Source organism: Waddliaceae bacterium, from assembly GCA_018694295.1.
Taxonomy (GTDB): Bacteria; Chlamydiota; Chlamydiia; order Chlamydiales; family JABHNK01; genus JABHNK01.
The window spans coordinates 1-52,939 of the sequence record JABHNK010000025.1; the positions used below are offsets into that span (position 1 = coordinate 1).

Annotated in this window: 46 protein-coding genes; 26 read left to right on the top strand and 20 right to left on the bottom strand. The window is 45.4% G+C overall.

Features of this window, described 5'->3' with window-relative positions; genetic code table 11:
* Together HN980_02910 and HN980_02915 are read left to right on the top strand one after the other, a co-directional pair.
* Positions 1-1,065: BamA/TamA family outer membrane protein (locus HN980_02910; GenBank protein MBT6928429.1), on the top strand; the 1,065-nt coding region annotated here is incomplete at its 5' end.
* A gap of 324 nt (positions 1,066-1,389) precedes the next feature.
* A complete protein-coding gene (locus HN980_02915) occupies positions 1,390-1,728 on the top strand; it encodes a hypothetical protein (protein ID MBT6928430.1) in 339 nt (112 codons plus the stop codon).
* Between the two features lie 70 nt (positions 1,729-1,798).
* Here the strand turns inward: HN980_02915 and HN980_02920 are convergent, their stop codons facing one another.
* Positions 1,799-2,491, bottom strand: a complete 693-nt coding sequence (locus HN980_02920; protein MBT6928431.1) for an MgtC/SapB family protein — start codon at positions 2,489-2,491, stop codon at positions 1,799-1,801.
* Between the two features lie 76 nt (positions 2,492-2,567).
* Here HN980_02920 and HN980_02925 point away from each other — a divergent pair, with 76 nt between their 5' ends.
* Positions 2,568-5,084 (top strand): translocation/assembly module TamB, encoded by a 2,517-nt coding sequence (locus HN980_02925; GenBank protein MBT6928432.1) that lies wholly within the window; start codon positions 2,568-2,570, stop codon positions 5,082-5,084.
* Between the two features lie 159 nt (positions 5,085-5,243).
* A complete protein-coding gene (locus HN980_02930) occupies positions 5,244-5,507 on the top strand; it encodes a hypothetical protein (GenBank protein MBT6928433.1) in 264 nt (87 codons plus the stop codon).
* Between the two features lie 150 nt (positions 5,508-5,657).
* Here the strand turns inward: HN980_02930 and HN980_02935 are convergent, their stop codons facing one another.
* Entirely contained in the window at positions 5,658-6,227 is a 570-nt protein-coding gene (locus HN980_02935) for a biotin transporter BioY (protein MBT6928434.1), read from the bottom strand.
* A gap of 219 nt (positions 6,228-6,446) precedes the next feature.
* Here HN980_02935 and HN980_02940 point away from each other — a divergent pair, with 219 nt between their 5' ends.
* Positions 6,447-6,626, top strand: a complete 180-nt coding sequence (locus HN980_02940; GenBank protein ID MBT6928435.1) for a hypothetical protein — start codon at positions 6,447-6,449, stop codon at positions 6,624-6,626.
* A 46-nt stretch (positions 6,627-6,672) separates the two neighbouring features.
* Here HN980_02940 and HN980_02945 read toward each other — a convergent pair whose 3' ends face one another.
* The 3 genes from HN980_02945 to ispG form a co-directional block, all read right to left on the bottom strand.
* Positions 6,673-7,020, bottom strand: a complete 348-nt coding sequence (locus HN980_02945) for an XRE family transcriptional regulator (protein MBT6928436.1) — start codon at positions 7,018-7,020, stop codon at positions 6,673-6,675.
* A 193-nt stretch (positions 7,021-7,213) separates the two neighbouring features.
* On the bottom strand, positions 7,214-8,215 hold the full coding sequence (locus HN980_02950) for a hypothetical protein (GenBank protein ID MBT6928437.1): 1,002 nt from the start codon (positions 8,213-8,215) through the stop codon (positions 7,214-7,216).
* 299 nt (positions 8,216-8,514) lie between these two features.
* Positions 8,515-10,146 carry a (E)-4-hydroxy-3-methylbut-2-enyl-diphosphate synthase gene (gene ispG, locus HN980_02955; GenBank protein ID MBT6928438.1) on the bottom strand — a complete coding sequence of 544 codons (1,632 nt, stop codon included), beginning with the start codon at positions 10,144-10,146 and terminating at the stop codon, positions 8,515-8,517.
* Between the two features lie 294 nt (positions 10,147-10,440).
* Here ispG and HN980_02960 point away from each other — a divergent pair, with 294 nt between their 5' ends.
* The 6 genes from HN980_02960 (at position 10,441) to HN980_02985 (ending at position 16,134) form a co-directional block, all read left to right on the top strand.
* The gene (locus HN980_02960; GenBank protein MBT6928439.1) at positions 10,441-11,217 is read left to right on the top strand and encodes an ABC transporter permease; all 777 of its coding nucleotides are present in this window, start codon (positions 10,441-10,443) and stop codon (positions 11,215-11,217) included.
* Positions 11,214-11,978, top strand: a complete 765-nt coding sequence (locus HN980_02965) for an ATP-binding cassette domain-containing protein (protein ID MBT6928440.1) — start codon at positions 11,214-11,216, stop codon at positions 11,976-11,978. The genes HN980_02960 and HN980_02965 overlap by 4 nt, the downstream gene beginning before the upstream one ends.
* Positions 11,975-13,315, top strand: coding sequence for an MCE family protein (locus HN980_02970; protein ID MBT6928441.1), 1,341 nt, complete (start codon positions 11,975-11,977; stop codon positions 13,313-13,315). The genes HN980_02965 and HN980_02970 overlap by 4 nt, the downstream gene beginning before the upstream one ends.
* A complete protein-coding gene (locus HN980_02975) occupies positions 13,312-13,881 on the top strand; it encodes a YqgE/AlgH family protein (GenBank protein ID MBT6928442.1) in 570 nt (189 codons plus the stop codon). Before HN980_02970 ends, HN980_02975 begins: the two co-directional genes overlap by 4 nt.
* An 86-nt stretch (positions 13,882-13,967) precedes the next feature.
* Positions 13,968-15,155 (top strand): UPF0158 family protein, encoded by a 1,188-nt coding sequence (locus tag HN980_02980; GenBank protein MBT6928443.1) that lies wholly within the window; start codon positions 13,968-13,970, stop codon positions 15,153-15,155.
* 10 nt (positions 15,156-15,165) lie between these two features.
* The gene (locus HN980_02985) at positions 15,166-16,134 is read left to right on the top strand and encodes a hypothetical protein (protein MBT6928444.1); all 969 of its coding nucleotides are present in this window, start codon (positions 15,166-15,168) and stop codon (positions 16,132-16,134) included.
* Positions 16,135-16,351: 217 nt separating this feature from the next.
* On the opposite strand, the gene HN980_02990 is transcribed toward HN980_02985, so the two are convergent.
* The gene (locus tag HN980_02990; GenBank protein ID MBT6928445.1) at positions 16,352-17,020 is read right to left on the bottom strand and encodes an N-acetylmuramoyl-L-alanine amidase; all 669 of its coding nucleotides are present in this window, start codon (positions 17,018-17,020) and stop codon (positions 16,352-16,354) included.
* Positions 17,021-17,052: 32 nt separating this feature from the next.
* Here HN980_02990 and HN980_02995 point away from each other — a divergent pair, with 32 nt between their 5' ends.
* From HN980_02995 to HN980_03040, 10 genes are all read left to right on the top strand, one after another.
* A complete protein-coding gene (locus HN980_02995; protein ID MBT6928446.1) occupies positions 17,053-18,300 on the top strand; it encodes a hypothetical protein in 1,248 nt (415 codons plus the stop codon).
* A 167-nt stretch (positions 18,301-18,467) separates the two neighbouring features.
* Positions 18,468-19,325 (top strand): C40 family peptidase, encoded by an 858-nt coding sequence (locus tag HN980_03000; GenBank protein MBT6928447.1) that lies wholly within the window; start codon positions 18,468-18,470, stop codon positions 19,323-19,325.
* 124 nt (positions 19,326-19,449) lie between these two features.
* Entirely contained in the window at positions 19,450-20,316 is an 867-nt protein-coding gene (locus HN980_03005) for a C40 family peptidase (protein MBT6928448.1), read from the top strand.
* Positions 20,317-20,416: 100 nt separating this feature from the next.
* Positions 20,417-23,077 (top strand): DNA mismatch repair protein MutS, encoded by a 2,661-nt coding sequence (gene mutS / locus HN980_03010; GenBank protein MBT6928449.1) that lies wholly within the window; start codon positions 20,417-20,419, stop codon positions 23,075-23,077.
* 9 nt (positions 23,078-23,086) lie between these two features.
* Positions 23,087-23,863, top strand: coding sequence for a hypothetical protein (locus HN980_03015; GenBank protein ID MBT6928450.1), 777 nt, complete (start codon positions 23,087-23,089; stop codon positions 23,861-23,863).
* Positions 23,863-26,097 carry a primosomal protein N' gene (gene priA, locus HN980_03020; GenBank protein ID MBT6928451.1) on the top strand — a complete coding sequence of 745 codons (2,235 nt, stop codon included), beginning with the start codon at positions 23,863-23,865 and terminating at the stop codon, positions 26,095-26,097. Before HN980_03015 ends, priA begins: the two co-directional genes overlap by 1 nt.
* Position 26,098: 1 nt before the next feature.
* Positions 26,099-26,545, top strand: a complete 447-nt coding sequence (locus HN980_03025; GenBank protein ID MBT6928452.1) for a hypothetical protein — start codon at positions 26,099-26,101, stop codon at positions 26,543-26,545.
* A 95-nt stretch (positions 26,546-26,640) separates the two neighbouring features.
* Positions 26,641-28,227 carry a lysine--tRNA ligase gene (gene lysS / locus HN980_03030; protein MBT6928453.1) on the top strand — a complete coding sequence of 529 codons (1,587 nt, stop codon included), beginning with the start codon at positions 26,641-26,643 and terminating at the stop codon, positions 28,225-28,227.
* A gap of 3 nt (positions 28,228-28,230) precedes the next feature.
* Complete coding sequence (locus HN980_03035; GenBank protein MBT6928454.1) at positions 28,231-29,004, top strand: DUF2608 domain-containing protein; 774 nt, start codon at positions 28,231-28,233, stop codon at positions 29,002-29,004.
* Positions 29,005-29,076: 72 nt separating this feature from the next.
* Positions 29,077-29,844 (top strand): hypothetical protein, encoded by a 768-nt coding sequence (locus HN980_03040; protein MBT6928455.1) that lies wholly within the window; start codon positions 29,077-29,079, stop codon positions 29,842-29,844.
* Positions 29,845-29,897: 53 nt separating this feature from the next.
* Here HN980_03040 and HN980_03045 read toward each other — a convergent pair whose 3' ends face one another.
* From HN980_03045 to HN980_03065, 5 genes are all read right to left on the bottom strand, one after another.
* Positions 29,898-30,959, bottom strand: a complete 1,062-nt coding sequence (locus tag HN980_03045) for a hypothetical protein (protein ID MBT6928456.1) — start codon at positions 30,957-30,959, stop codon at positions 29,898-29,900.
* 22 nt (positions 30,960-30,981) lie between these two features.
* Positions 30,982-32,064 (bottom strand): hypothetical protein, encoded by a 1,083-nt coding sequence (locus HN980_03050; protein MBT6928457.1) that lies wholly within the window; start codon positions 32,062-32,064, stop codon positions 30,982-30,984.
* A 57-nt stretch (positions 32,065-32,121) separates the two neighbouring features.
* A complete protein-coding gene (locus tag HN980_03055) occupies positions 32,122-33,534 on the bottom strand; it encodes a cysteine--tRNA ligase (protein MBT6928458.1) in 1,413 nt (470 codons plus the stop codon).
* Positions 33,535-34,073: 539 nt separating this feature from the next.
* On the bottom strand, positions 34,074-36,791 hold the full coding sequence (locus tag HN980_03060; protein ID MBT6928459.1) for an AMP-binding protein: 2,718 nt from the start codon (positions 36,789-36,791) through the stop codon (positions 34,074-34,076).
* A 510-nt stretch (positions 36,792-37,301) separates the two neighbouring features.
* Positions 37,302-39,845: a hypothetical protein gene (locus HN980_03065; GenBank protein MBT6928460.1), complete on the bottom strand. Its 2,544-nt coding sequence runs from the start codon at positions 39,843-39,845 to the stop codon at positions 37,302-37,304.
* Positions 39,846-40,048: 203 nt separating this feature from the next.
* Between HN980_03065 and HN980_03070 the strand changes: the two genes are divergently transcribed.
* Positions 40,049-40,360 (top strand): hypothetical protein, encoded by a 312-nt coding sequence (locus tag HN980_03070; GenBank protein ID MBT6928461.1) that lies wholly within the window; start codon positions 40,049-40,051, stop codon positions 40,358-40,360.
* Between the two features lie 43 nt (positions 40,361-40,403).
* On the opposite strand, the gene HN980_03075 is transcribed toward HN980_03070, so the two are convergent.
* The 4 genes from HN980_03075 to HN980_03090 all read right to left on the bottom strand — a co-directional run bounded on the left by HN980_03075 (position 40,404) and on the right by HN980_03090 (position 42,535).
* Positions 40,404-40,628, bottom strand: a complete 225-nt coding sequence (locus HN980_03075; protein MBT6928462.1) for a hypothetical protein — start codon at positions 40,626-40,628, stop codon at positions 40,404-40,406.
* Positions 40,629-40,645: 17 nt separating this feature from the next.
* Positions 40,646-41,023: a preprotein translocase subunit YajC gene (gene yajC, locus HN980_03080; protein ID MBT6928463.1), complete on the bottom strand. Its 378-nt coding sequence runs from the start codon at positions 41,021-41,023 to the stop codon at positions 40,646-40,648.
* A gap of 20 nt (positions 41,024-41,043) precedes the next feature.
* Positions 41,044-42,147: a tRNA guanosine(34) transglycosylase Tgt gene (tgt, locus tag HN980_03085; GenBank protein MBT6928464.1), complete on the bottom strand. Its 1,104-nt coding sequence runs from the start codon at positions 42,145-42,147 to the stop codon at positions 41,044-41,046.
* 148 nt (positions 42,148-42,295) lie between these two features.
* A complete protein-coding gene (locus HN980_03090; protein MBT6928465.1) occupies positions 42,296-42,535 on the bottom strand; it encodes a hypothetical protein in 240 nt (79 codons plus the stop codon).
* A gap of 133 nt (positions 42,536-42,668) precedes the next feature.
* Between HN980_03090 and HN980_03095 the strand changes: the two genes are divergently transcribed.
* Positions 42,669-43,364 carry a TIGR00730 family Rossman fold protein gene (locus HN980_03095; protein MBT6928466.1) on the top strand — a complete coding sequence of 232 codons (696 nt, stop codon included), beginning with the start codon at positions 42,669-42,671 and terminating at the stop codon, positions 43,362-43,364.
* Between the two features lie 333 nt (positions 43,365-43,697).
* Here the strand turns inward: HN980_03095 and accC are convergent, their stop codons facing one another.
* From accC to HN980_03120, 5 genes are all read right to left on the bottom strand, one after another.
* Positions 43,698-45,071, bottom strand: a complete 1,374-nt coding sequence (accC, locus tag HN980_03100) for an acetyl-CoA carboxylase biotin carboxylase subunit (protein MBT6928467.1) — start codon at positions 45,069-45,071, stop codon at positions 43,698-43,700.
* Between the two features lie 10 nt (positions 45,072-45,081).
* Positions 45,082-45,540 (bottom strand): acetyl-CoA carboxylase biotin carboxyl carrier protein, encoded by a 459-nt coding sequence (gene accB, locus HN980_03105; GenBank protein ID MBT6928468.1) that lies wholly within the window; start codon positions 45,538-45,540, stop codon positions 45,082-45,084.
* A 19-nt stretch (positions 45,541-45,559) separates the two neighbouring features.
* Complete coding sequence (locus HN980_03110; GenBank protein MBT6928469.1) at positions 45,560-46,123, bottom strand: elongation factor P; 564 nt, start codon at positions 46,121-46,123, stop codon at positions 45,560-45,562.
* A gap of 13 nt (positions 46,124-46,136) precedes the next feature.
* The gene (gene rpe, locus HN980_03115; GenBank protein ID MBT6928470.1) at positions 46,137-46,856 is read right to left on the bottom strand and encodes a ribulose-phosphate 3-epimerase; all 720 of its coding nucleotides are present in this window, start codon (positions 46,854-46,856) and stop codon (positions 46,137-46,139) included.
* A gap of 479 nt (positions 46,857-47,335) precedes the next feature.
* Positions 47,336-47,746: a DUF4339 domain-containing protein gene (locus HN980_03120; protein MBT6928471.1), complete on the bottom strand. Its 411-nt coding sequence runs from the start codon at positions 47,744-47,746 to the stop codon at positions 47,336-47,338.
* Between the two features lie 292 nt (positions 47,747-48,038).
* On the opposite strand from HN980_03120, the gene HN980_03125 reads away from it, so the two are divergent.
* The 3 genes from HN980_03125 to HN980_03135 all read left to right on the top strand — a co-directional run.
* Positions 48,039-48,530: an Asp23/Gls24 family envelope stress response protein gene (locus HN980_03125; protein MBT6928472.1), complete on the top strand. Its 492-nt coding sequence runs from the start codon at positions 48,039-48,041 to the stop codon at positions 48,528-48,530.
* Positions 48,531-48,556: 26 nt separating this feature from the next.
* Positions 48,557-49,105 (top strand): hypothetical protein, encoded by a 549-nt coding sequence (locus HN980_03130; protein ID MBT6928473.1) that lies wholly within the window; start codon positions 48,557-48,559, stop codon positions 49,103-49,105.
* 425 nt (positions 49,106-49,530) lie between these two features.
* On the top strand, positions 49,531-52,939 hold a 3,409-nt coding region (locus HN980_03135), incomplete at its 3' end, for a hypothetical protein (protein ID MBT6928474.1).

The following is a 52,939-nucleotide window of genomic DNA, read 5'->3' on the forward strand; positions in this document are numbered from 1 at the left end:
CGCCGCAACCTCGAAGAGCTTGGGCTTTTTAACTTCGTCACGACAACATACAAAGAAGAAAACCTCAGTGGTGGCGTCCTTCCGATGTCTGTCATCGTCGCGGAGAAACCCCACCGAAGGATAAGCTTTGGAGTGGGGTACAGCACGTACTACGAAGCCACTGCAGCGTTCCAATGGAAACACCGTAATCTCCATGGCCGTGGCGAAGCCCTTGCCTTCAGCGCCGATGTCAACAACAAGCAGCAAAAAGGCTCGCTGTCATACCGCATACCACATTTCCTTAAGAACAACCAAGACCTGCTTTCTGTCTTGACAGCATCACAAGAGTCTACCGACGGCTACGACGCCAGAACCATCACCATGAAGAGTTCTATAGAACGCAGGATAAACGAAAGGACTACGGTATCTTTCGGTGGCGGCATCGACTACGTCAATACGACGAAGTCCGACGACGACAGCCCATACCTCCTCGCCAATCTTCCATATAGCATCAAGTGGCACAACTACAAAGACTTCATGGATCCCTCCTCAGGGGCTTTCGTCGGCGTACGAACCACGCCATACGTTAACACCCTAGACACCAGAGAATCTTTCTTGAAAAATAAGATAACGGGAACGGTATACCAGCCACTCACAGATAAAATCATCGTCGCTGTAACAGCAAGCGTAGGAAGTATCATGGGGTCTCCACGGAGAAATATCCCTATGCCATACCGTTTCTATGGAGGTTCTGCCCACGCCCTACGAGGATACAAATACCATACCGTCAGCCCTTACGGCGAAAAAAACACTCCCATCGGTGGAAAGTCTATACTCGTCGGCAGCGTAGAAGCACGATACCGCGCAACAAAACAATTCGCCGTCGCAGCTTTCTACGACGTCGGTAATGTCTATGAATACTTCATCCCACAGCTCGACAAAAAAATCCTCCGCTCGTGGGGGCTAGGCCTGCGATACCATACCCCTATAGGCCCTTTCCGCTTCGACCTCGCCTTCCCGCTCGACAAAAGAGCCGACATCGACCACGCATACCAGTTCTACGTAACGCTAGGACACTCGTTCTAATGCGGCGTAGCCGCATCAGGAGTTCAGTGTTCGGAGTTCGGAGTTCGGAGTAGGAATCCGAAGCTCTACTCTGAACTATGAACTAAAAACTCTAAACTATGCGGCGTAGCCGCATTACAGTTATCAGTGAAAAAGCTCCGAACTTTTTTATAAAGCCTTTATTTTAATTCATTTTTCGGCTAGACATTTGAAACTATGCACTTTAGTGCAGAGATTAAGTTTTTGTTGCTAACTATCAAATTCAAATTTTAATTTGTTTCCTCTGGACGCAAATAGTTACAACACGTTAATATTTATGTAACAGTATATAAGGATATATATTATATGCGCATAACTGGAAATTTATTTGATTCTATAGGGTGGAAGCCTGATTTTGTTGCACTCGATGGTCAAAAAGAATATCCTTCTGTAATATTTCGAACATGTTTAATAGCATTAGCAACCTTCGCTTTGTTCGGTTCTATAAAATTAGCATCCTTATCGGCGACTATATGTTTTATATCACCCATGTTTGTGAAAACTTTTTATTATCTAACAAGCTATGAACATGAGGATACCGAAGATATTGAAGAAGCCGAAGGCTTTTTAAGTTCGGGACTTTCTCTTGTTGCAGCTTTTCTACAAGACAAAGCTGATGCATTTTCGCAATGGTGTCAGACCTGACCCCTTTATTTTCCAGGCTCCGAACTACCAACTCCGAACTATGAACTAATCATTGAGCATTGCTCAATGATTAAAACAGTTTGCCGTGGACCCATGAGATGCTTTTGATGGGGATTTTGGATTTTTCAAGTTCGGAAATAATATCCCTGGAGATTTTATCGGTGTTTCCGCGGTGGAAGATACGCAATGTAAGTTTTATCGTCTGCATATCGGCAGTATAGTCTTTGTTGATATCGACGAAAAGCACCGACGAAGACTTATACTTTGCTATGTCGATGATTTTCTTAGTATCGACATTGTTAGGGACCTTTATCGTCAGGGTTCTATATGATTCTTTCTTATACATCTTATCGAAATATCGCAGAACCGAGAGTGATAGTAGCGCTATAATCGTGGTACATATCGCCAAGGAAAAATACCCTGCTCCTGCCGCCATCCCTATAGCAGCGACTATCCAGAAACACGCCGCCGTCGTAAGTCCACGAACTGAGAAGCCTTCTTTCATTATTGCTCCTGCGCCGAGGAAACCGATACCAGTAACTATCTGTGCTGCGATGCGTCCTGGGTCTGTCGATGCTGCATTAGCGACCAACAGTGACATTATCATAAAAAGTCCCGATCCCAGGCCTACAAGAAGATGCGTACGCAGTCCTGCTGCTCTTCCGTGGATATCCCTTTCGAGTCCTATCACCGCGGCCAAAAACGCCGCGAGGAACAGACGCCCTAGCAGCCCTATAACTTCATAAGAAAAAAACGCTTCCATTGTGATACCTCGATTTTACTTGATGACATTATATCTTTGCGATACCCTTACGTATAACTACTAAACACACCTTATTATGAATATTCCATCTATAATAAAAAGACTTTTTTTAGTCGTAGCGATTTTTTTTACTATAACGTTAGCGATAATACAGACACATTATGCGAAAAAATATATCGCAAATAAAATCATCACCGGCGTAGAGACCACAAGCGAATACTCTATTACCATCGATAAAATCGGCGGAATTATACCATTTTCTTTTTCCTTATATGACGTCAGCGTAACAAAAAACGGGTCTCCTGTCGCTGAAATTTCGCGTATCGGCGCTTCGTGGTCTTCACCGATGGCGTTTCTCTTCAACAAAGAGATACGCCTCGATGCTCTAGCTATCGACATGCCGACGATACACGCCTCGGAAGGCTCTTCCGAAGCATATATCTCCTGGCCCAACATCCCATGGAGCGTAACGGCGAGGAACGTCTCCTTCACACGATATACCACGGCAGCAGGAGTCATCGTCGAGGGTCATAAAGGCACAGCGTCATGCTTCCGCGGCGGTGGTGATGTCATCGTAACACAACACCTCGTCTTCAGCGACATGCCTTCTTTAATTGCCGATATCGCCTTCTACGGCGATGCTACGGAGAAAACCGTCTCTGTGTCGTGTTCCGCAGAAAAACGTCGTAGCAGTATCTTTTCTATCGCGACGCCGACGATATCGTGTGGTTTCGACATAGAAAGGCCTTGGCAAGCCTTCCAAGATATCATCAACGCCGGCGAGAATCCCCTCTTCGCCGCCGTACAAGGAACGGCGTACTATACGATACAGCACCATCCCCTTACTTTACTGACGTCTTCGATGACACGCTCTATCTTCGGAGATAGCTGGCATCATGAAGGGACCTTCGTCATCAACAGCGACAGGTCTTTCTCAGTAGAATTCCCTTCCTTCGAAAACGAAGGCGTCATCGCCGAAGGGTCTTGTTTCGTCGACGCCGAGAAGGTTTACTATGACACCTTCTTCACCATTAGCATCCCTGACCTATCGCACAAAAAACACCTTCTTCTCCACGACCTCGAAGGCGAGGTCACCTTAACCGCCAAAGCCTTCAACACTATAGCGTCGCCACGTATCGCGCTATCAATGGCAGGGAGCGACATCATCGCCAGCGGCAGGACAATAAACCCTGTAGATGGTGCCATAACCTTCGACATCGCCGACTCTGCATTAAAAGGACACGGCGCGCTATCAACCGCCATAGATGATGTCCCCTTACAGGCGTCAGTAGAAATATCCGGCACCCTAGAAGAAACTCCGTCGCTGTCATTCCATAACGTCGCTGTCATCGTCGCCGACACCCACCACTTTGCAGGGACGATAACAACGACGACATCACGGTCGGCATTACGCGCAGGAAGGCTTTCTGCTGCCGTTGCTGTCACCGATGGAATATACAAAAACTACAAGCAGGGCACCGTTTTCCGTGACATCAACGCCGCTCTAAGGGTTACGTCGAAGAAAATCCTAATAAAAGAAATAGCGGCAAAAAGCAGAGACAAAGGCTTCTTCTCAGCATCGGGGGTAATCTCCCTAAGCGGCAAAAAACATTTCCCCTACGATATTGCCTTCGGCCTCAATGACATCGTCTTCATCGACAGCGACCCCGTCTATGCCGTCGCCAGCGGAGAGCTTGACCTATATGGCACTTCAGAAAAACATAACATCGACGGCGACCTCGCAATAACAAAGTCGAGGGTATCGATACCCGACAAGCTCCCCATCACGGTAACAACACTCCCCGTGAAATACGTCTACGAAGACAACAACGGTACAATACGTCCCATCAACAACGCTGCCATAAAAACAAAGTCTGCGCCCATAGCCCTAGACATAACAATGTCATTCCCAGACAATGCCCTAATAGTAGGTCGTGGGCTGACATCGGAATGGCAGGGAAACGTCGATATCTCCGGAACCTCGACAGCGCCGGAGCTCTCAGGGAAATTAACAAATACCCGCGGAACTTTTATGTTCTCAGGAAGACCATTCACTCTGCGTGAAGGAGCGATAACCTTCGACAGCGCATCAGCAGACGATATATACATCGCCACATCGGCAGAATATGACGTCGATGATATCACCGCAGAAATATCGCTAAAAGGCCCACTAAATAATATCCGCATCTCAGTAACATCAATACCACTGCTTCCAATAGAAGAAGTCCTCGCCCGCGTGATGTTCGGCACCAAAGCAAAAGAACTTACAGGATTACAAGGAATACGCCTCGCACAGACGATAACAGCGCTAGCAGGAAGTGACACTGCCCCCGACGTCCTCGGTAAGGTAGGACAGTCCCTAGGCCTCGACCAGCTAGATATCAGCAATACCAACGACGAAACATACGACCCCTCAGTGAAGATAGGGAAATATGTCATGCATAATATCCTCTTCTCCGTACAAAAAAGCTTCCTTAGCGATACCAATACCTTCGCCGTCGAAGCCGATATCTCGAAACTCGTGAAACTCTCCGCCGATATAGACAATAACGCCAAAGGCAATATCTTCCTAAAATGGCAACAAGACTATTGACAATGAACAATTATCAATTATCAATGAACAATTATCAGTGATCAATAGAAAGTTAGAACGCGGAACTTGACTTTTTTCTTAAAAAGAGCTATAATGTTAACTATCAACTACTAATGTAAGAATACAATTAACTAATATAGCAATATACAGGAGATAATAATGAAAAAAATCTTAACAATAATACCCTTTTTCCTTGCTGCGATGACACTATCTTTTGCCGCTGAAGGAAAGCCAGAAGTTAAAAACACAATTAATGAAGCATATGCAGAAAACGACGATGCTTCCTTAGAAGAGATATATGAAAAAATCGCCGAAAAACAAGACGTTCTTGAAAAAGACTCTACAGCTGTCGATGAAAAGCCCATTCTTTCTCTAGATGAATGCCAAAGGCTTCTAGACTACACCGTCGAAATTAAAATCTAATGTGTTAAGGGCTCCGGTTAAGGGCTCCGCGCCCTTAACAATCCGCGGCAAAGGGAAATTTTCCCTTTGCAAACCCACGACAAAACAAAGCCTTATGCTGTACGCGCATCGCGCACAGCATAAGGCTTTGCTTTGTCTCCGCCTTCATCGTCATAAACAAAGATACTTACGAGAAAATCTTAGTAATGCCGGCAACGCCGACGTTATCGCAAGAACTTTAATGAAATCTCCAATGATAAAAGGTAAGACCCCCATAAAAATGGCATTGGAAGCTCCGACATATAACGACAGCCAAGATGCCCCCAGGATTAATATCAATGCGAAGATGGAAGACAGCTTTAATATGGACATGACATATGACGAGGGCTTCTCAAACATCCTCCCAGCAAGGTATGCTGCGAAAACAAAACTAAACAAATAACCGCCTCTTGTCCCTATCAATACCGCGACGCTGAACTGTCCACCACCGAATACAGGCAAACCAATGGCTCCTTCCATAAGATAGGCCGCTATACAACACGCTCCGCGTCGTGACCCCAACAATATTCCCATCAATATCACCCCGAAATTCTGTAGAGATATCGGCACCGGAGATATCGGCAAAAATATCGCCACCCTAGCACATAATGCTAAAATAAACGTACCAAGCAATACCAGTGATATATCCCGAACTATTACAGAAGAAAAACCCTTTTCCTTGGTCAACACTAATGTTGTCATTTTTACCGCTCCCTTTCTCGTTTTTTGTATCTGGGTTAAAGCTTACAATATCAAGAAATATAATATCAAGATCTCCTGCAAAGGGAAATCCCCCCTTCCTCATGAAGTAAAAATATATTTGCTTTTTAAAAGGGCTTTTTGCTACAATTCGTTGTATATTAAGCACCTGCATCGTTAATATACTTGTATTAATGTTATAATAAAGAGAAGGTAAAAAATATGATAAAATTAGAAGAAAAAAATGATCTAAAGCCAATATGCCCTCATTGTGAAGCAGAAATAGAAACGCTTTGGTACAAAATCATATCAGGCTTTTTGGGCAAAAGATATCTTTATTTTTGTTCAGAGTGCAAAAAAACTTTAGGCGTTTCTCACAGAAAAGGTTTTTGGCAGGGTTAGCGCATCAAATCGATAGTGATCTGGTGTCCGGTCTGACATCTATATTTCAAGCATTAGAATGTACAGCAATGTGTCCAGGGCGGCGAAAGATACCAACACGCGAGCGGGGTTTTTTAACTCGGATTTGCACATCACATCCAAGGATAGAGAGATAATGGAATAGCGTTTCTGTACTAAAGGCTGAAAGCTTGCCAGAAACTAGCATTGACACCTTAGGCTGCCTAATATTAAGTTTTTCAGCAACTTCCTGTTGAGTCAATCCACTTGTTTTGATTAAAGAGCTAACATCATGTAATAATTTCGCTCTAGCCATGAGTTCATCAGCATTGGGAAGCTCAAGATCTGCAAAAATGTTGTCTGTACCAACTTCATAATCTTTACTTTTCTTATTCATAAGACTTCCCTCTTTTAAAATCTTTATATACTTCCTCGGCGTTTTTTGCTAATCCGCAAAAATCCTCTCCTCGGCGGGATAAAAGGTTTTGTTGTTATCTGCTCACCTATGTTAAGCCACAAATCTCTAGTAGCTTATGAAAAAGGCGCTTTATGTAACAAGACCTATTCTATAATCCTGGTCACTTTATTGGTTAAAAATAAGGTGATTCAAGAAACATCCTTTGTCCAGAAAGATACTCATCACTTGCCTTTATGTCATTGCTATTCCACCATTCTTTAAACTTGTTCTTTTTTACAATCTTTCCGTACTCAGATAGCAGTTTACTGTCTAAGCCAAAAAAACCTAGAAGGGTCAATCGTGTTATTTCATGAAGGCGTAATATAGTATTGTTTTTTTCTTCTCCTACATTAAAATCTAACTTTCCAATATCATCTCGCCAAAAAATAGGGTTTCCATGTGAAACCATATTTCTCCTACGGTCATATTCATCTTTAATCCAATCAAAATCATCCTGTTTCAAGTATTGCGTTCCTTCAAAAAACGAGCCTAACCTTTGTGAAATAATCTTTCCTTCTCCCGGCGAACCAAGCAAGCTTTCAAGCGCTGAAAATAGAGCTTTGTATAACATCGAGTAGTTATGGGAATGACCTAGCGTAACCGCAGAAAATATAGATATTGCTACAGACAATCGATGATGATCATCGCACGACTGCCCTTTCTTAAGTTTGCTAAAAAGCATATAAACTGTCTCAAGGTCCTTTAAAGAAAATTCCCATGCTTCTTTTGAGTTAATGCCTGTAGAAGTCCAATATAAGTTAAATACTTTTAAGGGGCGTTCTAGAGTCCCCCTAAACATTCCCGAAACGAAGATATGACAAGGTTTAAATAATCTAAAAGCCAGCATTAGCAACCAAAAGTCATTATTCTCAGCTTCTTTAGAATGACACTCATGGCATATGGCCAAATCGCTTCCTCCATAATCGATGTTGGCTGAAGGATAGATGTATCGATATGCGCCTATATCACAACCTAGCTCGCGAATGTCATCCTCAGTAGGGCAATTTATAAAAGTAAAGTTTTCCCCAATTGAATAAGGAATAGCAAGCTCACCAGCAATAACTGGGAATTTTTGAAATAGCCAATATTCTTTTTCCACTGCCTTATTTGTCTCCATCTTTTGTTTGTTACTCATAGCACTCACACATATACCTGAGCGATGAAATCAATTATACCTCGGCCGAACATATACTACAATAATTTCATCTCGCTGAAGAGAGTGTTTTTTGCGGACAAGCAAAAATCGCCGAAAGCGGGTTATGGTGCTATTGTGGGGTGATTTTCAAGCTTCTCGCGTCGAAGAAAATAGGCTTTTTGGGGACAATCTATTACAAAAACGCTTCATTTTGTCGAAAAATGAGGCGTTTTTGTAATCAGGTGTCCAGAGGAAACTTGTTTCCTTTGGCGGGGGAGCGTGAGGGGGCAGCGTCCCCCTCACTCACCCTCACACAACTGTGAGAGACGTTCTAGTGCGTGGGATTCGTCGATATTTTTTTCTACGCATTTTTTTCCGACGTACAGGTCGACTTTATGTGGTGCGGAGCCGACGTATCCGTAGTCGGCGTCGGCCATCTCTCCTGGGCCATTTACTATACATCCCATTATTGCGATCTTTACGCCGGGGAGGTTTCCGAGTTTTTTCTGCACTTTCTTTACGACGCTTTGGATATCGAAGAGTGTGCGTCCGCATCCTGGACACGATATGAACTCTGTTTTCGTTGTACGCATCCGTGCTGCTTGGAGGATGGAGAACGAGAGGGTGCGAAGGAAATTTGTGTCGTAATCGCCGTCGATGAGTATTCCGTCTCCGATGCCGTCGGTTAGTAGGGCGCCGAATTCTGCTGAGGCTTCGATGACGAGGTCTTCTTGTGGGCAGGTGTATGAGAAGTCGAGTATTAGCGGTGTTGTTATATTGTTATTGCAGAGGTGCTGGTGGAAGGCTCTAGCGTAGTGCAGGCGGTTGTTTTTTGGACGCAGGATGATGATTTTTGCTTTTGCTATGGCGTCGTCCCATGGGGTATCTTCGTCGATGATGAGTGTGTCATCGATGTCGTTGATATTGGCGTCGAAGCCGGCCGCCGACGAGTTTGTTAGTGCCGACCCATCGCTGTGTAGGGGTGCATTGACGATGACTTTGCGTCGTATGCGTTCTTTTTCTTCAAAAGGCGTGGTGCCTTTCCCTATATAGTTTTCTGCGAAGGCGGCGAGGGTTTTACATGGTGCGATTTCTTTTGTGGGATCTTCTGTTAGTGAGACGCGGATGGTATCGCCTAGACCATCGAGGAGCAGGGCTCCGATCCCCATTGCCGAGCGCACTCTACCGTCTTCGCCTTCTCCTGCTTCTGTCACGCCGAGGTGTAGTGGGTAGTCCCAGGATTTTTTGTACATCTCTGCGGCGAGGAGTCGGTATGCTTGTATCATGACGATTGGGTTGCTTGCTTTCATTGAGAAGATGATATCGTGGAAGTCATCTTTCCTGCATATTGTCGCGAACTCCATCGCTGATTCTACCATACCTTTGGCGGTATCGCCATATCTGCTCATGATACGGTCTGATAGCGATCCGTGGTTGACGCCGATACGCATAGCTTTTTTGAGCTTTTTGCACTTCTTTACTAGTGGCGAGAATTTTTCTTCTATACTTTCGAGCTCTTGACGGTATGAGTCGTCGTCGTATTCTATGACGTCGAACGTTGCACGTTTGTCGGCATAGTTACCGGGGTTAATACGTACCTTATCGACATGTTCTATGACTTCTAGCGCTGCTCTTGGCATGAAGTGTATGTCTGCGACGATGGGGATGGTATATCCTGCGTCGCGGAGTTTGGATTTTATTGTGGAGCATGCCGAGGCTTCACGCATTCCTTGGACGGTGACGCGTGCTATCTCACATCCGGCATCGGCGAGGGCGATGATCTGTGCTACTGTGGCATCGACGTCGGAGGTCTTGGTGTTTGTCATCGACTGTATACGTATGGGGTTATTTCCGCCGATGCCTATATCGCCGACCATGACTTCGCGGGTCGTTCGTCGCTTTGTGGTGTTTATGGCTTCGCAATATTTCATATTATTCCCTTATTTTTATCTGCTTTATTATAGACGTCTTGGGATAAAAACCCAAGAGGCTTTGATATTATACCAAGCCCAAATAAAAAAGTCGCAAATTCATCTTCATCTTTTTGCATATAACACAGCGCTCGATCTTGCTAACACACAAATGTTTGCTGCGCTCTCCGCGCATATTTCTATGAAAAAATCTTGAAGCCAATTTGTGACTTTTTCAAATGGGCTTGGTATTGTCTACTTTTTCTTTGACGCTAAAGGGTTATTTTCCTACGATGCTAGGTAAAAGGTAGATATATGATAAATTTCTTATCTAAGACGTTTGGCGCTCTGGGCGAATATATAACGTTGATTGTCAGGACGATAGTCGTCACCATACGCCGTCCTCCGCAGTGGCATCTTATCAGCCACCATCTTTATAATATCGGTGTTTTGTCGTTACCTGTCGTCGCGATAACGGGTTTTTCTACGGGATCGGTTCTTGCTGTGCAGTCATTTTTCCAGCTTGCCGACAAGGGTTTATCTGGTGCTACTGGTCTTATGGTAACGAAGGCTATGATGGTAGAGCTGGGTCCTATCCTTACGGCTTTCATGGTAACGGGCCGTGTTGGTTCTGCTATGTGTGCTGAGATTGGCAGTATGAAGGTCACCGAGCAGATCGACGCTATGCGTTCTATGGCGGTGAACCCGTTACGCCATCTTATTTCTCCACGTTTCATCGCTGGGATGGTGATGATGCCTCTACTTTCTGTTTTCAGCTGTATAATGGGTGTCCTTGGTGGTTTCGTCATTTCGGTATATCATTTTGGCATGTCGCCGGAGAATTTCATGGACCCCCTCCCCATCCATATTATTCCCTTCGATTTTATCAGCGGACTTATCAAAGCTTTCATTTTCGGTGTTTTCATAGTAACGATATCGTGTTATAAAGGTTTCACGACTTCTGGCGGCGCTGCTGGCGTTGGGAAGTCTACGACAAACAGTGTAGTGATATGCTATACTGTTATCCTTATCTCGAATTTCGTGATGACTTTGGCGCTTAACATGTTTTACGATGCGGTGTTGCGGGTATGATAGAAATTAAAGACGTACATAAAAGCTTCTCCAAGCTCAAGGTCCTTCAGGGGCTGAACCTTGTCATCGTCGATGGCGAGACTATCGTCATCTTGGGGCGTTCTGGCGAAGGCAAAAGCGTTCTATTGAAACATATTTTGGGTCTTCTCAAGCCCGACAGCGGTGAAGTCCTTGTCGATGGCGTAAACATCCCTGCGTTACGTGGAAGGTCGAGATACCATGCGACGAAGAACATGGGCATGCTTTTCCAGAATGCTGCTCTTTTCGACTCTATGAATGTCGCCGACAACACGGCTTTTTATATGCACCATCATCCCGACCTTGAGACTGGTGTTATGCTTACTAAGGGAGAGATTAACGATCGTGTCGACGAAGCTCTTGCTATGGTAAACCTTAAAGGCACACAGAAGAAGATGCCTTCGGACCTTTCTGGTGGCATGAAAAAGCGTGCTGCTTTGGCGCGTTTAATAGTCTACCGTCCTAAGATTTTGTTGTACGACGAGCCAACGACGGGTCTCGACCCTATTACTGCGATGCATATCAACGAACTCATAATAAAGATACAACACGAGCTAGAAGCCACGAGTATCGTCGTCACCCATGACATCATCTCTGCGCTGAAGGTCGGCGACAGGCTTGCTCTTCAAGATGGTGGCGTCATCACCCACCTTGCCGACAAAGAGTCGTTTGTCGCCATCGACGACCCAGTGATACAAGAATTTTTACATAACGCTCAAGTTTCGGAAGGAGCATCATTATGAACGAAAAAGGAAAGAACATCATCATAGGACTTTTTGTCATCATGTCATGTGTTGCAATAGTATGGTCTCTGATGTACCTGCACCCTACCGTCGGCGATGGCGGCAACACGTTATACGTACGTTTTGCCGATATCGACAATATCTCTGTAGGAACCCGCGTTCATTATGCCGGCAAGGCCGTCGGTGAAGTCATTGACATCAGCTATGCCAAAAACTTCCGCGACAACGAAAAGCAGCGTCTCGACGTAATATATCCTTACGAGCTTACTCTAAGCATAGACTCTAGCGTTAATGTCTATGACAGCGACGAGATCGCCGTCCATACGTCTGGTCTTCTTGGTGAGAAGTCCATCATGATAATCCCTCGTTCTCCTCGTGAAGGCAAAGACGCCGTCCTCATCAATGGAGGCAAGGCATATGCCCAGATTTCTGGGTCTATAGAGAAAAGCGTCGACGAGCTTGCTGTTTTGTCGATGAGCGCTCGTGTTGCCGTCGACAATATCGTCGATATTATCAGTGAAAACAGCAGCAAGGTCAGCACTATTTTTTCTGAGATGGAGGCTTCTTCGGAGAACCTCAAGGAGATCCTCGAGCGCGTCAACAATGCCGATCTTATCGATACGATACAATATGCTGCTAGCAACATGGGAACGACTATGAGTGAGGCGACGCACCTTCTCAAAGAGCTACGTGAAAATGATTTCTCTACGAAGTTCTCTTCCGTCACCAACAACCTCGCTGACATCACCGAAGCGATAAACAAGCCTGAAGAGATCCACGACATCATCACAAACGTCAAGACTCTTACTGCCGACCTCAATGGCCTACAAGACCGTATAAGCGAGTCGTGGCAAAACATCGACAGCTCCTTGTCGAACATCGCCGGTGCTGCCGAGAATGTCAACGTCCTCGTCGAAAAAGTCTCCGAAGGCAAGGGCAGTATTGGACATTTCATCAACGACGAAGACTTATACCTCCATGGTATTTCTTTGATGAACAAGTTCGAGACGATGATGAACGACGTCAACCACTATGGCCTTCTTTTTCACCTCGACAAGGGTTGGCAGCGTCAGCGTTCTAAGCGTATAAACCTTCTCCACGACCTCAGTACACCGCAACAGTTTAAGAATTACTTCGAGCAAGAGGTCGACCAAGTTGCGACGTCGCTATCGCGGGTGTCGCTGGCATTAGAGCGTATCGACGATGATGGCAGCGCCGACAAGGCTCAAGACTTCTCGGAGGTCTTTGGTGACCTTCTAAACCAGGTCGAAGGCCTTCGCGATATGTTACGTCTATATAATCAACAATACAAAACGGAACAGGAGCTAACGCCTTGAACAAGATACCGTATTCACAGATGAAAAAAGGTACGCTCCTCGTCGCTACGCCTAACATTGACTCGGGGCTTTTCTGCCATGGCGTCATCATCCTCTGCGAGCATGGCCCTAGCGGATCTTTTGGTCTCGTAATCAACAAGCCTCTCGACATCGAGATCCCCAACGATATCATCAATGTTCAGGGAATAACAAACCCAAACATCGGCATCCGCGCCGGCGGTCCTGTACAGACGAATCAGATGATGCTCCTCCACAACAGTATATCTATTCCTGGGCAGACGTTCGAGGTCTCCGAAGGGGTATATATTGGTGGCGACCTATCTTTTTTACAGAACAGCATCGTCGACAACGGCGGCCCTACGATAAACATATGCTTCGGCTATGTCGGCTGGGCTCATGGGCAGCTAGAGCGCGAGTTCCTCGACGGCAAATGGTTCCTTCATCCATCATCGCCACACCATATCTTCTCTACGCCTGTCGATAGGATGTGGCAGTCGATACTCCTAGAGATGGGAGGACGCTATGCCACGCTTTCGATGATCCCCGAAGATCTCTCTCTTAATTGATTTGTTCTTGAGATTTAGTGCTTTTAGTAGTAGACTATACGTTCATTATTAATGAAAGGTGTTATACCATGGAAAAGAAGGTGACAATGGAAAAAAAAGAAACGAAGAAAAAGGCTACTACCTCCAAGCAGAAGGCCAAGCAGCCGCTGATATTGCGATATCATCGCCTTATGGATGCTTTCTCGAAGTCCGACGACGAGCGTCTCTTCCTTCTCGACAACGTCGAGGGTTTCATTGTTTTCGTCGACCTCGACAAGAACACCGTCGACATCAAGGCTCTTGACAAAGAGATTTCCGCCAACCACGACCGTTATTATTCTATCCCCAAGCTAACTTTCTATGAGACGAAGAAGATCATGGAAGAGTTTGTCAACGACAAAGTCTATGACATCGACACTAAGGAGAAGCTCCTTGAGATCATCCACTCTAAAGACGCTCGCGAGAATTTCCTTGAGTTCATCTACGACCATCACACTGAAGTTGAGAAGTGGCATCAATATTACCAAGAGCGTTCTCGCGTACGTATCATCGAATGGTTACGTAATAATTCCTTCCATTTCGTCTTCGAAGAAGACCTCGACATCGAACAAAGCACCATCGACAGGCTTAAAAGGAGCCTGTTCTTACGTTCTTCTGCTAAGGAGATCGTCACGTCGCGTAAGATCCTTGAGGCCAAATCCAAGACATACTATTCTAGTGAAGCCTTAAACCCGCGTCCAAAGCGTGGAAGACCGCCGAAGCAGGCAATGAAAAATGATCTAGAGCTTCAGAAGACTACAGACATATACCTTACCGTCCCTGATCCCGTGAAACCTTTCCTATACACCCCAGACATCTCCGCCGCCTCGGAAGTTACATTCTCAGCAAAATTCAACAACGAAAGTGCTCTAATTGCTAGCCTACGAAACCATGAACACAACGCCAAAGAGTCTAAAATCGACGTTATCTTCAACAAGTTGGCGTCATTGTGTGGAACGGTAGGAAGCGACATCCTCATCCCTGATATCGCCAGCGAAGCGCCTGACGAAGCACCATCTACGCCATCATCAAAAGAAGTTGCGAAGACCTCTTCTAAGCATATCGAAAAAGCCGGGACCTCTGCCAAGAAAAAAGCTGTAGTAAAAAAGAAGGCAAAGTCTCCAGAAAAACATGCTGCCAAGAAGAAAAAGCCTGCCACCATCATAAAGCCCAAAAAAGCCCTTGTGAAAAAAAAGACGTCCCCTAAGAAAAAGCCCATCGTCGCCAAGAGGTCTCCTGCAAAGAAGAAAAAGTGAGGAAGGTACTATGTATTTCAAGAGAACATTTTTCGCTATACTAGCAACATTATGTTTCGCTTTCCACATAGCTTCTTTTGCTGCAGAAGAACATCGCTTCGCACAAAAAGTCCCTAGCCTATGTTCTGTACTCCTTGCCAGCGACATCGACGATGTAGCGATAAAAAGTTCTGGGGTATATTCCTTCTACGATGCCACTTCGGGGAAAATGCTGATAAAGAAGAAGCTCCTCGTTTCTAAGAAGGACTCCCCTCTTATCATCACTGCTACCGACGATAAAGCCATCACCATCGGAAAGAAAACGTTCCCATGCAATGATATCATTGTCGTCCCTAATGACAATACCAGCACAATTCTCTTAGAAGGGCAGAATTATCGCGGCTCTCTACGGATACGGTCTCATGGTTCTCGTCTCGACGTCGTCAACGAGATCAACATCGCTCCTTTGCTAGAATCTCTTCTTTCTTACGAAGTAGAAGATAACATCTCCAGCGGGGTTTTAGAGGCCCTTGCTATCATATATAGGACCAACGTCTATCATATTTTCTTCGACACTCCTTTCGAAGGGAAATATATCGACCCTCAGCGTCTAGGATACCGTGGCACCCGTGAGAGCTTATATTCTTCCGCAATCGCCGACGCCGTCGTCACGACACACCACTGTATCGTCGGTGAAGAAAGCCCCGTTGGTGATATCCCTACGATACGCCTCATGCGTCCAACGTCTTCCCCTCGCCAACAAACCCTCGCCGAAGAATACCGTCATGATGACGGCATGCCCTTCGAGCACTGTCCTGCAATACCAATGCTTTCTCACGACGAAGCCAACAACGAATTCTCCATAGCTTCTATCGCCGAAATCGACCACGACGATGACGAGTGCGATGCCGCACAGATATTATACGAGCAACTTCCACATAGCATCTTGCTTTCTCTAGAGCACCTCGCCGCCGATGACGACGACGTCGCTTTCAGATAAAAAGTTAGGAATTCGGAGTAGGATTTTTCACCACAGAGCCACAGAGTACACAGAGAGGAAAAAGAAAATTGCTGGGGGAGTCTCCCCCAGACCCCCGTTTTTGAACAGTGAACTTTTTAAAATCCTCGGGGTTCTAGGGGTGAAACCCCTAGCCAGTCCCAAAATCTCTGTGTTCTCTGTGGCTCTGTGGTAGAAATTCCTATTCCGAGCTTATAATTTACGGAGTGTTGCGAAGATCTTTGATGTTTTCGCGGAGTTGTCCCATAAATTTCTTGCCGGGGTCAGATTTTATCGTGCTGTATGATGGATCTTTTTCTTCCCACAGTGGTGTATCTTTGAAATTAAGATATTCGTAGTGTCCGATAAGATATCTTATCTTGGGATATTTTCTGGAGAGGTATCTTATAAGGCGAACATTGGCGTCGACCTGCGCAATAGTAAGGTTCTCATTGTGGTCCTTCCCACCGACATTTTCAATGCCTATAGCGATATTATTGAGTCCTATGACATGCCGAGCCATCCAGTTGTCTGGCATAAGAGAATATATCGTGCCGTCACGGTCGACGAGATAGTGCACAGAAACGTTTAACGCTGAAGCACTAGCGATATCTTTGCGTCCGTCGCCGAGGGTTTCTTTATAGAAGGCGTTGAAGCTCGACTGAAAAGCATCCATTGCCGTCCAATGTACTACGATCATCTTAGGCTGTATTATTATCGACGATGTATGATACCCGTAATGCTCTTGTATATATTTCTTCGAGAGTTCCTGACGTAATGCTGTGAAGATTATGGGCTTTTCTACAGTGACTAATGATTTATCATCGTATCCACTAGAACATGCACAAAGCAAAGTTAGTAGAAAAAAAAATCCGTTCTTTGTTATCATCGTGGTTCCTTAAATAATTTACTGTTGTTACCATGAAAAAAATCGCACCATACCTCAAATTAGCAATTCTTAGCGCCGCCGTATTCTTCGTCACCTCGTGTTCTAGCACGAAGTCCCCTTCCGATGCTATCGGCAAAAGCTCTTCTTCTACAGAAAAGCGCGTTGCAATGGTCACTGTCCCTATCGGCGATGTCTTGGGTGTGCCGCCTGCAGGCAATAGTAAAGGAAAACAAAGATATTGTAAACTACCATGCAGCTATCCCAGCAAGGTATATTCCATTCCTCGCGTGCATCAAATTCTTTTCAACCAGACTGTTAACGTCTTACAGGATTATGGCGATGAGGTTCTGATAGAAATCCCTAACGTCGTATTACAGACGTCTCCATCGGCACAACAACAACCTCTTGTCGGGTGGACTTTGAAAAAAAATATCGCCCTTATAAAGTCTTCGTCGCAATGGATTCCTCCTGCTCCTTCGCAGCGACGCTCTAAGCAGAAAATCGTCACTCTACGATATCCTCATTATTCCGATACTCTAAAGACAACGTTTTCTGCGGGGACGCGCTTCGTCGTCGACGAAGAAAACAAAAAAGAATACGTCGTGGGGGTGTTGCAGCCTAAATCCAAGAAACCCGAGTTTTTATCTCTGCCTAAAGGGCTCTGTCTTGTAAACACAAAACGTAGCAACAAAAAAAAGGTCGCCGAATTCGTTAAACTTCTACGTCTGTGGTCGAACCTTGAAAATGGCTTCATCCCATATGTTTTGGGCGGCGCCAGCTGGACGAAAAGCTGCGACAAAGAAAATGGCATCTCACGATATACCAAGAACGACAACAATTCTACCGTCGTCCTTTACGAAAGAAAACATATGCCTCAGTATTCCAGGTCTGGATACGACTGTTCTTCGCTGATATATTCTGCGGCGCAGATCGTCGGCATGCCATATTCCTGTAAAAACACCACTACGATAAAACATCAGATGCGTCAACTTTCGAAATCTGAATCTTTAGAGCCTGGCGATATCATATTGATTCCAGGACACGTCCTCATAATAACAGAAGTCGGCAATACTCTGAAGATCGTACAGGCAAAAGGCTATGCCTCCGGAGTAGGGAAAATCTTCGAAGACAAAGGTGAAAACCTTTTCCGTGGCATCAAAACCGCCGATGACCTCGCTACAGCATGCATAAACAAAAAACCTCTCGTAGAAACAACCCCCAACGGCAGCAGAACTATCAAAGACTGGAACATCTACAAAATCCGTAGCTGCTGGCATTAATTTAATCAGTGACCAGTTATCAGTTATCAGTTATCAGTTATCAGTGTTTAGAATCGAGCTCCGAACTAAGAACTTACATTCAAAAAATGTCTTATCTTGCGCGGTTTTTCTATAATCTCATATATTGCCTTCAAAACTGTTTTTAAATTATTCTTGGGGGTTTTGTTATGCGTCGAATATTTTTTTTATTGGCAATTCTATGGTGTGGCGTCTCTTATTGTGGTGAATATCATTATATCAATTATAGCGTCGCTGATATGTACACCGACGACGAGTTTGAGGGCAAGCTTTTTTCACAAGTGATATACGGCACTCCTGTTGAAATCATTGATGACAGTTGCTATGGATATTACATCAAGACTCCCGACGGAGAATGTGGCTGGACATGGTGGGACATAATAGAAACCGACAAAAAATATCCTTCAACGCCTATCGTTGCTCGCATCAACACCCCTTGGACATACCTTTATTCCGAGCCAGACTTCACATCATGCTCCCAAGAATATTCTCTTCCTTTCGAAGTTACTGTCGAAGTAGTTTCTCCTGAAGAAGACCTCGGAAATCAATGGATACAGATCCGTGACATCGAAGGAGACCTATATTGGATACGCAGTAGCGACGTCATCTTTAACCCAGAACTTCTTTCTCTCGAAGAGATGCTCGAGAAAAGCACAGAGTTTCTCAATATCCCATACCTGTGGGGAGGTGCTTCAGCATTCGGTTTCGACTGCTCCAGCTTTATGCAGATGCTTTTCAGGCTTAGAGGTATAGCACTGCCGAGGTTTGCACAAAAACAGGCTGATATGGAAAAAGGTACTATAATCCCCTTCGGAGAGTTCCTCCCTGGCGACCTTCTTTTCTTCAACCAAGAAGAAGTATGCCATGTAGGCCTATATCTCGGTGATGACACCTTCATCCATGACACCATTGGCGATAGAACTAGCTCCCGACCAGCTATGATACAGCTATCCTCCATCACCGATGACGAATGGAAAGATATATTCCTCTTCGCACGCCGCCTCTAATCTTTTAGTAAAGGATAGTTATAAAAAGCTCTGCGTTTTCATTAAAAAAATGTCTTATCTTGCGTGATTTTTCGACAATCTCATATATTACCTTCAATATAATTTGAAAATTGGAGGTTTTGTTATGCGTCGAATATTTTTCTTGTTGGCCCTGGTATGGTGTAGTGTTTCTTATTGCGGTGAATATTATTATATTAACGAATCTTTTGCCACGATGAATGCCAACCAAGAACTCGACGGTGAAGTTATTTCTACGCCTATATACGGCACTCCTGTAGAAATTATTGACGAAAGCCCAGGATATCATAATATCTGGAGCTATTATTACATCAAAACCCCCGACGGAGAATGTGGCTGGACTTATAATGATGGTGCCATAAAAACAGACAAAAAATATCCTTCTACGCCTATCGTCGCCCGTGTAAACACTCGTTGGACATTTTTTTATTCAGAACCCAATTATAAATCTTCCTGTGATCTCTTTGTTTTCGAAACAGCCCTCGAGGTTGTCTCTCCTGAAGAAGACCTCAAAAATCAATGGATACAAATTCGTGACATCGAAGGCGACGAATACTGGGTGCAAAGCAGCGACTTCGTATTCAATTCTGAGCCACTATCCCTCGAAGAAATGCTCAAAAAGAGCATGGACTTTATTGGAACCCCCTACATGTGGGGAGGAACATCATCATTCGGCTTCGACTGCTCAGGTTTTGTACAGGCACTCTTCAGGCTTCGTGGTATAGACCTTCCACGCTTTGCTCGCCAGCAAGCTGCTATGGACGAAGGCATAATAGTCCCATTCAACGATCTAGCGCCCGGCGACCTGCTTTTCTTCGGAAAAGAAGAAATTCGCCACGTCGGCCTTTACCTCGGCGACGACACCTTCATCCACGCTACCATCGGTGAAAAATCACGTCCCGCTACTATACATCTATCATCCATCACCGACAGCGCATGGATGGAAAGCTTCGTCCTCGCGCGCCGCCTCTAATGTCAAGAGCTCCGCGCCCTTGACCTTGACATTAGCCGAAAAAGCTTGCGATTGTGGGCATGAAGTGGTAATCTTTTGGGGATTTTTATGGGGTTTTTTTATGGGTAGTGTTGTTGTTAAGGAGCGTGTTACGCCGATGATGGCGCAGTGGCATGCGTGCAAGGCTGGGTCTAAGGGTGCGCTGTTATTTTTCCGTATGGGCGATTTTTACGAGGCGTTTTACGACGATGCTGTCCTTATTGCCAAGGAGTTAGAGCTTACCCTTACCAAGCGCCAGGGCATTGCTATGTGTGGCGTCCCTCATCACACTTGTGATTCTTATGTCGACAGGCTTGTTGGCAAGGGACATCGTGTTGCTGTCGCCGAGCAGATGGAAGACCCCAAGAAGACCAAGGGTTTGGTCAAGCGTGAAGTCACCCGTGTTGTCTCTCCTGGAACTCTTGTTAATTCGTCTTTATTGTCTGAGAAGTCTAATAATTTCTTCGGTGCTATAACGTCGGTTGATGGTGTTTATGGTTTTTCTTTTCTTGACCTTACGACGTCGGAGTTCAAGACCATAGAGTTTGAGGATATTAAGGGGCTTTCTAACGAGCTTCATCGTTTGCGTCCTGCTGAGCTTTTAATTTCTGAGGGGTGGCGTGAGGACAATCGAGAGTTTCTCGATGACATTACCAAGACGTTTTCTTGTGCTGTCAACGCTCAGGAGGCGTGGCATTTCGACTACATATCGTCGTCGCGTTTCCTTACAGACCATTTTGGTGTACACAATCTCGATGGCTATGGTCTAAAGGGCTGTGATGCTGCTGTTATTGCTGCAGGGACGTTGTTGCGTTATCTTTGTGAAGAGCAGTGTCTTCCTATCGATCATATCAAGGGCATTGCCACGTATTCGACGTCGGAGTTCATGGTTTTGGACCACATCACCCAGCGTAACCTTGAGCTTACGGAGTCGCTAAACGATGGCAGTAGGAAGAATACTTTGTTGGACGTCCTCGACAACACAACGACGCCGATGGGCGGACGTCTTATAAGACATTGGATCAAGCAGCCGCTTCTTTCTTGCGATGGTGTTTCTTCGCGTCACGATGCTGTAGAGGCTTTATATAGCAACACGGCAGTCCTCAGTAGTCTTCACGAGTCGTTAAGTAGTGTCCGCGACCTCGAGCGTCTTATGATGAAGGTAAGTGCCGGCTATGCCTCCCCTCGCGATCTTGTAACGTTACGTTTTTCTTTGGAACAGGTTCCTGGGATAAAGTCTTCTCTTGGCGGCATTTCTTCCGAGCTTCTTGACGAGCACAAGGGGTCTCTTCACAGTTTCTCTGAGGTCACGGAGCTTATTGGCGCTGCTTTTGTTGAAGAGCCTCCAGCGCGTCTTATTGACGGAGGTGTCATCAGGGAGGGTTATCATCAGGAGCTTGACGAGTTGCGTGGCATCAGGAAGAACAGCAAATCGTGGCTTGCCGAGTATCAGGCGAGTCTTCGGGAATCTACGGGGATAAAGACATTAAAGATCGGCTATACTAGGGTTTTCGGATATTATATCGACGTCAGCAAAGCCCAGGCGGGGAAGATGCCCGAGGGTTTCCAGCGCAGGCAGACGCTTGTCAACAACGAGCGTTTCATCTCTCCAGAGCTCAAGGAATACGAGGAGAAAGCTCTTTCTGCCGAGGAGCGTATTGCTGCTCTTGAGAACGAGTTATTCGTCATGGTACGCCTTGAGGTTGCTAAGCATTGCGATGCTATCTTCGCTATGGCGCATGCTTTGGCGCATATCGACGCCCTACATTCTTTTGCTACGGCGGCGCGTAACAACAGGTATATCCGTCCTGTTATTGATGACAGCGATAAGGTTTCTATCACTGGTGGAAGGCATCCTGTCATCGAAGCTTCTATGGTCGGCGAGAAATTCATTCCAAATGACGCTCTTCTTGATGGTGATGACAACAAGCTTCTTGTAATAACGGGTCCTAACATGGCTGGGAAGTCGACATATATCAGGCAGGTGGCTCTTATCGCAATAATGGCGCAGATGGGGTCATTCGTCCCTGCTGTTGCTGCGCATCTTGGCGGTATCGATAAGGTTTTCACGCGCATTGGCGCTAGTGACGACCTATCGCGTGGGCAGTCGACATTTATGGTAGAGATGACCGAGACGGCGAACATTTTAAACAATGCGACGTCGAAGTCTCTCGTCATCCTCGACGAGATAGGCCGTGGCACTAGCACTTATGACGGGATATCTTTGGCGTGGGCTGTTGCGGAGCATCTTCTTACTGCAGAAGGTCGGCAGTCTAAGACATTATTCGCCACACATTATTGGGAGCTTACCAAGCTAGAGGAGAAGATCGCCGGTGCTGTGAATTATAACGTTGCCATCAGGGAACGCGACGATGATATTGTTTTCCTTAGGAAGATAGTACGGGGTTCTACTGACAAAAGCTATGGCATCCATGTCGCTCTTCTTGCTGGACTTCCCGACGATGTTATTGACAGAGCCAGAGAGATTTTGCTACACCTTGAAGACAATGCTTCTAAAGAGACAACTTTTGACACCGCCGAGGCTCTGGACAATGTCTTTGCTACGAAGATAAAGAATAATGACAAAGAGATGCAGCTTCTTCTCTTCGAGCCTTCTGATAAGATGTCGCGCGACGAGCAGCGCGCTCTTTTCCTTCTTAAAGATGTCGATATCAATGAGATGACGCCTATGCAGGCGTTGGAGAAGCTCGCCGAGATAAAGGATAAGCTTTCAAAAAAATAGGTAGTAATTATGAACGACATTCTTTCGCGCTATTCTTCGCTTGTTGCTGACGTACGAGAGCATATCGTCCAGGGTTTAGACCTTTCCTCGTCAAAGGCCGTCGACGAAGGCATCTACGCACGTTTTAAAGACGTTGCCATCCCTCGAGCGTCTTCCGTCTCCCCTTCTCCATCATATCGCAGAGCGCCTAAACCCCCTGTAACGGTCGCTGTTGAGCCTGACATTCGTCATCGCAAGGAGAAAGCTCCTGTCGTCAAAGAAAGCACTAGCATCGAAGGTTTTGCTTTGGAGAAGTCCAAAAATTCTGAAAGCCTTGATCGTCCTGATGTCAAGGGTCTTTTTTCTGGGATTCTCCCTGACGGAGAGTTCCTCGAAGCCGTTCCTGACGACAGTGCTGCCAAGAAGAGGCATGCTCCTGCCGTCCCTGCTGTCGTCGTTGTTTTCCGTGGAGGGTCTTCTGACGACCATGATTTCCTTGGGAAGGTAACAAAAGCCATCAATGACACTATTATTCCCGCGGTTCTTTTCTCTTACGACCAGATCGAGGCATTATGGGGGTGGAAGGCATTTCTCTCTGAGCCTTCGTTACGTTATATTGTCGCCTGTAATTCTTTAGTAAAAGATAATCTCGGCGATTATTACCACGGTAGTAAAGGCGATGCTATTCCTACCCTTGGGTCTGCGTCTTTCGTTGGCCTTGAGAAGATATCGCGCTATCACAACAACACTGCTTTAAAGTCTACGCTTTGGAAGACGTTGCAGTCTGTCCTCGTCGGTGAAAAATGATGAAACAGTATCCACGTTATGTTTCTGTTATCCTTGACGTCGCTGTCGATAAAGCCCTTGACTATGGCGTTCCTGAGAAGCTCGTCGACGCTGCTGTCAGAGGCTCTCGTGTCGCCGTCCCTGTCCGCGGGCATTTACGATATGGTTATATTCTCGAAGTCAAAGACTCTTGTTCATATCCTCGTGTTGTTCCTATCCACGATGTCATCTCTTCCGATGCTGTTATCACCGAAGAGCTTTTCGAGGTAGCGTTATGGCTGTCGAAATACTATTGTTCTTCGTTGCGGCAGGCTCTAAAGACAATAATACCTTCGACGATACGTCGTGGCTTCTCCCATAAGGAGCAGCTTTTCGTAAAACGTAATGCCTCGCGCGATGCTTTAAGGAAGGTTTGTGAAGAATATAGGAACAAACATTCTTCGCAGTCTGAAGTCCTTGACGTCATGCTTAGGGTAAAGAAAGGGATCTTCCTTTCGGAGCTTATGGAGCTGGCGATGGTATCGCGTAGTCCTATAGACTCTCTTGTCAAAAGGGGTCATCTTTCTTGCGATGTCGTCCGTGTCGACAGGTCCCCTCTTGTCGGCGTAGAATATTTCAAGACTAAGGCGAAAGTCCTCAATGACGAGCAGTCTTCATCTTTTTCGGCGATATCGAAGACTCTCGACGACAAGGCTTTTGCCACGCATCTTATTTATGGTGTCACTGGAAGTGGAAAGACTGAGGTATACCTTCAGGCGATACAGCGTGCTCTCGATATGGGCCGTGGCGCTATAATGCTTGTCCCGGAGATATCGCTTACTGCGCAGACAATAGAACGTTTTAAAAGCAGGTTTAGCGATACTATTGCTATCTTACACCACCGTCTCAGCCATGGAGAGCGCTATGACGAGTGGCATAAGATCCTTACTGGCGAGGCAAGGATCGTCATAGGGGCACGTTCGGCGATATTTTCTCCTGTCAAGGATCTTGGTCTTATCATCGTCGATGAAGAGCACGAAAGCAGCTACAAACAAGAAGACGAGGCGCCGTGTTACCATGCTCGTGATGTCGCTGTCATGAGGGGCAGCATGTCTGGTGCTGCTGTTGTTTTGGGCAGTGCCACGCCTTCGCTTGAAAGCTTTTACAATGCCCAGCAGGGCAAGTATCACCTCCATACGTTACATTCGCGCCACAACAGTGCCACGATGCCTGTCGTCACCATCGTCGATATGAAGGAATCGCGCAAAAGAACCCACGGCTCGGAGTTCTCTGCAGAGCTTCTTGACGGCATAAAAAAGCGTTATGACAGTGGTGAGCAGTCGCTTTTGTTTTTAAACCGTCGTGGATACCATACTGCACAGATGTGTAAGACTTGCGGACATGTTATGGGGTGTGAGAATTGTGACGTTGCGATGACATACCACCGCAAGAGCAATATGCTGTCGTGCCACCTCTGTGGAAACACTATCGTTCCGCCGCCGCGGTCTTGTCCGGAATGTGGTAGTAGTGACTCTCTTCATTACCGTGGTGTCGGCACCGAGAAGATCGAAAGCGCCCTACATGCTATTTTCCCTGAGATCAGGACGATACGCCTCGACGCCGACACTACTAGGCACAAAGGCAGCCATGAGAAGCTTCTCCGCGACTTCCGCAATGGCAAGGCAGACGTTCTCATCGGCACACAGATGATCGCCAAGGGCTTACATTTCCCTGAGATAACCCTCGTCGGTGTTCTCAACAGCGATATGACGTTAAACATGCCGGACTTCCGTTCTTCGGAGCAGGCTTTCCAGCTTATCACACAGGTGTCTGGGCGGTCTGGACGCGGTGTTGTCGCTGGCGAGGTGATATTACAGACATATCTTCCTACTAATTCTACGATACTTCATGCATCACGGCAAGATTATACTGGTTTCTACGGCGAAGAGATATCTTCGCGAGAAATCTTCGAGTATCCGCCGTTTAGCCAGATGGTAAAGATATCATTCTCCGGCGCCGAAGAGAAAGCAACGCTTTCTAGCGCTGAATCCTTCAGGAAAGAGCTTTTACGTCGTCTTCCTCGTGGCTTCAAAGTCCACCCTGTTACACCTACTGGGCATGCGAAGGTAAAAAATCGATACCGCTTTCATTTTCTCGTCAGGGGTCCTAGCATTTTCACGCTAAATGACGCTATAAACGCTTCTAAAAAAGATTTCCCTTCACAAAAAAAGTGTTCTTTGCTTATAAACATATCTCCGCAAACAACATTTTTTTAGAATGACAACATCAACAGCAGCATTATTTTTAGAGCCCTCGCGATGTACAAAATATGGTGCTATCGGCGGCGTTTCGGCCTCGACTGTATCGCTTTTAACGTATGCTACGACTGGGGCTCTAACTTTTTATGCAGGCGCCATCTTCACCGCTTTGACCGCTCTCATCAGCAGCGTGGCGGCTCCTATATTCCAGAAACCTTTCGTCAAAGATCCTAAATGTTATAAAGAGACGACAAAAGGCTTCTTTGTCGACTATGCCTCTTTAAGTTTCAGTATAATAACGGCCTCTGTAGCTACGGCCTCTATTGGAATAACATCTTCTAGTGCTACTATCATCTCCACCGCTGCCGCTATTGCATCCAACCCTTTAGTCGCTATGACGTTTTCTTTAGTAGCAGCAGGCTCCTTTGTTGTCTCTCTTGCTGCGGCTTTTGCTGCTCACGGTTAACAAGCATCTCATATAGCTTGTGGGTTTTTGCTTTAAAAATAGTCTTTTTCTTACTATAATGGTATCTCTTGCAACAATTATTTAAGGAAGACGCTATGGAAGACGTTCACAACTACCGTTCTCATGAAGAGTTTATCAACCGTTCCCGCAAACTAGAAGAGATCAAAGCTCTTGGTGTCGAGCCTTATCCTCATAGTTTCTATCCTACGCATTCGCCTTTGAAGCTCCACGAAGAGTATTCCGATGGTGACCTTGGCACAAGCGAAGACGCTGCTGCCGGCACGACGCTTAACGTATGTGTTGCTGGACGTCTTGTATTATTCCGCGCCATGGGAAAGAACGCCTTCGCCCAGCTTCAGGGAGAGACGTCTAGGATACAGATTATGTTCAACAGGGAAAACACCGTCGTCACTGGCTATGACCCTGAGGGTTGTGGCGTTGTACAGGCTCCCAAGCCTCTGAAATTCCTTGAGAAGAAGCTCGATCTTGGTGATATCATCGGCGTTGAAGGCCATATCTTCCGTACACAGAAGGGCGAGCTTACGGTATACGCCAAGAAAGTGACGTTGTTATGCAAGACACTGCTTCCTCTCGCCGACAAACACGCTGGTCTTGCCGACAAAGAGGTGCGTTATAGGAAGCGCTGGCTTGACCTTATCACCCACGACGACGTCATGAAAACCTTCATTACTCGCAGTGCCATAGTACGTACGATACGTCGTTGTTTTGAAGACGCCGATTTCACAGAAGTCGAGACGCCTGTGATGCAGAACATCTACGGTGGCGCTCAGGCGCGACCTTTCAAGTCCCACTGCAACGCCCTCGACCAGGAGATGTTTCTACGTATTTCTCCAGAAATATCTCTTAAGAAGCTCATCATCGGCGGCATGGACAAGATCTACGAGATTGGCAAGGTTTTCCGCAATGAAGGCATCGACAAGAGCCACAACCCCGAGTTTACCATCTTAGAGGCGTATGCATCATACTGGGACTATAATGATATGATGTCGTTTGTAGAAAAGCTATTCGAGACCCTCGCCTTAGAGCTTTATGGTGACACTAAAGTCCCTGTAGGCTCCGAAGAGGAAGGTAATCTGACATATATCGAGATGAAAGCTCCATGGCGTCGTGTTACGATGAAAGACAGTATCAAAGAATATGGTGGTGTTGATGTTGAGGGCATGGATGACGACGCTCTACGCGCTGTTATCGTCGAGAAGAGTGCCTTCGATGCCGACGATGTAAAAGACACCCCTCGTGGGCTGCTTATCGCGCATCTTTTCGAGGAGCTCGTCGAAGACAAGCTCATACAGCCGCACCATATCACCGACCATCCTATCGAGACGACACCGTTGTGCAAACCACACCGCGACCCTAAAGAGCGTGCCGATGGCATCGTCGAAAGGTTCGAGAGCTTCATGATGGGCCGTGAGATGTGCAACGCTTATACCGAGCTCAACGACCCTGTCATACAGAAAGATCTCTTGGAAGATCAGGCATCGCGTCTTGCTTCTGGCGACGAAGAAGCCAACCCTCTCGATGAAGAGTTCATCGAAGCGATATGCCAGGGAATGCCTCCGACGTCAGGTGTTGGCATCGGCATCGACAGGCTTGTGATGGTATTCACAAATGCAGCTTCGATCCGTGACGTGCTATTTTTCCCATTCATGAAAAAGGAGTAAACTATGTGGCATAAAAGACTTCTGGCTGTAATTTTATCGTTCTTTTGCGCCACACTCTCTGCTGACATCATCGAGATGCCACATATGGAAGAACTTGTTGAATATGTCAATGACGACACTCTTGTCGTCTTCGACATCGACAATACCATCGCCATCCCTGTACAGACGCTTGGCTGCGACCACTGGTTTTTTCCGCATTACCAGGAATATTGCGATAGCGGCATGGGGAAAGAAGAGGCTCTAACAAAAGCTTTGCTTGAGTGGATGGCGATACAGAGCGTCTCCGAGGTTACTCTCGTCGAAGAAGGCATTGACGATGTTATCGTCGACCTTCAAACCCGTGACGTCGCCGTTATGGCGATGACGACACGCGGGCATTGGCTGGAGCTTGCGACGAGACACCAGCTTTCTTCTTTAGGGGTCGATATAGCAAAGACGTCGCCTTCTACGGCGACGATGTTCTTCTCCTTGGAGCGTCCTGTCATGCTTTCCGATGGTGTAATCTTCACCAACAACACCCACAAGGGGAACGCTCTTTTTACTGTACTTGATAGCATAGAATATTCTCCTGCTTCAGTGATCTTCATCAACGACAAGGCTTCGGACCTTGCTATGGTCGCCGATAGCTGCGAGGCTCGTGGTGTGCCGTTTATTGGCCTGCGGTATGGCTATACTGATGAGGCGGTTAACAACGTCGATATGGGCGTTGCTGGCGTGCAGTTCGAGCGTTTTATCAACATCCTTTCTGATGAAGAAGCTATAGCTTTGAAAAGATAAATGTTGAATACTATTTCATTGTTTCGCTAAAAGCATATTTGAGTAACTTATGTTATATCAAAGGATATGGTGATGAAACGAACAATCAAAGCTTTAATCAGAAAAAAATTCAACCGCGACAAACCTTTCCTTCTGGGTGATGTTGAAAAAAGAGTCGCGGAGTCGATGGCTATGGACAAACCGATACGTTTGGTTGGTTTTTGGGGCGTCGGAGAAAAAGACAAAACCGATGACTATGATATAAAGACGTGCAGATGGCTTGCGAAGCTTAATGAAGGCGTAAAAAAGTTTTACTCCAAAGGGATCTCCTTTGTTTTTATCATCGCTACAGAGCACGGCAAAAATAATGGCATCGATGATCACAAGATAGCATCGTATTCTTGTGCGATGGAGAAACTTTTTAAAGAGTTCGGTTTCGAATATATATACCTTAAAGATCTATGGGATCGCTGTGGTATAAGTTTCGAGAAAATCGATGAACTTCATAGCAAAAAACCTCTTGGGTGGTGGGAAGACGTCCCCCGCAGAAAATTATTAGAAAAAAACGCAAAAAACAGAAACCTTGATTTCCATTATACTGTTGCAGCGCAAAGATATTATATCATGAGGAATTTAGAAAAAGCCATGCTAGAAAAAGAGTTTGGCGACTGCATATTTCATTCGTTTTCTGATGCTAGGCTTGACTGTGTCTTACCACATATGCCACGACTATATTTATATGCAAGAAAAGGATGGAGCAATGCCCCTTGGTTCATGAAGTCTACCTGGAGTTTCTTCCAAAACCGGTTCGTGCTTTTCTTAAAGAAGATCGTCTATGCAATAAAAAAAAGTATGGGCTAATACCAATCCCGGGTTGAAAATGCATTTTTAACCCAGGATTGGTATAATTATCTTCACAAAATCTTTTCCAAGAAAAGACGGACGTATTTATAGAAACGTTTCTGCACAAGAAGGTTTTTGCTGCTACCATCCTTTAAAACGATAACATGCTTTCGGTATTCTTTATTTTCGGCATGTTCTTCCCAACAGCTTACGTGCTGTGTAGTTTTAATCATTTCGGGTGGCAGATTTTCACAAGATTTTACCTTCCCTCCCCCTCTGCGAAGTCGTGTCGGGCCTTTAGGGTTCAGTATGTCGAGGGTTTTAAAGATATCTGCGAAACGTGATACCTTAGCAACGTCTCGCAAAGCAAATATCGAGCAACTTACAGAATCTGTTTGTCTTTCCACAGCAACATCATAAATATGCGCTCTAGGAAATTTTGTTAATATTATTCTTTTGGGCTGCTCCGTATATATTTCCGCTGCCACGGAATCGGAAATCAAAGCTCTAACACCCATTGTATTATTCTCTATATATATCGGGATCATATGATGAATATACTCTTTAGCTTGGCCTCTCCGATGCCGTCTTATGATGAACATTTCCCTGCTTTTATCCTCTTTGATAAAAGTTGCAAGGTTTTCTTCGAAAGCTTCATCGTCATCACATACTCTGCACGGAACCTGAATGCTTTCTTTGTTGCGAAGATACTCTACGATAAAACGTACGCCTTCGGGTGTCAGTATGTGTTCTATATGCGGCCTATCATCATCTCCTGGTCTCTCGACCATCTCTTCTGCAACCATATATTTGCCAAGATCAGGATATCTGTCATATATCATTGTCATCAAAAACAGGTAATACTCTTTGAAACGACTATCGCCACTCTTTCCATCAACAGCCTGGCTTTCTAGCTCGTCAACAAGACTATCATATAATTCAAGAAGGACGTATTTTCTTTCTTCCTCTTTTACTTTCTTGAAAGATTCACAAAAAGACTGCTCTTCTTGATTTCTTATCGCTGTTTTAAGAGCTTCGTAACATTCTTCCTGAGGACCACGATCAATAATAGAAGCGCGCTGGAGAACATATCCTGTTGCAGAAAAAAAAGGTGTCGACGGCGAAATTTGCATGTTTACATATGTTCTTTTATGTTCACAAAATCTTTTCCAAGAAAAGACGGACGTATTTGTAGAAGCGTTTCTGCACAAGAAGGTTTCTATGACGGTCGTCAACAATTTTAACTGAATGCCTACCGACATTCTCCGTTAACGTTTCTGGGCTGACTCTCTCTCCATCTATTTTACCATGATGTATCACTCTTTTGGGATCGGGAGATAGAGCCTGTGCTTTATCAAGGCGACTTAATGACTGAGAGGTTTTCATCATCTCAAGAGGCAGTATTTCACAAAATTTTATTTTTGGCTTTCTTACTGTTTTATTAGGATTTAGTTCGTCGAGCGTTGTAAAGATGTCTTCGAAGCGTGAGATCTGTGCAACGTCGCGTAGAGAAAATATCGAGCAGCTTGTAGGGTCTGCTTGTCTTTTCATGTCGGCAACATAAATACGTGCTTCTGGAAATCTGGTTAGAATTTTTCTTTGCAGAAGAAAAGTATACTGTCCTGTTCCTGTAGAGTCGGAAATCAGTGCCTTATATGGCTCCCCCTCTTTCTTTTCTATATATACTGGAAGCACGTGATGTGAAACCCTTCCCTTGAAATCTCTTTGTTGTACTCGCACAATAAAAAGTTCTCTTATATCTTTATTATCAGGAAGGTCTCGTAGGTTTTTCTCAAAGGTTTCATAATCATCGCACATCCTGCACGGGAGCTTAAGGCTTCCTTTATTTCGAAGATATTCTATAACAACGCGTATCCCATCAGGTGTTAGCATATGTTCTATATGTAATTTTTTACCTTCTCTCGGCGCCCCCGGTCTTTCTTCTGCTACCATATAATCGCTAAGCTCGGGATAGTTGTCGTATATCATCGTCATCAAAAATAAGAACTTTTCTTTGAAGAAATAATCGCCAGTATCTCCTGAAACGACTTCGTCTTCTAGCGTAGATATAAGAGAATCATATATGCTAAGAAGCATAGTTTTTCTATCTTCGCCGCCAACCCCGTCAAAAGAATCGCGGAACGCCGCTTCGTCTCTTTTTTGTATAGCTTCTTCAATACCTTCATAAAAACTACTGGACTCTGAGTCTCTATCAGAGCCGTCATCGTCTATAGACATAAAAGATTTATCTCCTGATACTTCCATTTTAGCAACAAAGCTCCTATTTATTTTGTTTTATCGTACATCTTTCTTCAAGCGTGCGCCTTTAGGTGTATCTTCGATAGTATATCCTCGTGATGTTATTATGTCGCGGAGCTCGTCGGCGCGTTTCCAGTCTTTATCGTTGCGTGCCTGCTGGCGCTGCTCAAGAGCATCGAGGAGGTCTTGTGGGGTTTCTTCTTTTTCTGGTGTCATGATGCCAAGGACGGCGTCAAAGCTTTTCACCATAGCGAGGATTTTCTGTGCTTCTTCTGTTGATAGCGATCCTTTATCGGCGATGGCATTGACTTCGCGGATCATATCGAAGATCGCTGCCAATGCTTTAGCGATGTTAATGTCATCGGCGAGGGCCTCGGAAAATGCCTTCGTTGTCTTTTCGACGACGCCATCGGCGGCATTAGAAGAATCATCGCCTTGTATTTCTTCCATCCTTGTCACGAAAGAGTGTATCCTTTCTAGCGACGTCTTTACAGCGTCGAGTTCTTGTATCGTGAAGTTCAGCTGCATCCTGTAGTGTGTCTGTAGAAGCATATATCTTATTTGCTTGCCGGTATATCCTTTGTCTATGAGGTCTTTGAGGGTATAGAAATTTCCCAGGCTTTTTGACATCTTCCTGTTTTCTACGATGAGGTATTCAGAGTGCACCCACATCTTTGAGAAGGGTTCTCCGGTATATGCTTCTGATTGTGCTATCTCATTCTCGTGATGCGGGAATATGTTATCGACGCCGCCGCAATGTATATCGATGGTATTTCCTAATATCGCCTTTGCCATAGCAGAACATTCTAAGTGCCACCCCGGGCGTCCTGGGCCGAAGGTGCTCTCCCAGAAGATCTCGCCATCGCGATCTTTGTCGTATGCCTTCCATAAAACGAAATCCGAGGCGTGTTCTTTATCATATTCGTCGTTATCAGTACGTTCTGATGCGCCAGTTTTAAGGTCTTCGAGAGGAAGGTGTGACAGTTTTCCATATCCTTTGAACTTCGCTATAGAGAAGTATATACTACCGTCGCTGCCTTTGTAGGCGTACCCTTTGTCGAAGAGTCCCTGTACCATCGTTATCATGGCGTCGACATATTCCGTGGCGGCAGGGCGATGTTCTACGTCTTCGATGCCCAGTACGTTGAGGTCGTGGAGGAATGCTTCTTTATATTTCTTGGTGTACTCTTCAAGGGTAACACCAGCGGCAAGAGCGCCTTTTATCGTCTTGTCATCGACATCGGTGAAGTTCATCACCTGCTCGACGTCCATGCCAAAGAACTTCGCAGCACGCCGCAGCAGGTCTTCGAAGACATACGTCCTGAAGTTCCCGATATGAGCATAATCGTACACCGTAGGTCCACATGTATAGACGCGCAACGTCTTCCCATCGAGAGGCAGTACCGCCTCTTTTTTCCGCGTCATAGTGTTATACAAAACAAAATCCATAGCTCATAACCTTCTAGCTGACGTTACTACCATCTTGTTAAGAGGCTCTGCCTCTTAACAATCTCCGCCAAAGGAGATGTTCTCCTCTGGACTCCCCAATGCCGTGTCGCCCCGTTCTTACTGCCCTTCGCCTCATTTGTATGAGGTGCACCAGCTACAAAAACGCTTAGCCCGCTAAGGCGGGCTCATTTTCGGCAAAAGCCAAAAATAACGGCGTTTTATGACTGGTGCACCTCGCAAGCGAATCCCGCCATCGGCGATTTTTGCTGGCTCGCAAAAATCCTCTCCTCGGCGGGATATACAGCCCCTTGCAACACGCCAATCGTAAGATAACCTTCTAATATTCAATGTTACCACACCAAATAAAATGTTACAATACAAACCTCTTTCCTTGTCATCGCATATGCGATGGCTAGGAACGGCAGCAAATAAGAAGGCGTAAAGCAATGCTTTACGCCTTTTTATTTGTCGCCTACGTGGGGAGTCCAGAGGCGGATACCGCCTTTGGCGCGGGATTGTTAAGGGTGCGCGGAGCACCCTTAACGTAGCATGGTGTCGAGTTGGCGGTAGTTGACCTTGCCTGTTCCTGCTATGGGGATATCTTCGACGACGATGACGTCGGAGATCCTGGCGAGGTTGCTGAAGCCTGCGTCTTTTAGGGCGTCGTTAGCGGTTTTTGCGTCGATGTCGAAGATTGTGAAGAGGAAGAATTTCGTCTTGTCATCATCTTTTTCTTGCGCAGAGACTACTGTCGACGGTCCTTCGTGTATATGCGCCCATCCTTTTGCAAGGCCTTGCTCGAGGATGCCTTCTTCTAGTGCTTGCAGGCTTACCATCTCTCCGCCGATCTTTACGAAGCGCTTCATACGCCCTGACAGCGTGAGGTATCCTTCTTCGTCTAGAAATCCAAGGTCTCCGGTGTCGTACCATGAGAATCCTTGCGTCTCGATAAATGGCGACCGTGTCGAGGTACCTTGCAGATATCCGTGGAAGACGTTATCGCCTTTTGCTAGGACGAGACCACGTTCTCCGATAGGCAGTGGCTCGTGGGTGTCGGGGTGTACGATAAGAAGCTGTACGCACGACAATGCTTTTCCTACGCCTTTCTTTTTTGTTCCTGGGGCGTTCAACGTCAGTACTGGCGCACATTCTGTTATGCCATACCCTTCGATAACTTCTTTATCTTCTCCTAGTTCGGCGACTCTATCGAAAAGCTCTTGTGGTGCCTTTTCTGCGCCGGTAATGATATATCGTAGCGTAGCAAGCTGTTCTGGCGTTCCTGAATGCAGAAGTCCTTTTAGGAACGTCGGCGCGCTACATACCACTGTCGCTTTCCAGCGTTGTATTCCGTTTGCCATGGCGAAGCTGTCGGTGGGGTCTGGGAAGAAAGCGACTTTAAGTCCTGATATTAAAGGCATCATCCCTGTAACGGTGAATCCAAAAGAGTGGAATGGTGGAAGCACGGCATATAGTATGTCGTCGGCGGCAAGGCCTATAGAAGGCAGCGCTGCTCTGAGGTCGCTGAGGATATTATTGTGAGTGAGGGGCACGCCTTTAGGCATACCTTCGGTGCCGCTGGTAAAGAGAAGAACGGCGGTGTCGTCGCCTTTGGCTTTGTCGAAGCCGAAATTCTTGAGGAGGGCTTTTGTTCCTTTCTTAGCTTTTAATGCTGCTTTTATCTTACGTCCTAGCGTGAAATACGATTTCACATCTTCTAGCATCACGACGATATCTTCTATTCCTGTGAAGTCTACGTTTTTTGCTCTGTTGATGAATTTCCATGACGTAAGGACCTTTTTCATGCCGGTGGTCTTTACTATAGTCTCTAGGTGTCGAGAGCCTACCGTCCAGTTTATCATCACTGGTGTTTTTCCTGCGAGCAGCGTCGCCAAGACGAAGAGGTTCGCTCCTATCGATGCTGGGAGAAGGATGCCGATACAGTCTCCTGGCAATGTTTTTATATAATCTGCTAGTAATGCGACGCGGATTTTGAAGTCGCCATACGTCAAGACGCCAGAGCCATCATCGGCACATGCTATAGATTTTTTTCCCATACGTGCGCATGTGTTGAAGAAAACTTCTGGCAGTGTCTCACCTTCTGCGATTTCTGGGTGTTTCCGTTTTTTTTCTTCTTTATTCCATGCTTCGAAGTTTGGTATCACCGACGCTATAGCGGATTTTTTCTTCACCTTCTTTTTCTTGGCTGCGAAGGCCATCACCGACAATACCGTCGTTATTGCGTTGGGCTGCACACCCAGCACGTGATATTTATCTTCTAGGAAGAGTAATATCGTCGAGGCGTCTAGGGAGTCGAGACCGAGGTCTGTGGCAAGGTCTGTCGTCGGCGTTATATCTTCGGGTTTACGGTCTGCTAATTCAGCGAGTTCGGCGATGACTTCTTTCTGTATCTTTTCGGGGATATCTTCGATAGCGAACTCTTCTTCTTCGACAACTTCTTGCTGTTTAATTCTTGGAAACTCTTCACGCCATGCGCTGAAAGATACGAACTTCAATGGCTCGCCGTGATGTTTCCCGTCTTCGGTAGAATATGGCTTGTTGTACCATTCTTCGAGTGCTCTGTTGAATTCAAGGCGTGATTTGTCATATGGCAGGTCGTTGACGACCTCGAATTCTATGGTGACCTCGCGTTTTGGGGTGAAGAAGATAAGGTTCTTAAAGACGATCTTGGCGCTTTGCATTATCCACTTTGCTATAGGAGGGAGTTCTCCGGTGAGTGCTCGTGACGAAGAGCTGCCCCATAAGCCAGAGGTTCTGACAAGGACGACGTTGGCTTCGGGGACTTCGCTGAGGATGCGGTGGCATCCCGACGATCCGCCGATGACTTCCATTCCTGTTGACGTCGTGCGTCCTGCAGGGTAGAACAAAAGGTTTTTTCCGCTACGAAGGACGTCACAAACCTTTGCAAAGACTTTCTCGCTGCGGTGCATTTTAATGGTGTTGTGTGCTTCGTCGAAGGCAGGAATGGGGACACCGTCGGAAAGCCTTGCAAGCCAGTTGACGCCAGGCTTATAATACATATACTCTACGATGACGGGATGTGCCATGAATTTCTTGAGAGAGGCATTGACCATCACGGGGTCTAAGATAGAAGGATGGTTCGGCAGGAATATTATTCCGCCGGGCTTCGTTAACATCTTCTTGTTTATCCCTTTAAGACCTTTGATCGTTACGCGATACCGCAGACGCAATATCGTCATTATCACCCATCCTACAAATCTTCCCATAATCTTCTTCATAACACTCTCCTATTAGTCAGTGAATTACAATAAAGAATATTGTGGTATAGAAGGTAGAATCTTAGCAATGAAAAAAATGAATATTACTGACTGACGTTACTGACCTTACGCGATAGCCATTATTATGAAGGAATTTCGGAATAGGATTTTTCACCACAGAGTCACAGAGAACACAGAGAGGAAAAAGAATATGGCTGGGGGATTCCCCCAGACCCCCTTTTCATTGAACAATGAATAAACCCGGACACGGCAGTGCCCCTCTCGCCGTTGTCGTAAAAATAAGATTGCATCTTTACGTTTGCTCTAGGGAAAACAAAGAACGGAAGTACAATCAACGACAATGTCGACAGCTGTGCGTCCGCTGCGCGCGCTCTGCGCAGTGGGCGCTCTCTGTGTGCTCTGTGTCTCTGTGGTGAGAAATTGTGGCTTGTTACTTTTTATTGCAGGGGCGGGAGGCAGCCCTGGGAAACTCTGTGGTAAAAAAATCGGTAGCGCGTAACATCAGTGACGTTACTGAACGCTTAAGATCTCTGTCAACGATGGCATCGTCCTTTCCGGTGGCGTCTTCGATATACCCATTTTCTCAAAATAGCTGGCAAATATTTTCTTTGTCAATTTTGTAAACTCTTCCATGAAATCATACATCTCATCGGCAGCAGAAGATATACTTGCCTCTTCGAACTTCTTATGCGCCGGGGAAGTCTCATCACCTGCCACTGCATTGATAACATCTACCAGCCCCTGAATCTGCGAAGATGCCATGTCTAGAGCATCGCTTGTTTCTTCGTCAAAAGTTCGTTTTTCTGACACCAAACAGTCAAACAACATCTCGGATTGTTGCTGTGTCAATGTTTTGCGGCCTTGTAAAACGTTGACGAACCGTGCGGCAACAAAATCACGACGTCTCTCGAAAGAAATCTCTCTTTTGCTTAGGGCGAAGATTTTTTCTATGTGCCCCAAGATTTCCTCGATATCTTTATCGTCTCCACCTTCTTCTTGAACTATCGACATTACCGGCAATTCCGGCAATGCCAAGGCCACAGCCGATGCAGCACCTGAAGCCACTGAACCTCTCCTACTCTGGTCCGTTTTCAAAGATGCTTGGTCTGACAAAGCCGAAAGTCTTCTGTGTGTTGGCGTCCTAGTTTCTTCTCGTTGTGGTTCGTCAGCATCTCCATCAACAATGCCAACACCGACATCGCTGAGGTCGACATCACCGACATCATCCGATGTCTCTGAATCGACAGACAGCGCATCGGAAATAACGCGTCTATGTCCATGTCTAAAGGGCTGTGCTTGTTTCGATGTTCTGTCTGCCTTTTCAACAAAGCTTTTTTCCGCAGCATCAGATTTGTCGAATTTCAATATTCCAGCATCAGCAAGCTCTTGTGCATGCTTAAGAGCTCTGTTTGCATATTTCATCCCTTTGATAAACGATGGCCCTATATCATGCCCCTCTTCCAGCATCTGCTGCATTTTCCTGATAAAGCAAAGAGAATTTTCCATAAAGCTTTCAAAAAGATCCAGATGGTTGTTTTTTTGATATCCTGTCGGCATAGCATATAAGCTTTTCTGATGAGACTTCCTCTCTTTCTCGGGGTCAGAAGGACGCTTATCTTGAATCCGACTCTTCAGCTTCGTCAGGCGTAGATTCTCCGCAATAAGAAATTCTTGCTCTTTTTGTAGCTTTGCCACCTCTTCCACAGATATTTCCTGTTCTGGCTTTGACACTGTTTCATTTAAATGTTTTCTAGCGATTTCCAATCTTATGTTTAAATCTTTCAAATCCTCTTCTAAAATCATCTGTTCTTTTTCCTGAAGGAACAGCTGCCCGCCGCGTCGAGCACATATGGCATTGAAAGTACCAAGGCCGAGATATCCTCCATTTAAAAAATAATTTTTTATCACTCCAAGGCGACAATATTCTATGAGCAAATCGTCATGTTTTTTCTTGTCGCAAGGAAAAAGAAATATACGCTTTCGCAAACTATCTATTTCCCTAGAACTCTTGTCCATCTTCTTCGAAAGAGTGATAAGCATCGATGACGCGTTCTTTACAGCTGCAAAGCTATGGTCTTCACCTTCTTTAACACAGTCCTCTATGCCTTCATGGATCTTTGCTTCAAACTCTAGGACTTCCTGCTTCAGCTCCTTGCCGAAATACTCTGACATTATATTTCCATAATCGTCAAGAATTTTGCGTTCCAATTCCGTATCATCTCTTAACGAATCTTCAGCTTTTTTTTGTGCAGTAAATAGTTTAAGGGCTCCGACGAGGCGGATAACTTCATAATAATATTTCTTTTTGCCTTCTTCGGTCTTAAGGAGGTCGGCCGAATACCGCTGAGAAGAACTCCTAGGATATACTTCCACGTCGGCTTTAACAGAAGAAAGCCCGCCAAGATAATGAAACCATAGCCTGTCAAAAATTATCTTGCCGAGGATAAGCTGATATTCCGACAGTCTTTCTTCGGAATCTTCTATGAGGTTTTCATCGACATCGGAAGAAGGTCTTTCCGTACCAAAATGGGCACCTTTAACAGGAGAAAAGCCAAGAACCCTGAAAGTCTCGGAAACCATACCACTTATAGTCTTCACAATATCTATACGACAAGAATGCCATTCCGCATTACGTATATCCTCCCAAGAAAAATCAGGTTTTTGCATCTCTATTATCTTCTCAGAATATTGTGAATTTCTAGAATAAAGATTCCAAATTTCAGTGAAATGGAGGCTGCTATCTATAAACGAAACAATGTCTTCGGCGCTTTGCTTAAGTGTTTTGTTTTTTTCTTCAGAACGAAGGTCTTCAAGCCCTTTAAGAAAATCGGCGGAATCTATTCTGGGACCAGCTACACTGCCAATTGAATTTCCATAAGAATCAAAATGTCGGACTTGGTCAAGCTTTAAAGAAGCAACAGGAGAAACAGGAGCAGAAGAAGTCGCCACAGCGATGCCCTCTTCTAAAGAAGCGGGGTCGGTGACCGGCCTCATTTTTATAGGAGAAATCTCGAGTTTCGGGCCGCCCAAAGATAGTCTAGGTAAAGGTACCATATTGCCTCAAAATAATATAAACCTAAGTTCTTTCATGCACTTGAGGTTTAAAATTTATACTAGTTTTTTTTATAAAATCCATCAAAAATATTCTTTATAGTCTGATAATATACACTAAACTGTTGTTTTTGCAATATATTTCTTGATTTTTGTTTATAAATGGTATAAATTCGTCTTTTTTTGAAAAAATAGCAGGAAATGTTATGGAAATGCAATTTGATGGCGTTGTTCCCGATGCGGCAGACTCCTATACAGACCCTTTTGATCCTCCGGCGGAGGCAGCTTCTTCAGGCAATAGGGCACCAAAGATTACAATTACCCCTCCTTCTACTAGAGACATCACGATGGCGCATCCTCCTCCTGCTCCGAGAGCCCAGGATGCAGTAAATCATACTTTTACTCATGGAGGTGGCGCTTTTGATAAAACTGGCTTAGCTACAGCGCAAGTTGCTGCTAGGCGCTATTTAAGGATGCCTCCTCCGAAAAGCATGTCTGGAGAGGCGAAACCTTTATAAAAGCGTATAGGAATAGCGTATAGCGTATAATTTTGTCTCCGAACTATGAGCTATGTAGCGTAGCTACATTTTCTTCTTCTGTTGTCGTGTCGATTTCGCTGGTATTTAGCAGTGGTGTGACGTCTTCTGTTATGGCGTCGATTTCTTCTATAGTTTCTAGCATTTCATGGATAGTATCTATGACGTCATTTTTCTCTGTAGCGGCTGCTGTGCCTAATGACGCCATAGCTATTGTAGCGATAATGCCTATGTAGTATCGTATTCTCATAGATATCACCTATGTGATTATTTTTTATTTGGGTCGTTTTTATCACCTGGTGCGTACATATCATTTACGGCGGCTTTTAGCACCTCGATTTTACTTCCGTCGCACATCTTAAGGATAACGGTATCATCGTTTATTGCATCTACTGTCCCTACGATGCCTACTGCTATGACTTTATCGCCTATTTTTAGGGAATTTCTTTTTTCTTCTAATGCTTTACGTTTCTTTTGTTCTGGGCGCCATAGTATCAGGTAGAAGAATGCTAGTGCTACGAGTATCATAATCATCGTCTGTGAGAGTCCACCGCCTTTTGCTGGGGTTCCATCTTCTTGGCAGTATAGTCCGCTTGTAATGAAGAATGTATAGAATGCTGTAAGGCTTAATATTGTTTTTTTCATAGTCTTTCCTTTTGTTTTTTTTATGTTGGGTATATTTTACATACTTCGGCATAGAATTCTTGTACTTTGTTATTGCGTATAGCGTGCCTCAATCTTTTCATGAAATCAAGATAAAAAGCAAGATTCTGCAGTGTTACCAGTGTAAGCCCTAGGACCTCTCCGACGTTTATTAGGTGTCGGACGTACGCCTTAGAAAACTGTGAAGCGTAGCTGTCGAGGCCGGGGTCTAGTGGTGAGAAGTCGTCGGAATATTTACCGTTTTTTATGTGTATCTTCCCGGAGGTGGTGAATGCCGTGCCATTGCGGGCGTTACGTGTTGGCATGACACAGTCGAACATATCGACGCCGCGCATAACGGCTTCGACGATATTCCGTGGTGTTCCGACACCCATAAGGTATCGCGGCTTATCGGCGGGAAGGTGTGGCGTCGTGGCTTCGACTGTAGAATTCATAGCCTCTCTGGGCTCTCCTACGGAAAGGCCTCCTATGGCGTATCCGTCGAAGTCCATGGAGCGGAGTTCTTCTGCGCAGTTTCGGCGTATATCGTCGTAGGTGCTTCCTTGTACTATACCGAAAAGATGCTGATGATCGGAGAGGGAGTAATCGCGGCATTTCCGCGCCCATGATAGCGTCTTTGTTACGGCGGCCTCGGTTTTCTCCCGCGAAGAAGGATATGGTGGGCATTCGTCGAAGGCCATGACGATATCGGAGCCTAGGGCTTTCTGTATCTTCATGCTCTCGTTTGGTCCTAGGAAATGCCGCGACCCGTCGATATGCGACTGGAATGTTACGCCTTCGTCGGTGATAGTATTTAGTGCTGCTAGGGAGAAGACCTGAAACCCTCCGGAGTCGGTGAGGATGGGGTGTTCCCAGCGCATGAATTTGTGTAGGCCTCCGGCTTTAGCGATGATGTCGGCGCCGGGGCGTAGCATCAGATGGTAGGTGTTTCCGAGGATTATTGAAGCGCCAATGTCTTCAAGCTGGCGGTTGGTGACGGTTTTCACCGTAGCGCGCGTGCCGACAGGCATGAATACTGGCGTCTCGATAGTGCCGTGTGCCGTCTCGATAGTGCCGAGCCTTGCTTTTGTTGTATCGTCTTCTTTTTCTAGGGTAAAAAATGGCATGGTATATCCTCGATGTTATCGAGAATAATACCTTATAAGAGACTAATTTTCAAGGAAGAATCGAAAGCTGGTTTATCGTGCAACATACTTACTTTTATTGATAATTGATAACTGATCATTGATCATTGAAAAGCGGCTATGCCGCATATTATGTTATTCTAACGCGGACGTCGTGATGTTCTTTCTCATCTTTTCTTTTAGAGTTTTTTTTATTAGAGAATATAAGGTGTGGATGATTTTCACCGTCATCGATGACGTCGATATGTTCTATGGCGTCGAAATATGCGTGCGACATCTTCGAATCCATTTCTTCTTCTGCTTCATTATGGATTTCTTTTACATCGACATGGTGAGTATGTTCACTGCCCTGAAGTTCTCCGCCGGTCATAGTATGGCCTCTTAATAATAACTTTCTTTCTTGTGTACCATAATGGATATTTGAATTTCAAGCTTGCTTCTAAAAAACAAAGTTTATACAGTGTTGACCGATATCATCAGAAACACAAAAAAGGAAGTATACTATGGTTGAAAACAAGCCTCTCCACAAGGAATTCAAAAACATAACGCCCAGCGACTCTTGGAGGGTGTTTCGCATACTTTCGGAGTTCGTCGACGGCTTCGAGACGTTAACAGACCTCGGGCCTTCAGTGACGATCTTCGGTTCTGCGAGGATGACTGATGACAACCCATATTATTCCGTTGCCACCGACGTCGCAGAGAAGATCGCCTCTAGGGGTTTCAGCGTCATCACCGGTGGTGGTCCTGGCGTCATGGAAGCCGCCAACAAAGGCGCCCAACTCGCCAAAGGATCGTCTTGTGGCATAGGCATCGACGTCCCGTACGAATCCGACCTCAACCGCTATGTCGACCCTAAACACCGCCTTATATTCCGGTATTTCTTCGTCAGGAAGGTGATGTTTGTAAGGTATGCGCAGGCTTTCGTCTTCCTTCCAGGAGGCTTCGGAACTCTCGACGAGCTGTTTGAAGTACTAACGTTGATACAGACTAATAAGATCATGCACGTCCCCATATATCTTATCGGCAAAGAATATTGGGAGAAGTTCGGCGAATGGCTCAAGGAGAACCCCGTCGCTCATGGTCTCGTCGATGCTGAGAATCTCGACCTGTATACCATAACCGACGACCTCGATGAAGTTGCCGAAGGCATCGAAGCCCACTACAATGCTTCTACGACGACAGAAACTCTAGAATTCTGATCAGTGATCAGTTATCACTGATGTTACGCGCTACCGATTTTTTCACCACAGAGCCACAGAGTACACAGAGAGCGCCCACTGCGCAGAGCGCGCGCAGCGGACGCACAGCTGTCGCCATTGTCGTTGATTGTACTTCTTTTCTTTGTTTTTACTATATCAAACGTAAAGATACGACCCTACTCTTACGACAACGGCGAGAGGAGGCACTGCCGTGTCCGGGTTTATTCATTGTTCAATGTTCAATGTTCAATGAAAAGGGGGCCTGGGGATTTTATAGCGTATAGTTATAGCGTATAGTTATAGCGTTTAGCGGATAGAATAACTGATCACTGATCATTGATCATTGAGCATTGAAAAGTCGCATCCTTCTGCGATGATATCGTCGACGTAGTTGAGGGTATATTGCTTTCCGCCTTGGAAATTGACATCCTCGAGCATATACTGATGGAATGGTATTGTCGAATGCACGCCTCCTATGTGGAACTCTCGCAGTGCGCGTCTTGCAACTTTCATCGCTTCGTCGCGATCTTTTCCTCTGACGATGAGTTTTGCTATCATAGAGTCGTAGTGTGGTGTTATAGCATATCCCGAGTAGCATGCGGTATCGACACGGACGTGTGGACCTCCTGGTGCTACGAAATATTCTACTTTCCCTGGCGAAGGCATGAAGTTTTTCTGTGGATCTTCGGCGTTGACGCGGAACTGCATGACGTGTCCAGAGAATGATATATCTTTCTGTCTATACTGCAGTTTTTCTCCTCGTGCTATACGGATCTGTTCTTTTAAGATATCGACGCCGGTGAGTTCTTCGCTGACGCTATGTTCTACCTGTATCCTGGTATTCATTTCCATGAAGTAGAACTTTCCGTGTTTATCGATGAGGAATTCTACCGTCCCTGCGGAGTGGTATTTCGCTTCTTTTGCGACGTTTACTGCGGCATTACAAATTGCTTTGCGGAGTTTTTCGCTGATGGCGGGGCTTGGCGACTCTTCGATGAGTTTCTGTCGTCGTCGTTGTATCGTACAGTCACGTTCTCCTAGGTGTATATATCTTCCGTGTTTATCTCCGAGGATCTGCACTTCTACATGCCGTGGATCTTCGATCATTTTCTCGATATATACGTCGGGGTTGCTGAAGTTTATCTCCGCCTCAGCGCGCGCTGCGGTATATTGTTTTTCTAGCTCTTCGGCGCTGTAGGCGATACGTATCCCGCGCCCCCCTCCTCCTGCTACAGCTTTTACGAAGATGGGATATCCCAGGTTCTTTGCTATGTCTTTGGCTTTGTTAAGGTCGTTGACGATACCTGCAGAGCCTGGTATCACCGGACATCGTGCGTTACGTGCTGTGACCTTTGCTTCGGCTTTATCGCCGAGGAGTGATATCGTCGAAGAGTGCGGCCCTATAAACGTTACGCCGCAGCTTTCGCATATCGAGGCGAAGTTCGCATTCTCGCTGAGGAAGCCGTATCCGGGGTGTATGGCGTCGGCGCCGGAGATCTCACAAGCCGAGATGATGTTAGGGATCCTCAAGTACGACATCGTCGCTGCAGAGGCCCCTACGCATATTGCCTCGTCGGCATGAAGGACGTGTAGGGCTTCGGCGTCGGCCTGGGAATATATCGCTACGGTTTTGATTCCGAGGTCGTGACACGCCCGTATTATCCTGACAGCGATCTCTCCACGGTTTGCTATTAAAACTTTTTTCATGATTATCTTGTTATATTATACGGAAAATTTTGGTGCCGAACTCTACGGGGTGTCCGCTTTCGACGAGGAGCTCGTCGACGGTACCGCTTACGCCGGCTTTTATTTCGTTCATAACCTTCATAGCTTCTACGATACCGACGACGGTATTCTCTTCGACGACGTCGCCGACTTTAACGAAAGGATCGCTGTCGGGCGATGCTGCGTTGTAGAAAGTCCCTACCATCGGAGATTCTATGTGGTGGCATGATGGCTTTTCTGTACTCGCCTCTTTTTCTTCGCCTTCGGCGAGATCGTGCTGCTGTGTCGCTGTCTTGCTCTCAGAGTATCCCGGGACATTACTTGCCGCCATGACGACCTGTGGCTGCTGACGCTCGAGGCATATCTCTACACCATCTTCTTTGATATGAAGCTTTGTCAGGCCCTTCTCATCCATGATATCTATGAGTTCTTTTATACGTTCTTGTTCCACGATATTGTTCTCCTAAATGTTATATCCTTTGGATGTATTCGCCTGTTGTCGTATCGATTTTTATTATGTCGCCGACGTGGATAAACTGTGGCACTTCGACAGTAGCCCCTGTTTCGATGACGGCTTTTTTTATTGTGTCGGAGACGAAGACATCGTCGTCATCGCCTTCGATTTCTACTACCATAATCTCGAGAAACTGTGGCAATTCTATCGAGAAGACGACGTCGCCATACCGTTCTGCGACGACTTCGACGCCTTCTTTTAGGTAGTCGGCCTTTTCACCGACGACATCGACTGCTACACGTATCTTCTCGAAATCTTCGACGTCGAGGAACAGGTAGTGTTTATTTTCAAAATATAGGTATTCGAGTTTCTTTTCTTCGAGGGTAACGCTTTTTACTGGCTGGTCGACCCTGAAGTTTTTCTCTATGATTTTATCGGTAGAAAGCTCTTTAAGTTTAGCTTTGAAGAAAGGATTTTTCTTCGCTACCGTCACTCTAACGCTAGACTCTACTCTATAAATCTTCTTACCGATCATTATCGTCATACCAGTAGCGATATGTTTGTTTGTTGTCGTTCCCATTGTTTTCCTTCAGTTATTGTTGTGCACACGACCGCAATGATGCTATCGCTTCTTTTAGGTCTTCTTGTTGTAATAGGTATGTCCCCGAGACAAGGACGTTGGCGCCAGCATCGATAGCTAGGCGTCCTGTCTCACGCGTCACTCCCCCATCGACCTGTATATCGAAAGGCGGCAGTGTTTTCTTCTGCTCTTCGTTTTGTGCTGTAACACCGCCGGCACGGACGCCGAGGTTGTCGCACATCTCCCTAACGAAACGTATCTTCTCAAGAACCTCGGGGATAAATTCCTGCCCTCCGAAGCCTGGGTTTACCGTCATCATCAGCATCATATCGCATTTGTCGAGGAATTTCATTGTAAGAGATTCTGATGTCTCGGGGTTGAACGCCAGCCCGGCTTTGACGTTACACTTCCTTATATATTCTAGCGTATCGGTGACGTCTTCTGTAGACTCGAACTGTATCGTTATCATATCGGCGCCGGCCTCGACAAAGCTCTCTATATAATCGTACGGGTTGTATATCATAAGGTGTACGTCTAGCGGCAGCGACGTAGCACGGCGTATCGCCGCAACGGCTTTTGATCCTATGGTGATGTTGCGGACGAAATGCCCGTCCATAATATCGATATGTAAATAGTCGGCACCAGCGTCTTCGATGCGCTTTGCTTCGGCGGCGAGGTTCCCGAAATCTCCTGCGAGGATCGAAGGTGCTATCTTGATGTCTTTGTGGTCCATTTTTACCGTCCTATAATAAAATAATTTCGGCACGGTTCAAAACATGCCATTTTGGAGTAACAATTGATTCTACCATAGAGATCATAAATAACGGATAGAAGAATTCCGAAATAGAACTTTCTACCACAGAGGCACAGAGAACACAGAGAAAGAAAACAATCTGGCTGGGGGAGCCTCCCCCAGACCCCCAAAGTTCCAAAAGAAAATTCTCGGGGTTCTAGGGGTGAAACCCCTAGCCCATCCGCATTTCTCTCTGTGTTCTCTGTGTCTCTGTGGTAAAAAATCCTATTCCTACTCCGAATACCGAACTTTTTAGGGCGCTTCACCTTCGTAAGTCCTATCCTTTGTTACTCATACTTAAACCATGCTATAATTTCTATAAATGATACATCCTACAACAACAGAAGTCAACTACTCAACGCAACTTCGCTGCGTAGTTCGGAGTTTTTAGTTCAGAGTTCAGAGTTCAGAGTAAGACGTCACTGGTCACTGGTCACTGCCTCTATGATCTTCCATTCTTCGAGGCCTTCGCGCCATACGTATGACGACAATGTAAGCTTTCCGGCGTTAAGTTTTTCTTTTATCACATACCATCCTACGGGGCCATGCTGGTTGTTGTCGCATAGATAATACCACTGATGCTGAATAAAAGGGCTGTCGTAGAAACTGCTCTTTTCTTCGGGCTTATCAGCAGCAACGGCAGGCTTTTTCGTCGGAAAGAAAAGATATAGCACTAACATTGTCGGCAGAAATCCAATAAATATGCTTACGAAAAACCATGTCTTACCATTATATCCTCGTTTTTCGGCAATGCGTGCAACCACGCCAGCAAGAAGCCACCATACCACGAGTATTAGCATCCATTGTATTGAAGTTATATCGTCAAACATCGCACCTGTCCCTCATATTTATGTCGTATTATAAAGATTATACACGATACCATCATTTTTGGGTTTGAATAAATGTATCTTTAGAGTAAAATTTTAGGTAGTGCGAAAGAGGTAATGCTCGGTCCGTGCGAAGTGCGGGAAATTCATATGCGAGCAAAGCGACAAAATCAATAGTTTTACACTATTGATGAGGAGCTTCGCGAAGCAGATGCTTTCCCCCACAAGCAAGGATAAGCATTACATCTTGAGGACTACCGCCAAGGATAACAGTATAATAGCCTAGGAGCATACTATGACAGAAGCAACAAAAGCCCCAGAAATCAAAGACGTCATTGACACTAAGGAACTTGACTTCCCAGATACCGTCTTCGTCAGAGACATCGAGAACCGCGTCTTCCAGACTATCGTTCTTCAATGTCTTGCTAAAATCGAAGGTATCAGCCTCCTTGAAGGTAATATCATTGACAGCTTCTTAGGACGCGACCGTGTCGAAGGCATCAAAGGCATATACGCCGAGCAGGACAACAAAAACCGCTCCGTCAATGTCAAAGTCGAGGTAAATCTTAGCTACGGCATCCCTATCCCAGAGAAAGCTAACGAAATACAGACGCGTGTCGCCGAAGAGATAACGAAGTTCACCGGCCTCCACGTAGCATGTGTACACGTAGTCTTCAAAAACGTCATCCTTCCAAAACCACAAGGTTCGCAGTATGACGACGATGAAGAAGGCTCTTCGATGATCCTCGAAAATGACATCGACGACGAATACACCGAAGAATTTTAAAAAAAGATAAAAAGAAGATAAGTAGCATGCGAGCCAGTAAGCTCTTCTTCTCTGCGATAATGATACTCTTCGCCACAGTTTTGCTGGCGGCGGGCGTTGCTACTATCATGCTTCCATCAATAACGCCGCTGCGCGACGCCATAATCACCGCCATAGAACAAGGCTCGCCTCCAGTATATTATACTGGGCTATCACTGATCGCCCTTGCAATAACGATCTTCGTAATAATGCTCTTCACCGAACGTAAACTCACAATACGTACCGTTATGGGTGACGACACCGTCGCCGTCGAAAATTCCGTAATATCCGGCTACATAGAAGACTATTGGAACAACACCTTCCCCGAATACTCCATCACCACAGAAGTCATCATAAACCGTAAAGGCATCGAGATAATCGCTACCTTCAAAACACAGCCCACCGAAGACGAAGAAGAACTCCTCGCCACAATAGAACAAGGCCTAACCAAAATCCTCGGCGATAACTTCGGATACACAAAACCCTTTATCTTCACTATCCGCTTTCTTGGAGAGGGACCCTGCCCTCTCCAAACCTCTCCCGCAAGAAGGCCGTAGGCCCTCTTGACTCCCCAATGAGTAGAAATATGATGCTCCATGAAAAGCGGTCACAGCTTTTTGCTACGCAAAAAACCGCACCCGCTCTTCATCGTCATCTCAGCAGTGCCGCAAAGCGTCACCACTGAAATATGTAACTGATGTTACCTGCTAATCTTGCTTTAGTTGTGTAGCGAAAGGGGGCAGATGCAAGCACTTCCGACGAACCAAGCCCCGAAGGGCTGGGTGAGGAGGAATACGTAGCAGTCTATTCCTTGCAGCACGTAGATAAAGTGAGAGTAGCGCTTAAGGTCAGTAAAACCGCTTCATCACCAAAACCAATGACAACGAAAAATAATTTTCACTATGCTTTTTCTTGTCATCTTACTCCTTTATTGCTATACCTAGATTGATATCAAAGAAAAATTATTAAAAGGAGCGCCAATATGGACGCAGCAAGAACACCAAGGCCAGGAAATATTCAGCCATCAGAAACACTCACAAGGTCAGAGAAACCCTACAAACACGATATCGGCTATATAACGCTTGAAGACAAAGATGGCAAGACTATAGGAAGGCTGAAGGTCGACTTTTTCCAAGCAGGAGAAGGGGTTAAGATCTCAGACAAAGATATAAAAAAATGGCAAAAAGTCGCCGAAAAGATGAAAAAAATGCTTGAAAAAAGGGGGGTCATCGACAAAAAAACAGGAAAATTCCGTGGAACAGAGGCCCGCATATCATCTTTTGGCGTCGAACATCTACATAATAAAAAATGGAACACGTTTAAACACTCTGAGAAAAGATTGTTTGCCATCAATTCAGACGGCAATTCCACCATCCTGGGGGGAAAATGGTTCCAAAGAAGAGGAATAGAAAAAACAATCTTTGACAACATTGGCCTCAAAAGGAGCTATAAGAATTTTATTGGTTCAACAGGCGAAAACAAAGAATATGACGGAACTGTGGCTAGGACGACTTATGAACCAGCGCAAACGCCAATAGCAGCGGCTGATAGTGAAGATAAGGATGAAAAGAAGGCTGTGTCTGAGGCTGAGGCTGCTGAAAAAAAGGCCGCTGAAAAAGCTGCACAACAAGCTAAACTTCAACAAGAACTAGAAGAAAAAGAAAAAGAACTAAAAAAGCTAACAGGGCAACGTGAAAAAACAAGAGCTTCAGGAAAAGTCTTTAGTGAATTTACCCCTAAACTTGACTATAAGATTAGTAGGCTAGAAAAAGAAATAGAAAAGTTAGAAGATCGGAAAACAGTTGTTAGGCCTAAGCCTGAAGCTGAGCCTCCTGCGCCTGATACTGCTGCTGATACTGGATCTGCATCTGGGGATAAGGATGAAGCCAAAGCTGAGGCTGTAGCCACGCCTGTAGCCCCTGAAGGCGATACTGCTGCTCCTGCTCCTGAAACTCCTGCCGATACTGCTGCTGCTGCTGCTGCCGCTGAGGCTGAATCTGGGGGTAAGGATGCGCCTGATACTGCTGCTGAGTCCAAGCTTGAGAGCGAGCCTACAGCTACACCTGGGACCCCTGTATCTACGCCTGGGATTGACGCTACGCATGAGCCTTCTAATACTGGAGGTGAACGTGCCGACGAACAACATACCACTGTGGACGCCGAAACAGAAGCTCCGCGTATACCCATAGCAGTGACTACTGGCGTACCAACATCGACAACAGGTAAACCCGGGGAAGTAAAAGACACCAAAAAGAAAGATGAACCCAAAATAGATGTTAAACAAAAACCACTGACAGAAGAACAAAAACAGCTGTTGGAAAGCGTCAAAGAAAAACAAGAAGTATTAAAAAAAGCATTAGGACAATTAGAGAAACTGGATCTTTCTGAAGAGCCGGGTTCTTATTATAAAGACGTCGAACGAGACCTCCAAAATCTACAAATTCTACTGGGCAAAACAAGTAAAGATTTAGAAAAATCAAAAACACCAAAACGAACTGAATACTTAGAAAAACAATATAGAAAACTCACAAAACGAATAGCGGCAGCGCAAAAACGACTACCAAATCCCCCTTCTGTTGCAAAACCCATTACTAAGAAACCTGTTTCTGAGCCCACAGCTGACAAAGGTCTATCACCAACGTCAAAAGAAAAACAAAAAGCTAAGCCTGAAAAGACTGCAGAGAAGCCTCAAAAGCAAAAAGTAACTAGAACCCAAAGAAGACTAAGAGCAGAAAAAGAACAAAAAGCACGCGCTGCTGAAGCTGCGGCTTTGGCGGCAGACGCATCATCTAAGCCTACAGCAGACAAAGTTACGCCTCCAGCCACACCTGCTCCTGCTCCTGCAACTGATGCTCCTACGACTAAAGAATCCGCTGAAAAGCAACCTGAAGGCACGCCGCCATCTGAGGCTGAATCTCCTGTGTCTGAGGATTCTGCAGCCACACCTGCGGCACCTCCTGCCAAAGAAAAAAAGGATGCCGGCGTCATACCTGAAGATGACAGTGAAGCTGTGGAAGGCTTTCAAAAAGGTACAAAAGGCGCCGAGGACGCAAAGAAATCGGTTGAAAATGCTAGTAGAACGACCGAGGAACAGCCTGTTGTTGATTTAAGTGAAACTGAAGGCGCTGAGCCTGAAGCGGACGCTGAAGTGGGCACGCTGACTAATAACAAATTAAGTAGCAGTGCTGAGCCTCTAAAAGAACCCAAAGATGCCTCACGGGAAGGGTTAGAAATAAAAAAAACGGCTCCAGAAGTAGACGCAGCTTCACATCCTGATCTAGGACATATCAAAGCTGCGAGTGACGCAGTGTCCGCTGCTGAAACCAAAGAAATAACGCCGACGACACCACTTAGGAAAAAATTGGAACCTGAAGGCGTTTCATCAACAGAAACATATCCTAGCACCCTAAATAGACTAAAAGAAAGCGCACAAGAACTCCTAGATAGTGCCGATGAAGAGCTAACAATATATTTGCCCGATTACCATGATGATCGTCCCGAGCGTGGCATTCCACCTGAAAAAACTATACAGAGGCGAAAAAAGAAAGCCCTCTCATTAGTGATGGATACATTAGAATCATTAATTGAACAAGCAGGATCTCATAAAAAAGGAGAACAAATCTCAGATGTCGACATCGGCCCAGAAAATAAAACAGATAGAACGAAATTTGATTCTGCTAAAGGCCTAATAGAAAAATTAAAGGGACTTGAAAAAAATAAAAAGGAAATTAAAGAAAAAGAACAAGAAATTAGCGACTTTAAAGAAAAAAGACAATATCTTTCCCCTCGACAGATAGATCCTTTGCAATTGCATAAATCTTTTAACCCACCCGAAAAACAAGAATTATCATCATTAAAATTTAATCTCTCCGATTTAAAATGTGATTTTGAGGGTGCCTTGAAAGGCGTAGTATACGCTTTAAAAACAGAAACAGATAAAATATCACCGCCTAGTATTTTTAATATAGGTATTGAGCTGGATGACGAAAAAGCTGCGGAGAAAGATGATAGGAAAAGATTAGGCGCGGCCAGCAAAGAAGCCTTAAAAGCCAAGGAATTTAAAAAAACAGAGGTTGCTGCGGAAAAATTAGAAAGACAAAAGATTATAGACTCAAAAGACACAGATCTTATCGCTATTGTTGATGCAAAAATCGCAGTAATAAAAGAAAAAGATCCTAGCCTATTAACAGACTTAGAGAAACAGTTGCTATCCGTGAAAGAAGTAGATGGAAAAGCAAGAAAAGCCGCAACTACTTCTGAAAAGTTGTCCGACAAAGAAATAGAAGTCTTTGCAAAAATCATCGACACTTCTGTTAAGCTCTATAAAAAAATCCTTGGAATCATAGACCTTATAAAAATCGATGAGGGAGGAAAACAAAGCATTTTATCTC

Excerpts from the sequence above, each read along its gene's own strand:
- HN980_02915 (MBT6928430.1), top strand. The coding sequence starts at position 1,390 with ATGCGCATAACTGGAAATTTATTTGATTCTATAGGGTGGAAGCCTGAT.
- HN980_02920 (MBT6928431.1), bottom strand. The coding sequence starts at position 2,491 with ATGGAAGCGTTTTTTTCTTATGAAGTTATAGGGCTGCTAGGGCGTCTG.
- HN980_02925 (MBT6928432.1), top strand. The coding sequence starts at position 2,568 with ATGAATATTCCATCTATAATAAAAAGACTTTTTTTAGTCGTAGCGATT.
- HN980_02930 (MBT6928433.1), top strand. The coding sequence starts at position 5,244 with ATGAAAAAAATCTTAACAATAATACCCTTTTTCCTTGCTGCGATGACA.
- HN980_02935 (MBT6928434.1), bottom strand. The coding sequence starts at position 6,227 with ATGACAACATTAGTGTTGACCAAGGAAAAGGGTTTTTCTTCTGTAATA.
- HN980_02940 (MBT6928435.1), top strand. The coding sequence starts at position 6,447 with ATGATAAAATTAGAAGAAAAAAATGATCTAAAGCCAATATGCCCTCAT.
- HN980_02945 (MBT6928436.1), bottom strand. The coding sequence starts at position 7,020 with ATGAATAAGAAAAGTAAAGATTATGAAGTTGGTACAGACAACATTTTT.
- HN980_02950 (MBT6928437.1), bottom strand. The coding sequence starts at position 8,215 with ATGAGTAACAAACAAAAGATGGAGACAAATAAGGCAGTGGAAAAAGAA.
- ispG (MBT6928438.1), bottom strand. The coding sequence starts at position 10,146 with ATGAAATATTGCGAAGCCATAAACACCACAAAGCGACGAACGACCCGC.
- HN980_02960 (MBT6928439.1), top strand. The coding sequence starts at position 10,441 with ATGATAAATTTCTTATCTAAGACGTTTGGCGCTCTGGGCGAATATATA.
- HN980_02965 (MBT6928440.1), top strand. The coding sequence starts at position 11,214 with ATGATAGAAATTAAAGACGTACATAAAAGCTTCTCCAAGCTCAAGGTC.
- HN980_02970 (MBT6928441.1), top strand. The coding sequence starts at position 11,975 with ATGAACGAAAAAGGAAAGAACATCATCATAGGACTTTTTGTCATCATG.
- HN980_02980 (MBT6928443.1), top strand. The coding sequence starts at position 13,968 with ATGGAAAAAAAAGAAACGAAGAAAAAGGCTACTACCTCCAAGCAGAAG.
- HN980_02985 (MBT6928444.1), top strand. The coding sequence starts at position 15,166 with ATGTATTTCAAGAGAACATTTTTCGCTATACTAGCAACATTATGTTTC.
- HN980_02990 (MBT6928445.1), bottom strand. The coding sequence starts at position 17,020 with ATGATAACAAAGAACGGATTTTTTTTTCTACTAACTTTGCTTTGTGCA.
- HN980_02995 (MBT6928446.1), top strand. The coding sequence starts at position 17,053 with ATGAAAAAAATCGCACCATACCTCAAATTAGCAATTCTTAGCGCCGCC.
- HN980_03000 (MBT6928447.1), top strand. The coding sequence starts at position 18,468 with ATGCGTCGAATATTTTTTTTATTGGCAATTCTATGGTGTGGCGTCTCT.
- HN980_03005 (MBT6928448.1), top strand. The coding sequence starts at position 19,450 with ATGCGTCGAATATTTTTCTTGTTGGCCCTGGTATGGTGTAGTGTTTCT.
- mutS (MBT6928449.1), top strand. The coding sequence starts at position 20,417 with ATGGGTAGTGTTGTTGTTAAGGAGCGTGTTACGCCGATGATGGCGCAG.
- HN980_03015 (MBT6928450.1), top strand. The coding sequence starts at position 23,087 with ATGAACGACATTCTTTCGCGCTATTCTTCGCTTGTTGCTGACGTACGA.
- priA (MBT6928451.1), top strand. The coding sequence starts at position 23,863 with ATGAAACAGTATCCACGTTATGTTTCTGTTATCCTTGACGTCGCTGTC.
- HN980_03025 (MBT6928452.1), top strand. The coding sequence starts at position 26,099 with ATGACAACATCAACAGCAGCATTATTTTTAGAGCCCTCGCGATGTACA.
- lysS (MBT6928453.1), top strand. The coding sequence starts at position 26,641 with ATGGAAGACGTTCACAACTACCGTTCTCATGAAGAGTTTATCAACCGT.
- HN980_03035 (MBT6928454.1), top strand. The coding sequence starts at position 28,231 with ATGTGGCATAAAAGACTTCTGGCTGTAATTTTATCGTTCTTTTGCGCC.
- HN980_03040 (MBT6928455.1), top strand. The coding sequence starts at position 29,077 with ATGAAACGAACAATCAAAGCTTTAATCAGAAAAAAATTCAACCGCGAC.
- HN980_03045 (MBT6928456.1), bottom strand. The coding sequence starts at position 30,959 with ATGCAAATTTCGCCGTCGACACCTTTTTTTTCTGCAACAGGATATGTT.
- HN980_03050 (MBT6928457.1), bottom strand. The coding sequence starts at position 32,064 with ATGTCTATAGACGATGACGGCTCTGATAGAGACTCAGAGTCCAGTAGT.
- HN980_03055 (MBT6928458.1), bottom strand. The coding sequence starts at position 33,534 with ATGGATTTTGTTTTGTATAACACTATGACGCGGAAAAAAGAGGCGGTA.
- HN980_03060 (MBT6928459.1), bottom strand. The coding sequence starts at position 36,791 with ATGAAGAAGATTATGGGAAGATTTGTAGGATGGGTGATAATGACGATA.
- HN980_03065 (MBT6928460.1), bottom strand. The coding sequence starts at position 39,845 with ATGGTACCTTTACCTAGACTATCTTTGGGCGGCCCGAAACTCGAGATT.
- HN980_03070 (MBT6928461.1), top strand. The coding sequence starts at position 40,049 with ATGGAAATGCAATTTGATGGCGTTGTTCCCGATGCGGCAGACTCCTAT.
- HN980_03075 (MBT6928462.1), bottom strand. The coding sequence starts at position 40,628 with ATGAGAATACGATACTACATAGGCATTATCGCTACAATAGCTATGGCG.
- yajC (MBT6928463.1), bottom strand. The coding sequence starts at position 41,023 with ATGAAAAAAACAATATTAAGCCTTACAGCATTCTATACATTCTTCATT.
- tgt (MBT6928464.1), bottom strand. The coding sequence starts at position 42,147 with ATGCCATTTTTTACCCTAGAAAAAGAAGACGATACAACAAAAGCAAGG.
- HN980_03090 (MBT6928465.1), bottom strand. The coding sequence starts at position 42,535 with ATGACCGGCGGAGAACTTCAGGGCAGTGAACATACTCACCATGTCGAT.
- HN980_03095 (MBT6928466.1), top strand. The coding sequence starts at position 42,669 with ATGGTTGAAAACAAGCCTCTCCACAAGGAATTCAAAAACATAACGCCC.
- accC (MBT6928467.1), bottom strand. The coding sequence starts at position 45,071 with ATGAAAAAAGTTTTAATAGCAAACCGTGGAGAGATCGCTGTCAGGATA.
- HN980_03110 (MBT6928469.1), bottom strand. The coding sequence starts at position 46,123 with ATGGGAACGACAACAAACAAACATATCGCTACTGGTATGACGATAATG.
- rpe (MBT6928470.1), bottom strand. The coding sequence starts at position 46,856 with ATGGACCACAAAGACATCAAGATAGCACCTTCGATCCTCGCAGGAGAT.
- HN980_03120 (MBT6928471.1), bottom strand. The coding sequence starts at position 47,746 with ATGTTTGACGATATAACTTCAATACAATGGATGCTAATACTCGTGGTA.
- HN980_03125 (MBT6928472.1), top strand. The coding sequence starts at position 48,039 with ATGACAGAAGCAACAAAAGCCCCAGAAATCAAAGACGTCATTGACACT.
- HN980_03130 (MBT6928473.1), top strand. The coding sequence starts at position 48,557 with ATGCGAGCCAGTAAGCTCTTCTTCTCTGCGATAATGATACTCTTCGCC.